Annotated in this window: 49 protein-coding genes and 3 pseudogenes (1 of these 52 cut by a window edge); 37 read left to right on the forward strand and 15 right to left on the reverse strand. The window is 62.1% G+C overall.

Annotation, left to right across the window (positions count from 1 at the left end):
- Positions 1-10: 10 nt before the first annotated feature.
- The 15 genes and pseudogenes from ACTNFK_RS10660 to ACTNFK_RS10730 all read left to right on the forward strand — a co-directional run.
- Positions 11-586 (forward strand): CPBP family glutamic-type intramembrane protease, encoded by a 576-nt coding sequence (locus ACTNFK_RS10660; RefSeq protein ID WP_435936804.1) that lies wholly within the window; start codon positions 11-13, stop codon positions 584-586.
- 28 nt (positions 587-614) lie between these two features.
- Positions 615-2,426: a DUF4012 domain-containing protein gene (locus ACTNFK_RS10665; protein ID WP_435936805.1), complete on the forward strand. Its 1,812-nt coding sequence runs from the start codon at positions 615-617 to the stop codon at positions 2,424-2,426.
- Between the two features lie 83 nt (positions 2,427-2,509).
- The gene (locus ACTNFK_RS10670) at positions 2,510-3,085 is read left to right on the forward strand and encodes a hypothetical protein (RefSeq protein WP_435936806.1); all 576 of its coding nucleotides are present in this window, start codon (positions 2,510-2,512) and stop codon (positions 3,083-3,085) included.
- 160 nt (positions 3,086-3,245) lie between these two features.
- A complete protein-coding gene (locus ACTNFK_RS10675; RefSeq protein WP_504925862.1) occupies positions 3,246-4,022 on the forward strand; it encodes a WecB/TagA/CpsF family glycosyltransferase in 777 nt (258 codons plus the stop codon).
- A gap of 1,121 nt (positions 4,023-5,143) precedes the next feature.
- The gene (locus ACTNFK_RS10680) at positions 5,144-5,788 is read left to right on the forward strand and encodes a glycosyltransferase (RefSeq protein WP_435936809.1); all 645 of its coding nucleotides are present in this window, start codon (positions 5,144-5,146) and stop codon (positions 5,786-5,788) included.
- 12 nt (positions 5,789-5,800) lie between these two features.
- Positions 5,801-7,204, forward strand: coding sequence for a hypothetical protein (locus ACTNFK_RS10685; protein WP_435936810.1), 1,404 nt, complete (start codon positions 5,801-5,803; stop codon positions 7,202-7,204).
- Positions 7,205-7,262: 58 nt separating this feature from the next.
- Complete coding sequence (locus ACTNFK_RS10690; protein ID WP_435936811.1) at positions 7,263-8,366, forward strand: polysaccharide pyruvyl transferase family protein; 1,104 nt, start codon at positions 7,263-7,265, stop codon at positions 8,364-8,366.
- 65 nt (positions 8,367-8,431) lie between these two features.
- On the forward strand, positions 8,432-9,889 hold the full coding sequence (locus ACTNFK_RS10695; protein WP_435936812.1) for a lipopolysaccharide biosynthesis protein: 1,458 nt from the start codon (positions 8,432-8,434) through the stop codon (positions 9,887-9,889).
- Between the two features lie 70 nt (positions 9,890-9,959).
- Complete coding sequence (gene menD, locus ACTNFK_RS10700; RefSeq protein ID WP_435936813.1) at positions 9,960-11,681, forward strand: 2-succinyl-5-enolpyruvyl-6-hydroxy-3-cyclohexene-1-carboxylate synthase; 1,722 nt, start codon at positions 9,960-9,962, stop codon at positions 11,679-11,681.
- Complete coding sequence (locus ACTNFK_RS10705) at positions 11,678-12,850, forward strand: NAD-dependent epimerase/dehydratase family protein (RefSeq protein WP_435936814.1); 1,173 nt, start codon at positions 11,678-11,680, stop codon at positions 12,848-12,850. The genes menD and ACTNFK_RS10705 overlap by 4 nt, the downstream gene beginning before the upstream one ends.
- Positions 12,851-13,182: 332 nt before the next feature.
- On the forward strand, positions 13,183-14,052 hold the full coding sequence (locus ACTNFK_RS10710; RefSeq protein WP_435936815.1) for a glycosyltransferase family 2 protein: 870 nt from the start codon (positions 13,183-13,185) through the stop codon (positions 14,050-14,052).
- A gap of 76 nt (positions 14,053-14,128) precedes the next feature.
- Complete coding sequence (gene gmd, locus ACTNFK_RS10715; protein WP_435936816.1) at positions 14,129-15,154, forward strand: GDP-mannose 4,6-dehydratase; 1,026 nt, start codon at positions 14,129-14,131, stop codon at positions 15,152-15,154.
- Entirely contained in the window at positions 15,151-16,173 is a 1,023-nt protein-coding gene (locus tag ACTNFK_RS10720; RefSeq protein WP_435936817.1) for a GDP-L-fucose synthase family protein, read from the forward strand. The genes gmd and ACTNFK_RS10720 overlap by 4 nt, the downstream gene beginning before the upstream one ends.
- Before the next feature lie 46 nt (positions 16,174-16,219).
- A complete protein-coding gene (locus ACTNFK_RS10725; protein WP_435936818.1) occupies positions 16,220-17,530 on the forward strand; it encodes a UDP-glucose dehydrogenase family protein in 1,311 nt (436 codons plus the stop codon).
- 119 nt (positions 17,531-17,649) lie between these two features.
- A pseudogene (locus ACTNFK_RS10730) lies at positions 17,650-18,159 on the forward strand (GDP-mannose 4,6-dehydratase); the annotation flags it as partial.
- A gap of 199 nt (positions 18,160-18,358) precedes the next feature.
- On the opposite strand, the gene ACTNFK_RS10735 reads toward ACTNFK_RS10730, so the two are convergent.
- Both ACTNFK_RS10735 and ACTNFK_RS10740 read right to left on the reverse strand, forming a co-directional pair.
- Entirely contained in the window at positions 18,359-18,841 is a 483-nt protein-coding gene (locus ACTNFK_RS10735) for a hypothetical protein (protein ID WP_445117163.1), read from the reverse strand.
- Positions 18,842-18,882: 41 nt separating this feature from the next.
- Complete coding sequence (locus tag ACTNFK_RS10740; protein ID WP_435936820.1) at positions 18,883-19,314, reverse strand: hypothetical protein; 432 nt, start codon at positions 19,312-19,314, stop codon at positions 18,883-18,885.
- Between the two features lie 428 nt (positions 19,315-19,742).
- Here ACTNFK_RS10740 and ACTNFK_RS10745 point away from each other — a divergent pair.
- From ACTNFK_RS10745 to ACTNFK_RS10765, 5 genes and pseudogenes are all read left to right on the forward strand, one after another.
- Positions 19,743-20,231: pseudogene (locus ACTNFK_RS10745) on the forward strand (GDP-mannose 4,6-dehydratase); the annotation flags it as partial.
- Positions 20,232-20,348: 117 nt separating this feature from the next.
- On the forward strand, positions 20,349-20,942 hold the full coding sequence (locus tag ACTNFK_RS10750) for a hypothetical protein (RefSeq protein ID WP_435936821.1): 594 nt from the start codon (positions 20,349-20,351) through the stop codon (positions 20,940-20,942).
- Positions 20,939-21,925 (forward strand): nucleotidyl transferase AbiEii/AbiGii toxin family protein, encoded by a 987-nt coding sequence (locus ACTNFK_RS10755; RefSeq protein WP_433646170.1) that lies wholly within the window; start codon positions 20,939-20,941, stop codon positions 21,923-21,925. The genes ACTNFK_RS10750 and ACTNFK_RS10755 overlap by 4 nt, the downstream gene beginning before the upstream one ends.
- A 266-nt stretch (positions 21,926-22,191) precedes the next feature.
- A pseudogene (locus ACTNFK_RS10760) lies at positions 22,192-22,527 on the forward strand (NAD-dependent epimerase/dehydratase family protein); the annotation flags it as partial.
- A 19-nt stretch (positions 22,528-22,546) separates the two neighbouring features.
- Complete coding sequence (locus tag ACTNFK_RS10765; RefSeq protein ID WP_435936822.1) at positions 22,547-22,756, forward strand: NINE protein; 210 nt, start codon at positions 22,547-22,549, stop codon at positions 22,754-22,756.
- A 406-nt stretch (positions 22,757-23,162) separates the two neighbouring features.
- Here ACTNFK_RS10765 and ACTNFK_RS10770 read toward each other — a convergent pair whose 3' ends face one another.
- Positions 23,163-23,561, reverse strand: coding sequence for a hypothetical protein (locus tag ACTNFK_RS10770; protein ID WP_435936823.1), 399 nt, complete (start codon positions 23,559-23,561; stop codon positions 23,163-23,165).
- 182 nt (positions 23,562-23,743) lie between these two features.
- Here ACTNFK_RS10770 and ACTNFK_RS10775 point away from each other — a divergent pair, with 182 nt between their 5' ends.
- The 4 genes from ACTNFK_RS10775 to ACTNFK_RS10790 all read left to right on the forward strand — a co-directional run bounded on the left by ACTNFK_RS10775 (position 23,744) and on the right by ACTNFK_RS10790 (position 26,486).
- The gene (locus ACTNFK_RS10775; RefSeq protein ID WP_435936824.1) at positions 23,744-23,908 is read left to right on the forward strand and encodes a hypothetical protein; all 165 of its coding nucleotides are present in this window, start codon (positions 23,744-23,746) and stop codon (positions 23,906-23,908) included.
- A gap of 143 nt (positions 23,909-24,051) precedes the next feature.
- Positions 24,052-24,321 (forward strand): type II toxin-antitoxin system Phd/YefM family antitoxin, encoded by a 270-nt coding sequence (locus tag ACTNFK_RS10780; protein WP_435936825.1) that lies wholly within the window; start codon positions 24,052-24,054, stop codon positions 24,319-24,321.
- Complete coding sequence (locus tag ACTNFK_RS10785; protein WP_435936826.1) at positions 24,318-24,743, forward strand: PIN domain-containing protein; 426 nt, start codon at positions 24,318-24,320, stop codon at positions 24,741-24,743. Before ACTNFK_RS10780 ends, ACTNFK_RS10785 begins: the two co-directional genes overlap by 4 nt.
- A gap of 900 nt (positions 24,744-25,643) precedes the next feature.
- Positions 25,644-26,486, forward strand: coding sequence for a DUF4190 domain-containing protein (locus tag ACTNFK_RS10790; RefSeq protein ID WP_435936827.1), 843 nt, complete (start codon positions 25,644-25,646; stop codon positions 26,484-26,486).
- Between the two features lie 519 nt (positions 26,487-27,005).
- Here the strand turns inward: ACTNFK_RS10790 and ACTNFK_RS10795 are convergent.
- Positions 27,006-28,220 carry a Fic family protein gene (locus tag ACTNFK_RS10795; protein ID WP_433646207.1) on the reverse strand — a complete coding sequence of 405 codons (1,215 nt, stop codon included), beginning with the start codon at positions 28,218-28,220 and terminating at the stop codon, positions 27,006-27,008.
- 320 nt (positions 28,221-28,540) lie between these two features.
- Here ACTNFK_RS10795 and ACTNFK_RS10800 point away from each other — a divergent pair, with 320 nt between their 5' ends.
- From ACTNFK_RS10800 to ACTNFK_RS10810, 3 genes are all read left to right on the forward strand, one after another.
- Complete coding sequence (locus tag ACTNFK_RS10800; protein ID WP_435936828.1) at positions 28,541-29,764, forward strand: DUF6880 family protein; 1,224 nt, start codon at positions 28,541-28,543, stop codon at positions 29,762-29,764.
- A 329-nt stretch (positions 29,765-30,093) separates the two neighbouring features.
- Positions 30,094-30,717, forward strand: a complete 624-nt coding sequence (locus ACTNFK_RS10805) for a hypothetical protein (RefSeq protein WP_435936829.1) — start codon at positions 30,094-30,096, stop codon at positions 30,715-30,717.
- Entirely contained in the window at positions 30,714-31,961 is a 1,248-nt protein-coding gene (locus ACTNFK_RS10810; RefSeq protein ID WP_435936830.1) for a HipA domain-containing protein, read from the forward strand. Before ACTNFK_RS10805 ends, ACTNFK_RS10810 begins: the two co-directional genes overlap by 4 nt.
- Before the next feature lie 256 nt (positions 31,962-32,217).
- On the opposite strand, the gene ACTNFK_RS10815 is transcribed toward ACTNFK_RS10810, so the two are convergent.
- Together ACTNFK_RS10815 and ACTNFK_RS10820 are read right to left on the reverse strand one after the other, a co-directional pair.
- Positions 32,218-32,514 (reverse strand): EthD family reductase, encoded by a 297-nt coding sequence (locus tag ACTNFK_RS10815; RefSeq protein ID WP_435936831.1) that lies wholly within the window; start codon positions 32,512-32,514, stop codon positions 32,218-32,220.
- Between the two features lie 91 nt (positions 32,515-32,605).
- A complete protein-coding gene (locus ACTNFK_RS10820) occupies positions 32,606-33,112 on the reverse strand; it encodes a DoxX family protein (protein ID WP_435936832.1) in 507 nt (168 codons plus the stop codon).
- Between the two features lie 46 nt (positions 33,113-33,158).
- On the opposite strand from ACTNFK_RS10820, the gene ACTNFK_RS10825 reads away from it, so the two are divergent.
- The 3 genes from ACTNFK_RS10825 to ACTNFK_RS10835 all read left to right on the forward strand — a co-directional run bounded on the left by ACTNFK_RS10825 (position 33,159) and on the right by ACTNFK_RS10835 (position 36,484).
- Complete coding sequence (locus tag ACTNFK_RS10825) at positions 33,159-33,602, forward strand: MarR family winged helix-turn-helix transcriptional regulator (protein ID WP_435936833.1); 444 nt, start codon at positions 33,159-33,161, stop codon at positions 33,600-33,602.
- Positions 33,603-33,818: 216 nt separating this feature from the next.
- Positions 33,819-35,054: a DUF6777 domain-containing protein gene (locus tag ACTNFK_RS10830; RefSeq protein WP_435936834.1), complete on the forward strand. Its 1,236-nt coding sequence runs from the start codon at positions 33,819-33,821 to the stop codon at positions 35,052-35,054.
- Complete coding sequence (locus ACTNFK_RS10835) at positions 35,051-36,484, forward strand: DUF6777 domain-containing protein (protein WP_435936835.1); 1,434 nt, start codon at positions 35,051-35,053, stop codon at positions 36,482-36,484. Before ACTNFK_RS10830 ends, ACTNFK_RS10835 begins: the two co-directional genes overlap by 4 nt.
- Positions 36,485-36,671: 187 nt before the next feature.
- Here ACTNFK_RS10835 and ACTNFK_RS10840 read toward each other — a convergent pair whose 3' ends face one another.
- Both ACTNFK_RS10840 and ACTNFK_RS10845 read right to left on the reverse strand, forming a co-directional pair.
- Positions 36,672-37,949 (reverse strand): M20 family metallo-hydrolase, encoded by a 1,278-nt coding sequence (locus tag ACTNFK_RS10840; RefSeq protein ID WP_435936836.1) that lies wholly within the window; start codon positions 37,947-37,949, stop codon positions 36,672-36,674.
- A 76-nt stretch (positions 37,950-38,025) separates the two neighbouring features.
- Positions 38,026-39,669, reverse strand: coding sequence for an amidohydrolase (locus ACTNFK_RS10845; protein WP_435936837.1), 1,644 nt, complete (start codon positions 39,667-39,669; stop codon positions 38,026-38,028).
- Between the two features lie 127 nt (positions 39,670-39,796).
- On the opposite strand from ACTNFK_RS10845, the gene ACTNFK_RS10850 reads away from it, so the two are divergent.
- Together ACTNFK_RS10850 and ACTNFK_RS10855 are read left to right on the forward strand one after the other, a co-directional pair.
- Positions 39,797-41,023 (forward strand): RsbRD N-terminal domain-containing protein, encoded by a 1,227-nt coding sequence (locus tag ACTNFK_RS10850; protein WP_435936838.1) that lies wholly within the window; start codon positions 39,797-39,799, stop codon positions 41,021-41,023.
- A gap of 279 nt (positions 41,024-41,302) precedes the next feature.
- The gene (locus tag ACTNFK_RS10855; RefSeq protein ID WP_435936839.1) at positions 41,303-42,631 is read left to right on the forward strand and encodes an MFS transporter; all 1,329 of its coding nucleotides are present in this window, start codon (positions 41,303-41,305) and stop codon (positions 42,629-42,631) included.
- A 180-nt stretch (positions 42,632-42,811) separates the two neighbouring features.
- Here ACTNFK_RS10855 and ACTNFK_RS10860 read toward each other — a convergent pair whose 3' ends face one another.
- On the reverse strand, positions 42,812-44,452 hold the full coding sequence (locus ACTNFK_RS10860) for a protein adenylyltransferase SelO (protein ID WP_435936840.1): 1,641 nt from the start codon (positions 44,450-44,452) through the stop codon (positions 42,812-42,814).
- Positions 44,453-44,650: 198 nt separating this feature from the next.
- On the opposite strand from ACTNFK_RS10860, the gene ACTNFK_RS10865 reads away from it, so the two are divergent.
- Positions 44,651-46,978 carry a putative bifunctional diguanylate cyclase/phosphodiesterase gene (locus ACTNFK_RS10865; protein WP_435936841.1) on the forward strand — a complete coding sequence of 776 codons (2,328 nt, stop codon included), beginning with the start codon at positions 44,651-44,653 and terminating at the stop codon, positions 46,976-46,978.
- Positions 46,979-47,041: 63 nt separating this feature from the next.
- Here ACTNFK_RS10865 and ACTNFK_RS10870 read toward each other — a convergent pair whose 3' ends face one another.
- The gene (locus ACTNFK_RS10870; protein WP_435936842.1) at positions 47,042-47,857 is read right to left on the reverse strand and encodes a hypothetical protein; all 816 of its coding nucleotides are present in this window, start codon (positions 47,855-47,857) and stop codon (positions 47,042-47,044) included.
- Positions 47,858-48,133: 276 nt separating this feature from the next.
- On the opposite strand from ACTNFK_RS10870, the gene ACTNFK_RS10875 reads away from it, so the two are divergent.
- Both ACTNFK_RS10875 and ACTNFK_RS10880 read left to right on the forward strand, forming a co-directional pair.
- Positions 48,134-48,868, forward strand: a complete 735-nt coding sequence (locus ACTNFK_RS10875; RefSeq protein WP_435936843.1) for a GNAT family N-acyltransferase — start codon at positions 48,134-48,136, stop codon at positions 48,866-48,868.
- Positions 48,868-49,821, forward strand: a complete 954-nt coding sequence (locus ACTNFK_RS10880) for a ThiF family adenylyltransferase (protein WP_435936844.1) — start codon at positions 48,868-48,870, stop codon at positions 49,819-49,821. Before ACTNFK_RS10875 ends, ACTNFK_RS10880 begins: the two co-directional genes overlap by 1 nt.
- A gap of 201 nt (positions 49,822-50,022) precedes the next feature.
- Here ACTNFK_RS10880 and ACTNFK_RS10885 read toward each other — a convergent pair whose 3' ends face one another.
- Positions 50,023-51,408 carry an FAD-binding oxidoreductase gene (locus ACTNFK_RS10885; protein ID WP_435936845.1) on the reverse strand — a complete coding sequence of 462 codons (1,386 nt, stop codon included), beginning with the start codon at positions 51,406-51,408 and terminating at the stop codon, positions 50,023-50,025.
- A 182-nt stretch (positions 51,409-51,590) separates the two neighbouring features.
- Between ACTNFK_RS10885 and hemQ the strand changes: the two genes are divergently transcribed.
- Positions 51,591-52,376 (forward strand): hydrogen peroxide-dependent heme synthase, encoded by a 786-nt coding sequence (gene hemQ / locus ACTNFK_RS10890; RefSeq protein WP_435936846.1) that lies wholly within the window; start codon positions 51,591-51,593, stop codon positions 52,374-52,376.
- Positions 52,377-52,540: 164 nt separating this feature from the next.
- Positions 52,541-52,900: a cupin domain-containing protein gene (locus tag ACTNFK_RS10895; protein ID WP_435909940.1), complete on the forward strand. Its 360-nt coding sequence runs from the start codon at positions 52,541-52,543 to the stop codon at positions 52,898-52,900.
- 227 nt (positions 52,901-53,127) lie between these two features.
- Here the strand turns inward: ACTNFK_RS10895 and ACTNFK_RS10900 are convergent, their stop codons facing one another.
- The 4 genes in view from ACTNFK_RS10900 to ACTNFK_RS10915 are tightly spaced (at most 8 nt apart) and all read right to left on the reverse strand, a layout consistent with a single transcriptional unit that may run on beyond the window.
- Positions 53,128-54,063: an ABC transporter permease gene (locus ACTNFK_RS10900; protein ID WP_435936847.1), complete on the reverse strand. Its 936-nt coding sequence runs from the start codon at positions 54,061-54,063 to the stop codon at positions 53,128-53,130.
- On the reverse strand, positions 54,060-55,220 hold the full coding sequence (locus tag ACTNFK_RS10905; RefSeq protein ID WP_435936848.1) for a putative B6 ABC transporter permease subunit 2: 1,161 nt from the start codon (positions 55,218-55,220) through the stop codon (positions 54,060-54,062). Before ACTNFK_RS10905 ends, ACTNFK_RS10900 begins: the two co-directional genes overlap by 4 nt.
- Positions 55,217-56,935, reverse strand: a complete 1,719-nt coding sequence (locus ACTNFK_RS10910; RefSeq protein WP_435936849.1) for an ABC transporter ATP-binding protein — start codon at positions 56,933-56,935, stop codon at positions 55,217-55,219. The genes ACTNFK_RS10905 and ACTNFK_RS10910 overlap by 4 nt, the downstream gene beginning before the upstream one ends.
- 8 nt (positions 56,936-56,943) lie before the next feature.
- On the reverse strand, positions 56,944-57,671 hold the 3' portion of the coding sequence (locus tag ACTNFK_RS10915; RefSeq protein WP_435936850.1) for a putative B6 ABC transporter substrate-binding protein. It continues 373 nt past the right edge of the window; only the last 728 of its 1,101 coding nucleotides appear in the window; its start codon lies beyond the right edge, outside the window; its stop codon occupies positions 56,944-56,946.

Below are 57,671 nucleotides of genomic sequence, written 5' to 3' on the forward strand. Positions count from 1 at the left end.
GCTGGGCACCGTGATCGATTCCTCCCCCGCCGCGCCCGCGCCGCGCGTCGCCCACAATCTGGGGGCGGATCCCACGAAGCTCATGCTGCTCCCCCGCTTCGCGGCGATCGACCTCGCCTACGCGTTGCTCTTCGGCATGGCCCTGCGCAGTGTCGCGGTGGGGCTCGAGGCCCTCGCGGCCGGCGGGTTCGCCATGCCGGGCCTGGTGCAGTTCGACGGGCAATTGGTGCCGGCGCAGTGGATCTGGATGATCTGGGTGCCGCTGCTGCTCTCGCCGGTGGTAGAGGAGTGGGTGTTTCGCGGCGTGCTGCAGCCGCTCGCGGCGCGCGGCTTCACCCGGGCGGGCGCGCACCGCGGCACGGCCACGGCGGTCGCGGTGGTGTTCGTCGCGGCGCTCTTCGCGGCCGGGCATGTGGCGCTAAACCCGGGCGGGTGGCCGCTGGTCACCGCATCCGTGACCTTCGCCGCGGGGCTCGCGTGCGGCGCACTGGCCGCCTTCACCGGCCGCCTGGGCACCGCGATCGGCGTGCACTTCGTGTTCAACGCCACCGGGGTGGGCATGCTGCTGCTCGGCACCTTCGGCTGAGCGCCTGCGAGTGAGTACCCTGGGAGTGATGACCGACACGACTGCCGCCCCAGCCGCCCAGCCCCTGCGCACGAGGCCGCGCCGCAGAGGCCGCCGCACGTGGGTGTGGATCATCGTCGGTCTGCTCGCGACCCTCGTCGCAATTGCGGCGTGGATCGGGATCCGCGGGTGGCTCGCCTACCAAGAGGTGCAGACGGCCCGCGCCGCGGTCACAAGCATCGGCGAACAGCTCACCGCAGACCCCGCTGCGGCTGCCGCATCGCTCGCAGAGACGGGCGCACACACCGAGCGGGCCGCTGGCCTCACCTCCGACCCGATCTGGCGCGCGGCCGAGATCGTGCCGGGCCTCGGGCCCAACCTCGCCGCGTTCCGCATCACCGCCGACTCGCTTGACGCGGTGGTGCGCGAGATCGGGGTGCCCCTGATCGAGCCGGCCTCGAAACTCGAGGCCGCGCTGAAGCCGGTCGATGGCCGACTCGACCCGGCCCCCCTGCTCGCGATGCAGCCCGTGGCCGCAGACGCCGCCGCGCGCATCACCGAGGTCGAGGCGGCGATGGCCGGCATCGACACCGATGCGCTGCTGCGACCGCTCGCCGAGGCAGTCGACGAGTTCGCCGCCCAGCTGGCTCCGGTCTCGAGTGGCGTGCACGCGGTGCACGGCGCCACACAGCTGGTGCCCGCGCTGCTCGGCGCCGACGGCCCGCGCGATACGCTGCTGCTCTTTCTGAACAACGCCGAGCTGCGCTCGACGGTCGGCATTCCCGGGGCGCTGGCGCTCGTGCACACCGACCAGGGCGCGATCTCGCTCACCCAGCAGGCCTCCACCCGCGACTTCCCAAGGTTCGACGAACCGGTCATGACGCTGCCTCCCGAAATCCGCGGCATTTATGGGGATCGGCCGGCACTATGGATACAGAACGTCACCTACGCACCCGAGTTTCCTCTCTCGGGCGAACTCGCGGTCACCATGTGGGAGAGGCAGTTCGGCACCCGGCCGCAGGCCGTGATCGCACTTGACCCGTTCACGCTCGCGGGCATCCTCGGGGCCACCGGCGCCATCACCCTGGCCAGCGGCGAGACCCTCTCGAGCGACAACGCGGTGCAGTTTCTCCTCCACGATGTCTACATCTCTTACCCCGATCCGGCCATGCAAGACCTAGTGTTTGCAGATGCGGCCGCCCAGGTGTTCGACGCGGTGGCCTCGGGCGGCTACGACCCGGTCGCGCTGATCAGCGCGCTGGCGACCGCCACCCAGGAGAACCGGGTGAAGGTGTGGAGCAGCATTAAGTCGGAACAGGCCATTATCGCGGGCAGCCAGATTGCCGGCACGCTGCCGCAGAGCACGCCAGGCGAGGCGCGGTTCGCGATGCTGCTCAACGACGGCACCGGCTCGAAGATGGACTACTACCTCGCAAGCAGTGTCGAGGTCGTCTCTGGCGGCTGCCCGGTAGACGCGGTGGATCCGCGCGTCACACTGCGCGTCACACTCACAAACACGGCTCCGGCCGATGCGGGGGCGACGCTGCCCGACTACATCACGGGCGGCGGCTGGTTCGTCGATATGCCCAAGGGAGACATCCTGACGATCGCGCAGGTGTACGCACCACCGGGCTTCGAACTGCAGCGAATGACGTTCGACGGGGCAACCGAGGGGCCGGGCTCGTCGGAGTTCGCCTTCGAACGCTCGCTTGCCACCTGGAATCCGCGGCTCGCGCCCGGGCAGAGCAGCGTGCTCGAGCTCGAGTATCTCGCATTCGACCACGCGGGGGCAGAGCTGGCCTGGCATCAGACCCCAACCTTCCAGCACACCGGTACCGACCCTGCCGGCCGCCTCTGTTAGGCCTCGTGTATCGTTAGGCGGAGTATGTGTAATGCCGACACGCGGTTTTGCTCGACATATGCACTCTTGCTGGGGGAACACACATGAATTCACGCTTTCTGAAGCGCGCACTCGCGACGCTGGCACTCGCGGCGGCGGCGCTCCTGACGGCTCCGGCGATGGCGCAGGCGGTTGGCGAGGGCTACCCCGCAGACGATTCCTACCAGGCACCCCCCGCGTCGATTGCTCCGGGCGGCACGGTGACGCTCGGGTTTCCCGACGGGTCTTTCGCTGGCAATCAACCGGTGAGCTTCACATTGAACGGCGAGAACGCGGAGTCGGGTGCCACAATCGCGTCGTTCCGCACCGCGATTGACACTCAGAGCAGGGTGCTCAACGCCACTCTTCAGGGTGCGCTCACCGCGAAGGTGACCCTGCCGACCAACGCGGTGGGCACCTACAACCTCACCGCCGCCGCTTTTGGCACTGGGTGGACGCGAACCTGGAAGATTACCGTGGCTACTCCTGGTGGTTCAGCGAGCGCCTCCGAGCTCGCTGTCGGCGGCTCAGACTCGAACCAGGCACTGTGGATCTGGGTCGGCGGCGGATCACTCGCCCTCGTCGGCGGCGGGCTCCTCGTCGCCAGTTCGATCCATAGGAAACGTAAGCAGGGTGAGTAGCATTTCAAGAGGGCTTGGGCGTGATACTAGCAACGACCAGAAGTAGCCTGAAAACATCTGGAGGCCACAATTGCAATTTGCTTTGCCGTCTTTTTCTTTGAGAAGGCTTAAGCCTGCCCCTTGAAAACACATTAGGCTTGCAGCGGAACGAAGGAGCAAATTGCAAGCATTAGGGCCAGGCGAAATTCGCTGGGTAGGTGACGTTCCGTTTCAGGTGACCAACATGCGCCACGCATTGAGATGGTTTTTTGACGAAGCGATCCACAACCGACTCGGAACAAGCATCAGATTCACCAATGCATATTGCGTGGCTCTGGCGGATACCAACCGTGAGTATGGACTGCTATTGCAGTCCAGCGGCGTGAACTTTCCCGATGGCACACCCGTTGTATGGTTCCTCAACTCAAGCCGGAAGATGAGTCTCAGTGCATCGCGTGTGCGAGGGCCGTCATTCTTCGCTGCAGCCCTAGATGAAGGACAGAAACATACCGAAGTGAGTCATTTTTTTCTTGGCGGCTCGCCTCAAGCCTTGGAACTCCTTATGCTGCGCATCAAGGAGAAGTATCCGTTGATTACAGTGGCAGGCTCCTATTCGCCGCCATTCGGTCCCGTGGACAGACAGTTTCTAGACTCTTGTGCTGAGGAAGTTCGTCTCGCGAATCCCTCCGTGATCTGGATAGGCTTAGGCACCCCCAAGCAAGACCACGTCGGTGCGGAACTCAGTTGTCGCCTAGGCATACCAAGCGCAGGTGTCGGGGCAGCATTCGATTTTATGGCCGGGACCGTCAGGGAGGCGCCAGCTTGGCTCCAGAACTCTGGTCTTGAGTGGCTATTTCGATGGGCTGTCGAGCCCCGGCGGCTCTGGCGCCGATATGTATTTGGTAACGCTAGGTTCCTAAAGGTTGCGTTGCGGCGAAAGCCCTACAATGAGCGGTGAAGATTCAAATCCCAACGAAGCCCCGAAGCACCATATTAGGCGCCATTACAACTTCGATGCGCACATAGTCGGGCTCATGCACCGCCAATGCCCCCCCCCACCACCACCGTGAATGAGTGAAGCTTCATGAGCACGGAAGAACTTAGACCGGAAGCCTTGGTGGCCCCTCCGTGCGCCTCAGAGAGAAATGGTGAACGAGGCGCAGGATGGCAAGTACTCAGAGTCGATCATCAAGATCAGCGAACTAAAGTCAGTGAGAAACTAAGCAGGGATGAACTGCTTGCACGGTTTCGTAATTCAAAGTTGCCTATGATTCCTAGTCTCCAGGACACTGCCTTTCGGATAGCAATTGAGGCCGTCATCTCAGGCTTTTGGATGGTTGCGCATAAGTTCGGCGGTCCGCACACACTGACTGGCGAAGCTGGGCTCATAGTGGAGGCCAATCCTCCTCAACGACACGCTGCAACGACGGATGAAACAATCCCGCTTTCCAGTCGCCCATCCGGCCAGGGAAGACCCAATTGGTCCAGCAAAAGACTTAAGCTGAGTATCGCTCACTGGTATGGGGAAAAACTATGAGAATTCTAATGATTCACAACGACTATATGTTGCGAGGGGGAGAGTTCTTCTCAGTAAGGAGCGATGCATCGTCTCTTCGGAACCTCGGGCACGAAGTCGAACTCATAACCATAAATAATGCTGACATACTTACAAGACTCGGTAAACACCGTTTTGCGCTCGAGATTCACTCCCCAAAAATCGGCCCCAGAATGGTCGCTGCTAAGTTACGGGAATTCAAACCAGATATCGTACATGCCCAGAATCTTTTTCCGCTATTCGGGGGGGAGACTATCAATATCCTTTCGCGCTCTCGCACGCCATGGGTGAGAACCCTGCGGAATCACCGACTGAGGTGCCTCGCGGGAACCTGTTTCCGTAATAGTTCAGTTTGCACGGATTGCGTAAGCGCACGATCGGGATGGTCAGGCGTAATTAACGCATGCTACAGAGACAGTCGTCTGGATTCGCTTGCAGCGCTGAGTTTCGCTCGACGAGAGCACCGGGCCAGCCAATACTTCCCTCCACGCACAACCATTTTGCTAAGCGATTCCATGCGTCCCATGCTGCCGCAAGATAGGGAGCATGGTCACCTCACTGTCAAAGCCAATCCCGTCCGAGGCCGCTCCGAGAAGCCTGTGTCCAGGGCAGATCGAAATGAAGTTTTTCTGTTTGTCGGTCGCCCGACTCCGGAAAAGGGCATCAGTAAATTGATTCGAGAATTTTCTCAGCACAAGGATCTGAAACTTGAAATAATTGGTACCGGCCCCCTTGAACCTGAAGATGCAAGACTGATTAACGCATCTGAGAACATCTCCTGCACTCCGGCCCTCACTCAAACCGCATTAGGGGAACGAATGGCAACTTCCTTGGCAGTATTGGTTCCTTCACTGTGGGTAGAGCCTTTTGGTCGAGTTGCAGCCGAGTCTTTAGGAGCCGGCACCCCGGCAATAGTTTCGAATTCTGGGGGGCTGACCGAGATAGTCTCCGGTATTTCGAATGACATATCCCTTGATGCGAAAGATATCGAAGATCTACCCCGCCTCGCCCGAAAACTGAGTCAACTTACTGCCGAAGAGTACGACAAGCTCGCGGTTCTGTGCCACAGGAAATGGGAAGAAAACTTCACCGCTGAGGCGCTTGCCCTGGAACTGGTCAGCATCTACAAAAGGGCAATGCGGTCCGATGCTGATTATTTAGAAAAGTAGATGAAGACCCGGATGTTTGAACACGAGAAGCATGCTATAGAAAGGACTCCAATCGGACCAGTCTTGGTTCTCATCGGGTTGCTAATCCCGATTGCTGCCGGACGCTGGGGAAGTTACATCGGCATCCATAGCCTGAACTTGTTTCTTCCTGACGCCCTAATTGCTCTTGGGTTAATGGGCATGCTACTCCATGGTAGGGGTTCAGTGGACGCGGGACGAAGATTGCCACCTTCAATAAAGTGGGTGTCTTCAGTACTGTTCTTCTTTGTAATTTTTCGACTTATTGCGACTGAATTCAGCGAAGTTTCGACGGCAGCCCGCGATCTCGCGCCGCTCGTCTATATTTCTCTAATTCCTTTGCTTTACTTCTCGTTAAGACAGGTGAAAAGACGAACCGTCCTTCAGCTTCTAACAGTTGCCTGTGTTCTCCATCTGGTTTGGTTCGCCCCATCTGTAATGGGCTTACTCCAGCCAATAGCTGTTAACGGACCTTTTGGACTTCCAATATTCACAAGAAGAAACGATTTTGATCTTGTCCTAGTCGGCGCATCTGTGGCGGTGTATTTGGCCAATAGGTCTCTTCCCGGTTTCCTCCGTAAAACACTAATCGCCGGATCAGTCATCGTGTTATTCGCAGGCAGCAGTAGAGCGGGACTATTTGCAGGTGCAACCGCTCTCTTCATTGCTCTCATCCTTCGTGAACGCCCAAAGTCAAAACAAAAACGTGTCGGCGGACTGGTCATCGCGCTGATCACATTAGCCGCAGCAGCTCCCGCCATAGCCTGGCTTCTCCAATCCCCGCCGTCATGGATGGTCGGGATCACAAGGCTTGTGAGTTCAGGCAGCGCAGAGCAGATCTCCGCCACAAACACGTGGAATGCACGCACAATGGCTTGGAGCAAGATGGCAGAGTATGTTTCATCTTCGGATCAGCTCTGGTGGTTTGGGACAGGACCAGGGGGAGAACCCGTCTGGAATAGCGGAGCAGTCGCCCACCTTTCCGGCGATGAATCAGTCCGTGCGGCTCATAGCTTCATTTTTACCTGGCTTGGTTTTTATGGGTATTTAGGGGTGGGAATTATCGTTATTGCCTTGATAATCTTGATAGCCCATGCCATCTGCCAATCAACGAGAATCCGAGGCCTAAACGCTGTCGGCTTAGCACTCACAATAGGGACAATTATCGCAGGTCTCGGCGGAGTCATAATGGAGTCACCCTTTGGATACATGTCGTTTGTACTTGGTGTGACTCTGTCATTGCTGCCGGCTGACTCGACGAGTTACAGGCCCAGCCCGTCTATAGCGTTCGAAACGAGAACCACATCAGCACCGCAGACCTCGCTGGAATCAGCTAAGCGCTCGCTGCTTATAGGCTCGCGCTCACCGAGTGCTTTGCACACCGATAGATCTGCATAGGTTCACCGTCATTCGCGGTGAGAGAATTTCAATTAATCAGGCAAAAGGACAGTTCAAGATGCCAAGAACAAGCCACCGCATCGCTGTGGTGACACCATATGGTCTTTTCAATTACGGCAACCGGCTTCAGAACTATGCAGTGCATACTAAGCTACTGGGACTTGGATACACGCCGGAAACTCTAATTCTTCGAAGGCGATACCCGAGGCAGGTGCTGAGAGACATCATTTTAGATCGCCTACACAGTTTGAGATTTCTCAATGCGGCTTCCCGAAAGTACCGTTCGTTCAAAGCATTCGACGCCGTGATCCGGAAGCAACGCATTTGGTCAAAGAGACACCTCAACCGGATTTCTGGAGACTACTCCCTGTACGTATTCGGAAGTGACCAAATTTGGAACCCCTATCACATCGATTTTGATGGCGCGGAGTATGGTAGCTTCTTGGACCAGAACATGCCCCGAGTCTCGCTTTCTGCGAGCTTTGGCGTTGAGGAGCTTCCATCCAATCGATTAACTACCGCGCAGACTGAACTGGCAAAGTTCAAATTTATCTCGGTCCGTGAGTTTTCCGGTTCACGCCTAGTCAATGATTTGATTGGCGTGGCACCTGATGTCCTAATTGACCCGACACTTAGCGTTCCAATCTCAACCTGGCGAGCGGTTTCCGATCACCGCCTGGTGCCTTCATCCCACTTCGTCCTTGTTTACCTCCTCGGAAAACACGAAGAAAGTGTGTTGAGCGAGATTAGGGAATATGCTAGCCGCAAAGGCTTTGTAATAGTTATTCTAATGGACGAGCGCTTTAAGAAGTGTTTTCATGCGGGACCACAGGACTTTCTCGCCCTCATCGACCGAGCGTCGGTAGTGATAACTGACTCGTTTCACGCAGCGACATTCTCCCTCCTATTTGACACCTCACTCATGGTCGTTCCCAGAAAAGACGAATTCTCCATGAACTCTAGGTTCGACACCTTATCTCGTCTCTTTGGGCTAGAGTTTGAAACTGTTTCCGACCTTCCTTCAGCAAGAAAGGTCGTTGTCCATCGTCAAGACTTCGAGAATGAGCTCGATAGACTCAGATCAAATTTTGATCGCTTCCTCAGTGAAGCTGTCGGTTATATCGGCAAAGAATTTCGGGCCGATAAAGAAACAGATTCCTGAGTTCTTGTTTTCGATACGCGAAGCACAGATGAATTCTGGGGAGACTGCTCACAAGGGAGAAGCAGGTGTCTGAGGCAAGGAGGACTGGGATTCATGGCGCGGCAATTACCCTCCTTGGGCAAACCTTAAAGATACTGGTTCAGTTCACGTCCTTAGTTATTCTATCCAGGCTACTTTCACCGACTGATTTCGGTCTGGTGGCAATGGTGACCGTCTTTCTTGCACTTGGAGATCTAATCCGAGACTTCGGGATGTCCACGATCGGTCTCCAACGCCCTTCCCTCACGCAGCAAGAGGCATCAAATCTCTTCTGGTTGAACGCGATTCTCGGGCTCTCTACAGCGTTACTTCTTCTGTGTTCGACGCCACTGATTGTTGCTCTATACCGTGATGAACGTCTTTGGTTAGTCGTGCCAGCCCTGTCCCCATTGCTGCTATTCGGAGGCCTGGCCACACAATTCAAGGTTCAGGTATCTCGATCCATGAAGTTTCTGCGGCTAAACGTTGCTGATGTTTCAGTGCAGGTAATTGTATTGTTCACAGCGATTCTTGCAGCAGTTTTCGGCCTTGAGTATTGGTCAATAGTTATATCTAACTTGGTCGGCTCGATACTTTTACTTCTCAGCTACAAGGCAATATCTGCTTGGCGTCCCAGCCCGCCGAAGCGAGAGATCACATCTTCCGGGGTGATGAAAGACGGAGCTGCGTTTGGCCTGGCACAATTCTTGACTTATTTGTCATCGAATGCAGACACCCTAGTTATCGGGGCACGTTGGCAAGCTTCTGCCGTGGGTTTCTACGATCGCGCTTTTCAGCTCTATTCGATCCCTGGCGCGAAGCTCATTTCTCCACTGACACAAGTCGTGCTTCCTGTGATTAACCGAGCATCTCGCGAGGGCCGCGACACCGATTCAGTAATGCTACGAATACAGTTTGGATTAGGTTTCTTCGCAATATTGGCATTTTCCGTCTCGGGATCAATCGCGAATTGGTTAATACCCACGATACTTGGCCCAGATTGGCAAATTAGCACGTCCTTTTTCCAGGTTCTTGCAGTGGGGGGCATGGCTGGCGTATTTTCGAATATCAATTACTGGAGAACAATTATCGGGAACCACGGCTGGCAACTAATTTTGCTCAATCTTGTCACTAAGCCAATCACGATCCTTCTCATTATACTCGCTTCGTTTATTAGCCTCGAAGCAGTTTCAGCAGCAGTATCCATAGGCTTGACAATAACCTGGCCTTTGGCGTTGTTATGGTTTCGAAAGGTCGCAGACTGGCCATCGATGACGTTCTTCAAAGAGGGTTTGCGTCTACTGATTCCAGGCTACTGCTCATATGCGGCGGGATTCCTTCTGGGACAGACCATTGAAGATCCTTCCTTTCTCTCCTCGCTGCTCATTGGACTCTCCGTCCTTACAATCTTCATTGGTGGGACCCTAGTCATTCCTGGGGGTATGACTCGTTTCCGTCAGCTTGGTCGAGACCTCTCGCTTCTTTTTCCGAGAAAAAAGAAATAGGCAACAAGTATACTCATTGCAATTGATTTGCCTCTTCGCACCGATAATTTGAATACATTGAGGAAATATAGTGTACGCCGCGCAAAAAAATGTTCAGTTGCTCGTTGCTCTGCTCAAGGCCCATGGAATTTCGCACGTTGTGATTTCTCCAGGTAGTAGAAACATGGCATTCGTTAGGAGCGTGGAGCTAGACCCTTTCTTCACTTGCTACTCCGTTGTGGACGAAAGAAGCGCTGCATACTTTGCGATCGGAATATCACTCGCGACCGGGCAGCCAGTTGCAATGAGTTCCACAAGCGCGCAAGCTACTCGAAACTACATCCCGGGCATGACCGAAGCCTTTTATCGCAAGGTTCCTCTTGTCGTTATAACTGCTGACTTTCACGAGAGCCTGATCGGTCAAGGTACGATGCAAGCCATCCGGCAGATGTCTATACCCTCCGACTCAGCGAAGGTCTCCGTTCAGCTCCCCGTAGTTGAGGAGCAACAAGACGCTTGGTATTGCGAACGGTTAATCAACGAGGCGCTTATTGGTCTCCATTTCAATGGTTCTGGACCGGTTCACATTAATGTTCCGATTGCTGAGCACTGGGAAGGTAGCGTTACACATCTGCCGCAAGTAAAGGAAATTCGCCATTACAATGCCCACAGCGAAGATATGCCTCAACTCAACAACGCAAAAATCCTGGTTCTCGTGGGCGCACACCATCCCTTTTCTCCGTTGGAACAATCTTCTCTGGAGAGATTTGTTGAGTCCTACGGCGCTGTCGTGTACACAAATCACCTATCTAACTATCATGGCGCAGGCGCGGCCAACGGAAGCCTAATTGTCCGAGGGATACCTTCCACAGACAGAAAATTTTATGAGCCGGATTTACTAATCACCATTGGCGAACAGATCGGCGAGTACGATATAGATGGTTTTTTGAAGAGAGCTAGACCTGTCCATTGGCGGGTTAACAGTGATGGCTCCGTTGTTGACACCTACCAATCCCTTTCTGCAGTATTTCAAATGCCAGAGTCCTACTTCTTCGACCACTATTCGTCGCTTACAGAAACGTCAGGCATTGATTCCTACCGGATGCTTTGGGAAAAAGCTAATGCTCGCCGAGTTGTCCCCACAGAGCTTCCACTTTCCCATGCGTATATAGCTGGAGTTCTCTCACCATTGATCCCATCTCACTCTGTCATGCATTTTGCGATTTTGAGTGCGCTGAGAAATTGGTCTTTCTTTCAACTTGATCGAACTATTTCTTGCTATTCAAACGTCGCGGCCTTTGGCATCGATGGTTGCCTTTCTACTTTCATTGGGCACAGTTCGGCTACTGATCAACTTTGCGTTTTGGTAATCGGTGACTTAGCCTTTTTCTACGACATGAACTCCATTGGTATAAGACACGTCAGGGGCAACGCGCGCATTGTTCTAGTAAATAACAGCGGTGGAGGAGAATTCAGAACATACAGTCATTCTGCAAACAGATACTTCGGCGACGCAGCAAACGAGCATATCGCTGCCGCTGGACATTGGGGTTCCGCACGCGGTTGGGCTGAAAGTTCAGGATGGAGCTATCTCTCTGCCCGAACAAAGGAGGAATTTCACGCCTCAATCTCTGATTTCCTGGGAGAGAGTGATGTCCCGGTTCTACTTGAGATATTTACTACTATGCAAGATGACTCAGACGGGGTTGAAATCGTTCATAGGGCAAACACGCATCGCTCGCTTGAACAGCGAATCGCACAATTCCTGCCCCCTGACGTCAAGAAAGCCGTGAAGAAAGCCCTCAGGAGATGAGTTTCTCCGCAGCGCCACGCAAGGAGTATTCACTACTTGTTCTTGGCGGGACGGGAATTATTGGGAGATCTCTTTGCGCTGAAGCCGCCACCATGGGACACAAGGTGACCACTATAAGTCGTAGAGTTCCTGTGCAAAGCGGGCTCCCAACTAATGTGGAACATATGGCTCTTGATTGGTCAAATTCTTTAGACTTTGAGCGATTTCTTTCTGACAGACATTTTGATTTCACTATCGACCTCCTGTCATTTGATGTTTCTCAAGTCGCGTCAACGCTGGAGAGAATCAAAGGTTCGAGCTCTCATTACGTATTTCTATCATCTGCTTCGGTATCTGACTCAGGGGAATTGGACAGCCCCATAACCGAGGATTCGCCCGTGATTGAAACAGGGTGGACCTACGCGATGAAAAAGATTCAGTGCGAGCTTGCATTGCCTGCTCTGGCTCAGAGTTACGATCAAAACTTCACGATCGTTCGCCCTTACATTACCTACTCAGAGAGCAGATTCCCGCTCGGCCAATACGAGAGTCATGAGATCCTCAATCGTCTGAAACTCGGGGCACCCGTTCCAATCTGTAATGAGATACTGGAGGCTAGTACCTCAATCACTGATTCTCGTGATCTAGGTCGCGCCATAATCAACTTGATAAGCAACCCACGATCGAGCGGACAAACAGTTCAAGTTGTCTCACCCGAAACTACAAGCTGGGCCGAGCTGTTCGACATGACCGTTGAAAGAATTGGTAGCAAATCAAACCTTATTCCAGTCAGCCCAGAAGCGTTTCTTTCAATTTTTCCTGAACTTTCAGGAAAGGTTACTGATCGCCTAAAGAATAGAATCTATTCATCAGATAAACTGTACTCTTTAGCCCCTGATTTCAGATTCACAAAGAACCAATCACTGGAGTACGACAAGATCTTGAATGGATTCATTTCCAGTTCAACACCTTCCTCCAGACGTTGGGAAGGGCGAATTGATCGGCTACTTTGGACGACCAGATCAGAAAAGCATATTCCGATTTTGTCGAGGTACCCGTTTCTACATACTGGCACGTCAAGCCCTGTTGATGTATCGAAATACCTGGTGGGCAGAAGCCGATATCTCAGTCAGGTGGCAACATTTCTGTCTGAAGGTATCACAAGGAAACCACCGGCCAGTTATTCCTGATTCTCTTTCCCAGTTCCCTAATCAGTTTCGATAGCACACGAATTCGAAGTCCATCAATTTTTCAACCGTTCAATTCTTCACACCTACCGAAGGCGAACCGCGAAGGTATCAGTTCCGTTGAACTTGTATCCAATGAACATATAAGAGGGTGCAACGATTCACCTGATTATTGCAGAACGAAATCAGAGGAGATTTATTCACCTTTCCTGGCGAATCAAAGTATACGGTTGGCACTATTTCTATCTCTACTTCTTAAGGCATAACCATTGAAGTCAATTCAATTTTCCCAGTGCGTAGACCGCCTGGACACCGACTCAATTTTAATCGGAATTGTGACCTACAAGAGACCACAAGCCCTGCTATCGTGCCTTCGATCTGTATCAGCGGCGTTGAAGGACACCAAGTGGGCCTTCAAGATAGTTGTGGCTAACAACGACACGCAACAACTCGACACAACGGACTTATCCTCCGCGGGAGAGGTGCATGTTATTGAATCCGGGGCAGGGAAAAACATAGCTAGGGCGCGTCAACTTATCCTCGATCAGGCAAGGGAGATAGGAACCAAGTATCTCGTTTTTATTGATGATGATGAGATCGTTACGAGCGGCTGGTTCTCTTCACTAATTACTCACGCAGATTCATCTGATTGCGCTGCAGTTGCTGGACCGGTACAGCCGTTGCTGCCAGTCCATTTTCGCCGTCTTGGTCCACTCTTCGAACGTCGAAGCCCACCTTCTGGCACAGCAGTTCCCGCCGCGGGCGGGGGGAATCTCTTGCTAAGATTAAGCGCCATTGAAGACCATAATTTCGACGTTGATTGGCCGCTGAGAGGGGGTGAAGACTCTGATTTCACCCTTGCCATTACCAGCGGAGGAAAGATCATTTCTTGGGAGCGTGATGCACTAGTTCTGGAGCCCGTTCCTAGGTCTAGAATCGCTCTGAAGTGGTTAATCTCTCGCTCATTCACAAATGGAAGAGTTCTCTGTTTCATTAATCGAAGATACGCTAAGATAACCCTAGGATCGTTGCTCATTCGTTGCGCCCTTGCAATTCTATGCTCATTAGTAGTTATTTTCTTCCGAGTCTCTCCGAGACTTGCAAGGAAAGGACTTGACCTAGGGATACGAAATCTGGGTTTTATTCACGAGTTTCTTTCTCCGACTCCTGATGCTCAGCATTCAGAATCTTGTTCAGGTGAATAGTTTCTCTTTTTGTAGTGTCGTGACGTTTGTCATTCTCCTTTAATTCTTATTTTTTCTCCAAAATGATCGGACTGGCTTGAAGAGCGCATTTGTTACCGGTATTACAGGACAGGACGGCTCGTACCTTGCAGAGCTGCTGCTTAGCAAAGGGTACGAGGTGCACGGCCTGATCCGGCGCGCGTCAACGTTCAACACCTCCCGCATCGACCACCTCTACGTCGACCCACACACCGAGGGTGCGAAGCTGTTCCTGCACTACGGAGACCTCTCCGACGGGTCGCGCCTGGTGACCTTGCTGCAGCAGATCAAGCCTGACGAGGTCTACAACCTCGCCGCTCAGTCTCACGTGCGCGTCTCGTTTGATGAGCCCGAGCACACTGCAGACACGACCGGTACCGGTACCGTGCGCCTGCTGGAAGCGGTACGCCTGTCAGGGATCGAGACCCGTTTCTACCAGGCCTCCTCTTCCGAACTGTACGGAGCGACGCCGCCGCCGCAGAGCGAAACGACACCGTTTTACCCGCGATCCCCGTATGCGGCAGCGAAGCTGTACTCGTACTGGATCACGAAGAACTATCGCGAAGCGTACGACATGTTTGCAGTGAACGGGATCCTCTTCAACCACGAGTCCCCGCGTCGCGGTGAGACCTTCGTGACCCGCAAGATCACTCGCGCGGTAGCGGCAATTAAGGCTGGCACGCAGGAGCACGTGTACATGGGGAACATCGATTCGATTCGTGACTGGGGGTACGCAGCCGAGTACGTCGAGGGCATGTGGCGGATGCTGCAGGTTGACGAGCCGGACGATTTCGTGCTCGCGACCGGCACCGGCATCACCGTTCGGGAGTTTCTTGATATCTCGTTCTCACACGTGGGGCTGAACTGGGAAGATCACGTGCGATTCGATGAACGCTACCTGCGCCCCACCGAGGTTGACGCGCTGATTGGGGACCCGACCAAGGCCAAGGAGAAGCTCGGGTGGACCCCCACCATTGATGGGCGAGAGCTTGCCAAGCTGATGGTTGATGCCGATATTGAAGCGCTCACACACGAAGGCAAGCCGTGGATCGACACGGTGAACCTGGAAAGCTGGGGCAAGTGACCGAGCGCCCCGGATCCGAATTTCGGATCGATCACACGGCGCGTGAAAACGTGCAGTTCGAGCCGGGTCCGCTTGACCGGGATGCCCCGTTCTATGTTGCTGGGCACCGTGGGCTCGCAGGGTCAGCGATGTGGCGCCGGCTCGAACGGGCCGGGTTCACGAACCTCATCGGGCGCAGCTCAAGAGAACTTGATCTGACAGACCGGGCTGCGGTGTTCGCGTTTTTTGCGGAGACACAACCGCGTTATGTGGTGTTGGCTGCGGCAAAGGTTGGCGGGATCCTCGCGAACGAAAGCTACCCGGTCGAGTTCCTCAGCGTGAACCTGCAGATCCAGACGAATGTGCTCGACGCAGCCCTGCAGCACCGAGTAGAGCGGGTGCTGTTCTTGGGTTCGAGCTGCATTTACCCCAAGTATGCAGCGCAGCCCATTCGTGAGGATTCGCTCATGACGGGGCATCTCGAGCCCACGAACGATGCCTACGCGATTGCAAAGATCGCGGGCATCATGCAGGTGCAGGCGGTTCGGCGTGAGTACGGGCTGCCGTGGATTTCGGCGATGCCCACAAACCTGTATGGGCCGAACGATAACTTCTCTCCGAAGGGGTCACATGTCTTGCCGGCGCTCATTCGCCGCTATGACGAGGCAGTGCAGACCGGGGCCGCCGAGGTCGTGAACTGGGGCACCGGAACACCCAGGCGAGAGTTCCTGCACGTTGACGAACTCGCCGACGCCTGCCTGTATTTGCTCGAGCACTACGACGGGCCGGAACAGGTCAACGTGGGCACCGGCACCGATGTCACCATTCGTGAGATTGCGGACACCATTGGCAAGGTCGTCGGCTTCGCGGGTAGTACCGTATGGGATTCCACGAAGCCAGACGGCACACCGCAGAAGCTTCTCGATGTGAGCAGACTGGCCGAGATCGGTTGGAAATCTGCGGTTGGACTCGAAGACGGCATCCGATCCACGGTGGAGTGGTTCCGTGCGCATCGAGACGAACTCACCGAACGCGGCTAAGCGCCTACCTTCACACGTACACGCACCAACGGGGGATCAGAAAAGCATGAAGCTATCGGTAATCGGTTGCGGCTATCTCGGTGCGGTGCACGCCGCGAGCATGGCAAAGCTCGGGCACGAAGTTGTTGGGATCGATGTCGACGCGCAGAAGGTCGCGCTGCTTTCGGCTGGCCAGGCCCCCTTCTTTGAGCCTGAGTTGCCGGAGATTCTCGCGGAAGCGGGACAGACCGGGCGACTCACGTTCACTACTGACATGAGTCGAGTCGCAGACGCGACCGTGCACTTCATCGCGGTGGGCACCCCACAGCGGCACGACGGCAACGCGGCCGACCTCACCTATGTCGAGGCCGCCGTTGATGGTCTTCTCCCCTACCTCAACGCAGATCACCTGGTGGTCGGCAAGTCGACCGTGCCGGTGGGCACCGCGGCCAGTCTCGCGGCTCGTGTCGCGGAGACCGGCGCGACACTGGTGTGGAACCCGGAGTTCTTGCGTGAAGGCTTCGCGGTGAAAGACACCATCACCCCTGACCGGCTGGTGTACGGGGTTCCTGCTGGTGATGCCGGCGCGCATGCAACCGAGATTCTTGACGAGGTGTATGCCGCAGCCATTGGTGCGGGGATACCTCGCATTGTGACCGACCTCTCGACGGCGGAACTCGTCAAGGTCGCTGCTAACGCGTTTCTCGCTACCAAGATTTCGTTCATCAACGCCATGGCCGAAATCGCGGAAGCCACCGGTGCCGACGTGACCCAACTGGCAGATGCCATTGGGCACGACGAACGCATCGGGCGTCGCTTTCTGGGCGCCGGTATTGGCTTCGGCGGCGGTTGCCTGCCGAAGGACATTCGCGCGTTCACTGCCCGGGCCGAGGAACTGGGTCGCGGATCCTCCGTCGCGTTCCTCAAAGAAGTTGACGCGATCAATCTGCGGCGCCGCGAGCACGCCGTGACGCTCGTGGTCGACGGGCTTGGCGGGTCGGTGGTCGGCAAACGCATCGCGGTGCTCGGTGCCTCGTTCAAGCCACACTCCGACGACATTCGCGACTCCCCCGCGCTCGACGTCGCTGTGCGATTGCATGGGCTGGGCGCAGATGTGGTGGTGACTGATCCACAGGCTCTTGAAAATGCGCGTCGCGTGCACCCGCACCTGCACTACGAACTCGACCGAGACACCGCTCTCGCCGGGGCCGATGCCGTGATCGTGGTCACCGAGTGGGACGAGTACCGTCGCGAACTTTCTCCCTCGCACGCAGCTTCGCTCGCCACTGGGCGGCTTATTGTCGACGGACGCAACTGCCTCGATCCTGCCGCGTGGCGAGCAGTCGGGTGGGAGTACCGCGGGATGGGGCGGCCGTAGGCGGGACCCGTCGGTTCAACCCATCGAGTTTGTGCATGCCGACCTCACCGACCCGCACGCCACCCGTGCCGGGCTCAACGGCATCGCGTTCGATGCCGTGATCCACTTCGCCAGCCTGGCCCGCGCTCGCCGCCGTGAATCTGCGCTACTTCAACCCGGTTGGCGCACACCCCTCGGGGCGTATCGGTGAAGACCCGAGCGGGATCCCGAATAACCTCATGCCGTTTGTCGCGCAGGTCGCGGTCGGCCGGCGCGAGCGCCTCGCGGTGTTTGGTGACGACTACCCGACCATCGACGGGACCGGGGTGCGCGACTACATACACGTGATGGATCTCGCCGAGGGGCACGTCGCCGCGCTCACCCACGCCGAGCCTGGTGTGCAGGCGTTCAACCTGGGGTCGGGGGTGGGCACGAGCGTGCTCGAAGCGGTGCGAGGCTTCGAGGCGGCCTCGGGGCGTGCGGTGCCGTACGCGATCCACCCGCGGCGAGCCGGTGATCTCGCGACGGTGGTGGCGGATCCGGCGCTCGCGCTTTCGCGGCTCGGTTGGCGCACGACGCGCTCGTTCGCCGAGGCGTGCCGCGATGCGTGGGCGTGGCAGTCAGCGAACCCGCAGGGGTACCGCGGCTGATCCACTAGCTTTTCGCGAGCAGATTCCAAATGAGGCTCGAACCCCATTACGCGAGCATATTAGGTGAGACACGTCGCGGAGCAAGCGAGCGAGTAGCAACTAACGATTTGCTGGGGTACAATGATTAAGCGTGCTGCAGTAGCGGCACGAAGTGAGCTCGGCAGCCTTCCGGACGGTCGGTGAGCCGAGCTTCGCGTATTTATTGGGACAGTTTGATAACCCCGGCGACCATGGGTTCGATGCGACGCTTCCAATCTCCACCCTTGGTGTAGCTCCAGGCGATCGCGTCGGCAACCCACAATAGGGGTTCGATATGCGGAGCTTCGAGCGAATAGGTCAGTGCACCGGTGAGCCCGTGATGCTTCACCTCCCGGAACAAGATTCTGCGGTCTGAATGCTCGATCGACTCATCTCGTTCGATCACTATCTTGGTATGCGATTGAGCAGCAGCGAAAGAGACGAGGCCAGCGAGACATCTCTCTCTGCCGAGAGCATCATTCTTTGTTGCACAGTGAAAAATCTGCGCTCGTGTCCCAAACTCGACAAACCGCGAGAGGATGAGGCGTTTTCGTTCATCCCGTTCTTTGGTGAAATGGATACTGCGCTGTCCAGGCAGCACGAGAGAACGTATGTCGCGTCGCAGCTTACCCACGTCCTTTTCGGCGGCAAGGGCAGCGACCATCGTGTATCCTCTGGCCTTTGACTCGTCTACGAACAAAGCGTTCACGCCTCACCTGCTTCAGAAAAACGCACCGCTCCCCGACTGGCATCCTGAGCAGCTGCTGCGGACTTCTTGGAGAAGGGGCCCTGGAGTGTGTACCGGAATTCCTCAGCCCAACCGGTAGGTGAGCGGGGTGAGACAACGAAAGAACTGGACTTCGTCAGAAGGCCGCGACCTTCCAAACCTCGCATCCCGCGACGGGCGGTCGTCTCCGAAATCCCATACCAATTCGCGGACTGGTTAAACGGCAATTTGAATCCATCTTGCTGATCGAGGGAAATCAGTAGCATCAGCTTCTCGGGGTGGGTGAGCGACGCATCAAAATCTTCAAGCCAGTAGGAGTAAGGGAGACGCAACCAATAACCGTCAGCGGCGCCCTTTGGTCTCGCATAGGGCGTTCCATCTCCCGCTTCGTTGAGCAGACGGTACTGCATTCGGTTGCCCTTGCGATCACGCTCGACGAGGTTAGCTGATCATGCTACAACCGTCAGAGTACCGTGAAAGTTCCTCTGCAATGCCCAAGCTGGCGGGTTTCCCGAGGCGGTACGGGCCCGTAATCACTTGCCGCTGAGGAAGTGTACGGCAATCACTGACTCGGATCGCCGAATTGCGCTCAGGCCCACGAGGAATGCAGAGAGGTCATATCAATTTCCCTGGCCTCAGATCGAACCGCCCCAAAATAGCCGCACCCCTCTCTGCAAGGCTGCATGGTGTGGCGTTTCGCAAGCGAATGTGTTCCACGTCGCTGTGCGATTGCAGGGGTTGTGTTTGGGTGTGGTGCTGATTGATCCACAAGCTCTTGAAAGTGCGTACCGCGCGCGCCCGCACGTGTACTAGGAACTTACGACGGCAGCGCGCCGGGCTGCGCTACTTCAACCCGGTCGGCGCGCACCCTTCGGGGCGTATTGGTGAGGACCCGAGTGGGATCCCGAATAACCTCATGCCGTACGTGGCGCAGGTTGCGGTGGGCCGGCGCGAGCGCCTCGCGGTGTTCGGTGACGATTACCCGACCATCGACGGGACCGGGGTGCGCGATTACATTCACGTGATGGATCTCGCCGAGGGGCACGTTGCCGCGCTCACGCACGCGGAGCCCGGGGTGCAGGCGTTCAACCTCGGGTCGGGGGTGGGCACGAGCGTGCTTGAGGCGGTGCGGGGCTTTGAGACGGCCTCGGGGCGTGCGGTGCCGTACGTGATCCACCCGCGACGGGCCGGTGATCTCGCGACGGTGGTGGCGGATCCCGCGCTCGCGTTTGAGCGACTCGGCTGGCGCACGACGCGGTCGTTCGCCGAGGCGTGCCGAGATGCGTGGGCGTGGCAGTCGGCGAACCCGCGGGGGTATCGCGGCTGATCCACTAGCTTTTCGCGGGCACTTTTCCGTGATGCACCGGAAGTGTTTCGCGGGCATAGTAGGTGAGGCACGTCGTTTCATTGCTCCAATGTCACGTTCACGGTAACCTTTCGTGACATGAGCATCATCTCTCCCGCCACTGCGATCCGGAACACCCCGGCGCGGTCGTTCGTGCACGTCAACCGGCTGCCCGGTACTGCGACCGCTGCACGTCAAGCAGCATCCAGAGCTGCACGGAGCGGAGAGCTCATGCCTGTTCGTCGTGGCCTCTACTACCGCGGCGCGAAGACCCGGTACGGGATGACGCGGCCCCGTATCGAAGAGATCGTACGAGAGATCCTCGGGGAAGCAGGCAACGGGCCGGCCGGGTACTCCGCTGCGCGCGAGTGGGGCGTGACCACCCAGGTTCCCTCTTCGTTCCACGTCGCGGCGCTGTGGACAGCCGGCCCGATCGAAGGCGTCACTCAGCACGCCCGCAGTAACCGGGAACGCGTGACCCTCAACCCGAAGGAGATCGCGCTCCTCGAGTTGATGCGCGCTCCCGAGGTATACATCGAAGCTGGCTGGAACACCTTGGCAAGCAAAGTCCGTGACGCACTTTCGGACGGCGTGGTCAACGAAGGCCGTCTGCGCGTTGCGGCAGCGGGGGAGCGGAAGGTCACTGCGCGTGAGAACTTCGACAGGCTACTCGCCGACCTGGCCGCCGTATGACCGAGCGTCTCCGGGACAACCCCGATGATCTCGAAGCACTCGTGGGCATAACCGCGGAAGCCCTTGGAATGCCTGCGGTCTACGTAGAGAAGGACTTCTGGGTAACCGAGGTGCTCCGGGCCGCCAGCATCGACCGGTCTGTGGAGTTGCCGGACGGCTCGACCGCGCCGGTGACCTTCACGTTCAAGGGCGGGACCAGCCTCAGTCGCGTCTTCGGGATCATCGAACGATTCTCGGAAGACGTTGACTTGCTCGCGGTGTTCCCGTCCGAGGCCGCCGCGGGCGCCCGCCACAAGGTACTGAAAGAAGTTGATCAGGCAGCGAGGAGCCACCTCGCGTTCGTGAACCCGCAGATCCTTGTGGGCTCATCGACGACCGGGATCAAGCGTTACACGACTTACCTCTACCCAACGGGAAACAGCGACCCTTCACTGAAGGAAGGCGTTCTGCTCGAGCTCGGGAGTCGAGGAGGTACGCAGCCGTCAGCAACGCACAGCTATCGGTCGCTTGTCGCCGAGCACGCGATCACCACACTTGGTGAGAGCGAGGCGACGTGGGAGGAGTTCGCTGAATTCAGCGTCAATGTCTTGGCCCCGGAGCGGACCCTGTTCGAGAAGCTTGCCGCGGTGCATGACGCGGCAAGCCGAGCCGACCGTGACGCACTCCTCAAGCACGGTCGTCACTTCTACGACATCCGCTGTCTCCTCCGGGACGAACAAGTAACAAACGCAATTGAGGCGCTTGGCAGCGAAGGGGTTAGAGCACTGGTCGACGATATTGATAGCCAAAGCGCTGCCGCCGGATTCTCGTCGACACCGCGGCCGATCGAAGGCTACGCGCACAGTCCTGCCTTTGATCGCGCACACCCCACGCGCGGCACGATCGAAGCGGGATATGAGGCAGCCCAAGCGCTTATCTATGGAGTTCTCGTCTCCTTGGACGAGGTCATTGACACTGTGCACCATCGGCGCGAGCTGCTCTAGTCCGCTCGGGCTTGGTCGACTCCGATCGGGCATTCGAGCCATAGGGGCCGCACTCACCGTTTACACCTCTCCGGCACCGCTTGTGCTGGAACGCTCTCCGACACGGCGCTGATGCTGCCGGTCATGTGCGATCGTCTCGGACGTGCGCGCCTGGGTGGCCGAGCAACGGGAGTGGGCGTAGCCGCCCGCTTCGCCCGAAAGGCGGTGGCCTGAATGTCGCGCCCCAGACTGACGATCGGCACCTTCGGCGACCTCACCGCGTGCACCTGCGCTACTTCAACCCGGTTGGCGCACACCCGTCGGGGCGCATGGGTGAAGATCCGAGCGGGATCCCGAACAACCTCATGCCCTATGTTGCGCAGGTCGCGGTGGGTCGGCGTGAGCGCCTCGCGGTGTTCAGTGACGATTACCCGACCATCGACGGTACCGGGGTGCGCGACTACATTCACGTGATGAATCTCGCCGAGGGACACGTCGCCGCGCTCACGCACGCCGTGCCTGGGGTGCAGGCGTTCAACCTGGTGTCGGGGGTGGGCACGAGCGTGCTCGAAGCGGTGCGGGGCTTTGAGGCGGCCTCGGGGCGTGCGGTGCCGTACGCGATCCACCGGTAGTCTGCGAGGCATGGCAGAGACATACGGCAAGAAGGAAGCTGGCATCGCGTACGCGCTGATGCTGTTCACCCTGATTGGCGTTGCCGGAGTGCAGCACTTCTACATGGGAAAGATCGCGCGCGGCATCATCTGGCTGCTCACCTTTGGGTTGCTCGGGATCGGCACCATCATCGATATCTTCACCCTTCCTGGCCAGATCAGGAAGGTCAACCAGCGCTGATGCGGCGGTGACTGATCGACCGGCGATCGAGAACGCTCGCCGCGTGACGTGCAGCCGGTGGGAGCACCGCGGGACGGGGCGGCCGTAGGAGGTCGATGAGGGACTCTAAGCCAGGCCTCAACCGTCGGTCGTTCGATCTTTCATTGTCGGACGTTGATCTTGCAGAGGCGGGTAGCGGCGATCAGGCTCTTGTCCGTCAGCTCAAGCTCCGTTGATGAGAGCACAGTGGGCTGCTGGAGGTTCGGTGACTCACTGCCACGCAGCCAGTGCGCCCGGTCTTCAGCGGGCGTTCGAAGCTTTGGCTTGAGCGGACCATGGACCTTCTTGGTGATTCGATGCACTACTTCCGGGCTCGAGACAAGCGCGAGTCCGGTAGCGGTGCAAATATGAGATTCCAAGCGTGTTACTACCCGCTGTAGCTGTCATCAAGGAGGGCGCTCACAGCGGCATCGACCTGCCGAAAGCGACCCTCACGAATGGCTTGAACAGGGGTGTCGTACTCAAGCCAGGGATTAGCTCCGATGAACCAAACTCGGGCCACATGAGCACCTTCGGAAGCCGCAAGGCGATTCCACTGCTCATGGGCGAACCTGAGCCTCTTTGCTGCTTCATCTCGCGGCGTCGTTCCATCAGGGCGAGCCCATTTGTGCGCAGCCTTGGTGTCTTTCGCACCTGCTAGCGCTGACACGAGCGTGCCGCCGAGCACCTCGATGAGATCTTGAGTGAGCTCGGGAGTGTCTAGCTTCAGCGCCTGCTTGTAGGCGGCCGATTTTGAGGTCTTCGGCTTGTTTATTACGGAAGACATAGTGGGCCTCGATCCTCTCATCTGTTCTTACAAGCATACGCTTTCGCCACCAAAAAGCCACACCATATCCTCCGCCCCGTTGGATCGATCCGTGGTTCGCTCTGAAAGCAAGAAGGCAGAGTAGCAGCAACGCGACGGTAGCTACCGCCGGTGATCTCGACCTACTGCGCAATCGGTGCCGCGTGGGCGACCTCGCGACCATCGTCGCCGACCCGGCGCGTGTCTCCAACGGAGCGGCGCGATTGCATGGGCTGAGCGCGGAGGTGGTGGTGACTGATCCACAATCGATCGACAACGCGCGATGCGTGGGCATGGCAGTCGGCGAACCCGCATTGTACCGCGGCTAATCGATTCGGGAGGAGTGCTCGCTTGGCGGGTTTGGAAGCAGGGTAGTGCCCGCCTCTGCACCATACCGGTTTCGACTTTGCAGAAGTGGCGGTCAGCTCATGTTATTGTGTACACAGCGTTACACAAACGTAAGGGGTTGGCGATGAGCATCACAGTGGGCGTCCGGGAGTTTCGACAAGGCCTCACCGAATACATCGACCAGACCGAGCCAGTGACCGTTACCCGACACGGGCAGACTGTCGGCCTTTTCATTCCGGTGCACCGAGACCGCAAGGCAGATATCGCGGCGTATACAGAGGCCGCGAAGAAAGCCAACGCTCTGATCACCGAGTGGGGCACGACCGAAGACGAAGTTGCGGTCGAGTTTGAGGAACTGCGGCGAGGCGAACACGAGACAAAGCGGCGCGCATGAGTTCACGGCGCATCGTTTTGGACGCGAACATTCTGATTCGCGCCGTACTCGGTCGGCGCGTGCCGGGGTTGATCGAGCAGTATGGCGCTGATTTCACGTTCTTCACGCCTGAACTCGCGTTCACAGAGGCTGAGCGCCACCTCCCAGCAATCGCTGAACGGCGAGGCCACGATGCCACCGCGCTACTTGAGTCACTCAGCCGACTGCGTGCGATCGTGGACACAGTCGCTGAGGATGCCACCTCCCCGCTCAAGCAGGCAGCGCTTGCGCGGATCTGTTCGCGCGACCCGATGGACTGGCCAGTCGTGGCTGCTGCTCTCGCGCTGGACTGCCCGATCTGGACCGAGGATCGCGATTTCTTCGGCGCGGGGGTGGCAACATGGACGACCGCTCACATCGAAATCTATCTGCGCGGTGACTGAATAGTGACGATGCAGTAGAACGACCACCGGGCGAACGGCGCCCCTCATGCCACCGTTTTCCTGCGGGTTCGTGGGGAACGACACGAAGCCGACAAAGTACTATCACCATCCAATCTTCAACTCGCCACCGGGCGACTCATCGTCGACGTGCGCAACTGCCTTAAGCCCGCCGCGTGGCGTGCGGATCCCTCTGGCTCTTGCCGATCCACTGCGCATAGCCGGCGAGCTTCAATGCGTTCTGAAGCTGCGCGTGCGCGACGAGTCGGTTGCCATTTCGTATCGTTGCGCGAACCAACTCGAGACGTTTTCGCGTGGCTACTCTCACAACTACTCGAGCACAAATGTGAGAGTACGTGAGAGTAGGCAAGAGTAAGAGCGAGTAGGCCCTCTCGGGGCACCCGCTGGGTGGGGGTATCGGGGCGTGCCATGAGCGACCGATGCCTCGGAGAATTGCACAATCCAGGAGAGAATGACCAGGTGGGAACCTGGATTCGGAGTTTCTCCGAGGCTAGGTTCTGGAGCACCTCGCTACTGCGCAATCGGTGCCGCGTGGTGGGCGAAGAGCCGCCACCCGGCAACTGAGGGTAAGCAAAATACTGGCTCGAATGGCGATCAAGGATCGCAGTCGCCTCAAGTATCGTGACCGGGCAGCGATTGCACGGGTTGGGTGCGGGGGCGGTGGTGACTGATCCACAAGCTCTCGAAAATGCGTGCCGCGATGCGTGGCCCTGGCAGTCAGCGAAGCCGCAGGGATACAGCAGCTAAGCGGCTCGGGAGCTACTGTCTTGGTGGAAGCCTGATTACAGAAAGCCTCTACTTTGTCATTTTGGTTTTTAGGATAAATCCGTGACCAGTCACGCCGTATGCAATGATTAGCCCATGACAGAGAATCAGCCTCCAATGCCTGAGCAAGCACCACAACAGCAGGCAAACTACGCACCACAAGGAGCGCCAGCAGCTCCGGGCCCTCCTGTTGCGCAGCCCGGTTACGTCACCGCGGCTCCGGCAGCGAAGGGGCTCGCAATCGCCGCACTCATCGTCGGTATCGTCGCGTTCCTCCTTGGGCTGGTGCCGGTTATCGGCCTCATCGTCGGCCTCATCGGCCTGCTACTGGGCATACTCGCTCTGGTGAAGCGCCAGCAGAAGGCGCTCGCCCTGACCGGAACCATCCTGTCGGGAATCGCGGTGATTGCTTCGATCATCGCGACGATTCTCGCCGGAGCGTTCACTGCCGCTGTGGTCGAGACCGTCGAGGAGGGAACCTCGGTCACCGCCGAGGCGCCTGCGGGTTCAGATCCCGCGACGGAGGAATCCGTGGCAGACGCTGGCACCCGCGAGAACCCGTTCCCAATCGGAACCGTGATTTCCTCCTCTGACTGGGACGCGGTGATCAACAGCGTGAACCTCTCGGCGAACGACGCAGTTGCCGCGGCAAACCAGTTCAACGACCCTGCACCTGAGGGGCAGCAGTATGCGGTCGTCAACGTGACCGTGAATTACAAGGGCGCCGATACCGGCATCCCCGCCTTCGTGCAGATCGACTACGTGACCGCGACCGGCGAGGTCATCAGTACCTGGGATTCGTTCGCCGTCGCGCCCGAGCCCTCGTTCGGCGGCGGAGAGCTGTACGCCGGCGGCACCGCCACCGGTAACCTCGCCTTCCTCATTCCATCCAGCGCCGACGGGATCTTGCGCGTGACGCCAGGCATGTTTGCCGACGACGTTTTCGTCGCAACGAAATAGCACTCGCTGATTGCACGGTGCCCTCGGCCTTCGGGTCGGGGGCATTCGTGTTGGTGCCGGGTGGGGGTACCGCTGGATGGGAGGCCGTAGGGTTTCGAGCATTTGGATTCGCTCTGACGCGAACCTCCTGGGCTTTCACTCATCGCAAAGGAATGCCAGTTTCCCTGCTGATGTGGCGGGCATTTGCTCTCAGAAACTGGCAGTCTTCCTTACGAAACCGCGAGCCGGGGTCAACTCTCGGACCGGGCAACAGGGGTCAGGGTGGTGGGCATGATCCGCAGCCGGGCGCCTTCACCCTGCAAAACATTCTCCAACCGGCCAAATCTCGCGCGGAAGGCATGATTTGCGTGAAACTGCCGGTTGAAGGCACGGCGTTGCGGAGAGGCTGGGGCTGTCTGGTCGATCCGCCCCTGCTCACCAGACCAGAGCCATACCCTCGACCAAGGCAAAAACTTGCTCCGCGGAAGCGGGTTGCGGGACCAGAGTGACACCCACGTTGCCGGTGGCGATAGTGCGCGCTTACTCTGCTGTGCGCATGGCCGCCTGGATGCGACGGTCGAGATCGTCGAGTTCAGCCATCACCTCGGAGGCAGCCCAGACGCGGTTCTTCTTACGGCCGGTGATCTCTTCGATGAGGCCGGCGTCGACGAGCCGGTCGATGGCCCGGTACGCCTGTGAGGTGGCCGAGCCGGAGTGAGCTTCGATTTCGTCGGCACCCATGACCGGGTGGTCGGTGAAGGCGCCGATGAGTGCGGCCGTTGCCGATCTGGCGCGCGGCCTCAGCTCTGCCGCCCACTGGTCGGGCATCGCCTGCAGCCGCCCGATGGTGTCGCGTGAGCATTCGGCCGCCACCCGCGCAGAGCGCGCGAAGAGATCGATAAGCGGGGCTGGATCGCCGAGCCGATACGAGCCAAGCGACGCGAAGTACTCGTCGCGGCACGCAAGGAGACCACTTGCGAGCGGAACGACAGCGTAGCGAGTCACGCCACGACGTCGCAGCACCGCAGAGACGAGGGCCCGACCAATGCGACCGTTGCCGTCGGTGAAGGCGTGGATCGACTCGAACTGGGCATGGCCGATCGCGGCCTGCACCATCACGGGCACGTCGTCGCGGTTGAGGTAGGCGATGAGGTCGGCCATCAACGAGTCGACGCGATCGGGTGCCGGGGGAATGTGAAGCGCGTCGCGGGGAGAGTGGTCGCTCCCGCCGATCCAATTCTGCATGTCGCGCAGCCGACCGGCGTAATCGGAATCCTCTGGGTCATCTGCCATCAGAGCGCGGTGAGCGCCGGTGAGGTACTCCAGCTCGAACCGCCCCTGCGCTCCGACTGTGGTGATGAGTTCGTGCAGCGCGACCGAGGCGGCAACCATGCTCGTCGCAGACGCGTTCCCTCTGTTGCCAGCAATCGCCCGTGCGTATTCTCTCTCGGATGCGGTGATGCGCTCGATTTTTGACGAAGCAGCCGACTCCGATCGCACCATAAATCGACTAAGCGCTGCGGAGTGCCCCTGAGCTGCGGTGTCCGCCTGAGCAACGGCGAGGAGCGCCTTCTCACTCGTGAGTATCACGGGAAGCGGCGGCATGTAGTCGAGCTTCTCGATTAACGGCGGGATCGTTGCGTGGACGGAACGGAGCATCCGATCCTCTCGCGTGCCACCGCGCACTTGCTGCTGCCACGGCAGTTTCTCGACACCGTGCGGTGGCCAGCCTAGCCCCGCGCTCTCGTCGCTCACAATCACGATTCTACAGCGCCTAATTGGTGATTAAGAAAATAAACACGAATTTAACCTGGAAATTTTGGTGGTTGTGCCCTCCCACACCCGAGATCAAGGCACGTTGGCCTCCTGGGCGGCGGGTTCTGGTGTGCTCAAGCCGCCCGCGCCGGTCGCGGGCCCGCGCCGCACGCGTGGGTCATACGCTGCCGTCGGGCATATGAGTGGGGTCGGATCGATCCACCCCATCTGATCCGACTGAACTCACATGTCCGACCGGGGTCACACACCCAACCAGGGCGAACGCACCCCACCGGGCAATGGCGAATAATGGGAGAGTGATGTCACTTGCCGAAGAGGTGCTGCCGCTGATCCGCACCCGCGCCGATCTGCACCGGTGGAGCGCGGCCAACGCTCACGGCTCGACCATGCACGACGCGATCGACCTGCTCGAAAGCGAACTCCACACCGTCGACCCGGCGGAGGCCTACACAGTCACCCATCAGGCTCTCGCCAGTGCCATCAAGGTGATCGCTCGGGCCGACGACTCGAGCGGTGTCATCGGCGATGCCTGCCGACGCCTGCTCGAGCTGCACCCATGGGTCGCCGCAGACGCGCACGTGCCGCCGGCGAAACTGGTGAAGTGGATGATGAAGTTTCAGTTCGACGGAGAAGTCGACTTCTTCGAGCTCGACCCCGTCGCCTACGCGCCGGCCCTCGGGGAACCCGGTTTACGCACCTACCGAGCGCGTCTCGACGAGATTCGTGCGGCGCTCCCCCCGAAGCCAGATGCAGACACCTGGCGAGATCCGTCGTCTCACGCGCGCTGGGTGCTCGACTGGAATGATCGGCGACTCGCCGTACTCGACCGCGACATCGAAGCAATCATTCGCACCCACGCGCGAGACCGTCGCGTCGCCGCCTGGCTGCAAGACACGGCAGAAGCATTCGCAGAGATCAACGAGTTCGACCTCGCCATCGACTGGGCGCAGCAGGCCACAGATTTCAGCCCCGGGCACCAATCGCAGCACGCCGCCGAGTACTGGTGCGAGCTTCTCGCGGAGCACCGCCCCGCCGAACTCCTGAACGCGCGACTCACGGTGTTTCGCAAGTGGCCGTCTTCTTCTACCGCGACCCGCCTCCACACCCTCGCAGCCGAAGCCTGGCCGTCGCTCGCAGCCGAAGTCACCGACACGCTCTCAGCGCACCCCGCCGAGGCAGTCACGTTCACCCTCGACACGCTGCGCGACCCAGGCCTCGCATGGCAGCTCGCACACGACCTGAATCTCACCAACGACGATGTGTGGCACAAACTCGCAAGCGCCTACGAAACGATCGACCCGGGTGCGGCCTTGGCGATCCACCAGCGATTAGTGGATCAGCTGCTCGTGGAAACGAACGTGCGCAATTACCGATACGCGGCGCGTAGCCTCGCGCACATGCGCACGCTCGCCGCCCGCAGTGGCAAAGCCGCAGAGATCGACGCGTTCATCGCGGGGCTGCGCGACACGTACCGGCGTCGACCCCGAATGCTGCAGGAGTTCGACCGGGCACTGTTGCCGTAAGCGGTGGCCGCATTGCTGGCGTCGGGGTCGGGGTCGAGCACAGGGCCGAGTGCAGGGGCGAGTGCAGGAGTAAGTGCAGGGTTAAGTGCGGTCACACCCGAGGTTCTGCATCCGCCGGCTCGGAGATATGCATAATTTTGGGCGGAATTTGCTATTTGGGTCCTGGATTGTGTGGATCTCCGAGGCTACGGCCGCGCGGGGGCGACGCTCCCCCGACGCACCATGGGGATGCCTCAGCCGGTTCTGAGGGGGGTACCCCAGCCGGTGCTGAGAGGCAAACCAAGCACATAACACTTGACTTTCGTGACGCGCTGCGAAAGCATTGTGTTATGACGTTGACGATTGCTGAGTACGCCGAGTCGGAGGGAATCTCCCAGCAACGTGCCCGCGAACTCGCTCGGGCAGGGAAGATTGCCGCTCGGCGAACCGGGCGAGCCTGGGAGATCGATACGGAGGCGTCGCCCCCTCGGTTCACGCACAGACCGTTGTCGGCACAGTCCCTCAACGATTTGCTCACCGTGATCGCAGATATGAATCTGGACTCCGTGACAGGGGTCCGAAAACAACGCGCTGCGGAACGTCTCCGCGGGCTCCGCGCTTCAGAACATCCGGCAGCGCTGCTTGCGCAGTGGGCCGGGCGCACCCCTGAGCGGGCTGACCGGGCCCATCAACGCGCAATTCTGCGGGCGGCACAACTTGGTCGAGACGACTACCTGAAGCTCGTGCTGGCCGAGGTTGACTCGGATGATCTTACGGATCCCAAGCTGTTGAAGAAACGTCTGCGTGATGCCATGCAAGTGAATCAACTCCGTGCAGATACGCTCGCTGAGCGTGCGGGTGCCACCACGGAAGACGTGAAGCAGTTGTTAAGCCGAGGTCGCCTGAAAAACTACGGCCGGACTGCGCGGATCCTTCGCGCTGCAGGGCTCCGGCCGGGGGCGGTGCCGCGGTGAGCACTGACGTAGCCACGGAAGTCTTGGAGTGCTTCCTGAACGGTCGGCACATCGGTCGATTTGAGCGCCGCTACCTCGCGACTGTCGAATTCGTCTATGGCAATTCCCCGCAATCTGGCGGCGACGAGCAGGTGGTGTCACTGAGCCTCCCCCGCGACAGGCCACATGAGAAGAGCGCTGCCAGGAACTTCTTGTCGAACCTGCTTCCCGAAACGGAGGCGGCGAAGGAACTGCTGCGCACCCAGACAGGTGCCCGATCCGCTGATGATTTCGAGCTTCTTCGGCACGTCGGCGGTGACGTCGCTGGTGCGATACAGCTCATGCCTGAGGGAGAGTCCCCCAGTGAATGGATTGATCCACCCCTCATCGCGAGGACCAACGCGATCTCGGGCCGCATTCAGACCATCAAGGCGACAGGGATCCCCACGGGGGGCCTCATCGCAGGCGACTGGCCGATCCGCTTCTCGCTCGCAGGTGTGCAAGCAAAGTTCGCTCTCGCGAATGTCGACGGTGAATGGTTCTGGCCTGATGCCGGCACACCCTCAACGCACATCCTGAAGCCCGAATCACCGGCACATCCAGGTCTCGAGCACCTTGAAACTGCCGCACTGCGCCTTGCGGGGCTCGCAGGAGTCACTGTCGCGGTCGCCGAGGTAGCCGAGTTCAACGGTCACACCTCTTTCATGACGCAGAGGTTCGACCGGGTGGTTGATGAATCCGGTCTTCCCGTGAGGCTCCACGCTGAAGATGCCGTGCAAGCTCACGGGAAGGAAGTCGGTTTCAAATACCACCTCGGTGCAGACGAAATCGTTGAACTCCTGCGTTCGCGCGGGGCTGGCGAAGTCGCGTATGACTTCGTGCAGCAACTCGCGTTCAACACCGGTGTGAAGAACGCAGATGCGCACGGGAAGAACTACTCGTTCTTGCACGCCCCCGACGGGTCAGTCGGGTTGTCACCGCTGTATGACGTGGTGCCCATGGGGTTTTACCCTCAGTATGCGCAGGCGCTCTCGATGTCTATCGGGGACGAGGAACAACTCGTGAGGCTTGACACCAGCCGCTGGAAGCAGTTCGCAGACGACACCGGCCTCGACACGGATCGCGTGCTTGCGATTGTCACCGAGACTTCTCGGGGAATTCTGGAACACGTGGATGAAGCGTTCGGTCACATCGGACTTTCCACGCGCGAGGCGGCAATCGCAGAAATCAAGCACTACAACGAGCGGATCGTCGCCCGGCGTTAGGCGTGTGCGGCGGGCTGTAGGCGGCCGGCGTTCTAACGCGTGTCGCCCCTCGCCCTGCGCCTTGCCCGCACCACTGGGGTCGGGGATATGAGTAGGGTCGGGTCGATCCACCACATCTGACCCGACCGCTAGAGTCAACTCTCCGACCGGGGTCAGCGTGCCAGCGGTGCTCACAAGCGCTGCGCACCAGCAGAGCCCGCGGGGCGCACCAGCAGAGTGGGCGCGGCGAGCAGACCCGCTCAGCCCGTGGGTGTCGTTACTGCTCCCGCGGCACGTGCACCACGGCGACGCCCTCGGTCGCGAAGTTCGCCACGTCATTGACCGTGGCAAGGCCCGCATCCGAGGCGAATGACCGATCCGCCGCGTCGCGCGAAGGGAAGGTCAATCGCGCGATGAGTTTCGGGTCGTCTTCGCCCGCATCGGAAACGAAGCCCCAGGCGAACTCCTCGAGCTCGGGCATGGCGCGCACCAAAGGCGCGTGCGTGCCGCGGTAATACGCGGAATATGCGGCGCGATCGGGAATGGAACTGTAGGTGACGATGACATCGTGCATGCGTGGCCTCCGAGGTTGTAGATGTCTGCGAGGTTCGGTGTTCGGGGTTCGGCGCGTGGTGTGCGGTGTGCGGTGTGCGGTGTGCGGCAGCCTACCGCGAGCGGGAGAATCTGCCCGATCGCAGCCAGCGCCACGCACCCGTCGACCACAGCGCCCAGACCACGAGCACCGGCTGGAAGAACAGGCGGCCGAGCCGGGCCGCATCTGTACTGAGACCAAACGCGTCGACTCCCTCGATGTACTGCGAGACGTTGCCGGGGAAAATTGCGACAAAGAACGCCGCGACGATCAGCCCGACGATGGGGCGGGCGACCCGCGGCGCGAAGAGCAGTGCGGCCCCGAGGAGAATCTCGACGACCCCCGATGCCACCACCACGAAGTCGGGATCGAGCGGCAACCAGGTCGGCACCTGCGCCTGAAACTCCGCGCGCAGAGCGGTGAGGTGACCGATTCCAGCGAACAGGAGCGAGACACCGAGCAGAGCTCGGGCGATGGTGCGGACTACGCCGCCTGATCCACCCCCGCGCGAAGCCTCGCGGGCACGGGCTTCTGGCTCGTCGAGTGGCGCGGGTTTGGGCGGGATCGGTTGCTCAAGCATGCCTCTAAGTATTGCGCGCAATTGAATTGTGCACAATACTAATTGAATGGAAACGGCTGACCTGCACCTGCGAAACCAACTGTGCTTCGCGCTCTACACGGCCGCTCGCGCCACCGCCACCGCCTACCGCGACGCACTCGCCGAGACGAAACTGACTTTTCCGCAGTACCTCGTGATGCTTGCGCTCTGGGAAAACGACGGGCTCACCGTGAGCGAACTCGGCACCGAACTACACCTCGATTCGGGCACGCTCTCCCCCCTCCTGACGCGCCTCGAAACCAACGGATACGTGACGCGATCTCGGCCCGAGCGCGATGGGCGCCGCGTGGTGGTACACCTCACCACTGCGGGCGAGAAACTGCGCGCAGCGGCGGAGCAGATCCACTGTGCAATTGTCGAGCACCTTGACATGCCCGAAGCCGATGTCATCGCGCTGCGCGATATGGCCTCGCGACTGACCGAACTAATTGAGGGGCGAATCTCGGGGTAGTGCGCTCGCACAACCGCCGTTCGCACTTGCCATACGCACGCCCTTTTTGCTAACTTTTCGAAAGTAGACTGAGTTTTACTTTGGTTTCCAAACAGAATCGTCGAGCAACCAAGTATTTTCGCGCAGGGGGCACGGCTCTACAGCTAGGTCGATTTCTTGCTGCGGGCCCCGCTTTTCTGACGTGCACCACTTTCCTGAGCGAACGGACCCTCATACGTGACTTTCACAGCCCCTGCGCCGGCGCAACCCCCTCGCGCGAAAAAACCCAAAGCGCTCATCATCAGCACCATCACCGTCGGTGCCGTGCTGCTCGCTTCGCTTGGCGGGCTGGGGTGGATCCTCCTCAAGCCGACCACAACTGAAGTCATGCTGCAGCCCGCCGGCTACATCACCAGCAGCCCCTTCGCCGAAGACCCTTTCGCTGGGGCTCCAGACCCTGCTCTGGCAACCCCCGTTGACGACACGGGCGTGGTGCCCACCGGCGCCCTCAACTCACAGACCACCAATGCCACTGACGTGGCAATCTACGGTGGATCAGGCGACCACCAGCTCTGCGACGCGCAGAAGTTCGTCGCCTTCATGAAGCAGAAGCCGGCTCAGGCACAGGCCTGGGTCGATGCGCTCAATGCCGACCCGAAGCTATCGTGGAAGAACGGCACGCTCACCGTCGCAGAGATTCCCGACTATGTGAACACTCTTGTGGCCGTGGTCTTGATGAGCGACACCCTCGTCACCAACCACGACTTCGTGAACCAGAAGCCCGTGCCCTACCAGTCGGTCTTGCAGGCCGGCACCGCGGTGCTCGTCGATATGTGGGGCGTGCCCCGCCTGCAGTGCTACTGCGGCAATCCGCTCACCCTGCCGCAGGGAACCGCCGCGTCGACCACCTTCGTCGGCACGCCGTGGGTGGGCTTTAGCCCCGGCAATGTGACGAACCTCACGCCGCCTGCGAAGCCGGTGACCGCGCTCACCGTCGCAAACCTTAATAACCCGGGCAGCACGCTGCAGCTCGCCCCTGCAAGCAACACATCGCCTGCGGCCACGCCCGCACCGACACCGAGCCCCGCCCCGACGCCGACCGGGGCGCTTCCTGACGGTTGGTTCGTGAAGCCGACGCCGCCCACCCCGAGCACGGACCTGTGTGCCGGAGTTGTCGGGAACGTGATCACGACCGTACCCGGCGACGTTAAGTTCCCAGCGAACAACACGAGCCCGGTCGAGGTCGACATCTGGAACACGGTACTCACGTGGCAGGCGCAGCCGGGCGACGACCCTGCCTACGGCGGCACCATCGACAGCTGCACCATGCAATACGTCGGGAGCATCAAGCAAGGCACGAGCGCTGAGCTGTTTGGTTTCCCGGGTGGGCAATGGGCCGCCTTCGAAGGGGTCAACGGAACCGGCCCAGTTGCCACCAAGGTCAACGGCGGCGACGCCTGGAGCATCCAGTGAGCGCGCAGGGCTGGTACGACCAGCAGGGCAACTTCCACGAGGGGCCGCCACCCACCCCGCAGGCCGCGCCTGCGCCCGCTCCGGCTCCGGCTCCGGCTCCGGCCGGATGGTACGACCAGCACGGCAACTTTCACGAGGGCACCCCGCCCGGGCTTCCGGCACCGGCTGCACCCGCGAGTGCCCCTGCCTATGCTCCGACACCAGTACCGGCATCGGCGCCTGCCCCTTCGGCCAGGAAGAACACCGGGCTGGTCGCACTGCTCATCACGCTGAGCGTGCTTCTGGTCGCCACCTGGGGGGCTATCGCGTGGGCGCTGCTCTCCGGCTTCTCGCTCGCAAGCATGAACACCGCCACGGTCGCAGATGAAGCGCCGGCTGCCTCGGCAACCCAGGTCATCGACGTCGCGCTGGCTCCCGCCGCAGCGATCGGGTCGAACGCATTTACCGCCACGCCGTGGGCCACGACGCCCGCATCGACACTCGCCCTCGACGCGAGCGGATCCGCCATCCCCGCTGCCGACCCGGTACCGGTCACCGAGATGCTCGGCGACACCGACAGCCTCTTCGCCCTGCCGCTCGGATCCACCTATGTAGCCGGAGATGCCCCATCACTGCTCGCCGGCCTGACCGCCGACCCGGCACGCGCCGAAGCGTTCGTCACCGCCCTGAACAGCGACCCGGAGCTGGGTTGGGGGCAGCCGCTCACGGTTGCCGATCTCGAGGGCTATCTCAGGCAACTCAGCTATGTCGCACTCTCGAACGACACCTGGGTCACGCACCACGCGTTCGTCGACGGGGCAGCGCAACCCACCCAGGCGGTGCTGCAGACGGGCTCGGGCGTGCTGGTCGACCGCTACGGGGTGCCGCGCGTGCGCACGATTTCGGGCGACCCACTGACGCAGGCGGATCACGCCGACGGCGCCGGTGTCAGCGCGGTCGCGGGCGAAAGCTGGCCCGACTTCGACCCGGCCGAAGTCCAGGTGATCCAGCCCGCCGGCACGGTGCTCGACGCATTCCAGATCGCCACCGATTCCGGGCCGGCCGACATGGCCGCGACCCCGTGCCGCCACGCAGGACTCGGTGCGGCGTGCGATCCACCCGGCCCTTCCGCGGTGATCGAGCCCGCACCAGCCGCCCCTGCGAACCTCGTGGTACCGACGGCGACGAACTGCACGCCAGCACAGGCTGCGGGGGCAGCGGTCGACTTCCGCTTCCTGAACAGCAGCGGCGACACCCTATACGACTACTACTACGACCCGGCCACCTGTGTGACGCTCGGGCCGACCACCGTCGGCCTGCCGAACGGCTTCGCCGGCGGCTGGACCCTCGCCAATGAGGGCGTAGACCCCCTCTATGTTGTGTACGCGAAGGCCGACGGAACAATCGTGTCCGAGTTCATGATGGAGAGCGGGGCCGTCGTCATACGGTAGCGCCGGTGGGCCCGCTCGCGCGGGGAGGAGCGTGGCGGGCACTGCTGCAGGCTCGGAGATCTGCACAATCTCGAACGGAAGTCGCGGTTTGGGTCCTGGATTGTGCGGATCTCCGAGGCACGGGGCGGCAGCAGCGGCGGCAGGCAGCAGGCAGTCAGGCAGGCGGCAGGCAGGTGCCTCTGCCGCCTCAACCCGCGAGGTCGCCGCGCACCAGGCGGGCCACCACCTCCGAGAGCATCACCACGCCCGCAACGCTGTCGGCGTCACTCGAGTTCTCGAGCTCGTTGTGCGAGATGCCCTCGATGCTCGGAATGAAGAGCATCACGGTCGGCACGATGTCTTTCATGTTCGTCGAGTCGTGCCCCGCGACTGTCATGATCTCGGTGTGTGACAGCCCCAGATCGATCGCCGACGCGCGCGCCAACTCCACTCCCGCCGACTGGTAGGGCGAGAGCCCCCACTGATGAGTGAGTTCGCGCTCGATGGTCACACGCGCCCGCGTCTCGATTTCGGTAATCTTCTCCACGAGGATCTCGTTTGCCCGCTGCAGCACACCTTCGTCAGGTGAGCGCAGATCCAGATTCATCACGACCTCGCGCGCGAGGGTCACCGGCGAATTCGGTTCGAGCGACAGCTCTGCCACCGAGGAATGCAGCAGCCCCTCGTCAAATGCCTCGGTGAGTTCGCGCGCGGCAACGATGAGCAGCGCAGCCCCGAACAGCGCATCTTTGCGGTCGGCCATGACCGTCGACCCCGTGTGTCCCTGTTCGCCGTGCACCACGATGCGGTACTTGCTCGCGGCCCAGGTGCGATCGACCAGGCCGATAGTGTGGCCACCGTTTTCGAGGCTTCGCCCCTGTTCGATGTGGATCTCGGCATACCGTGCTGCCGTGGGGGCCTCGGCCAGGCGCCCGACCTCGCCCTGCGCCAGGGCGTCGGAGACGGAGATGCCGGCGCGATCCACTGTGGAAAGTGCATCTGCAGCACGCATCTTGCCGGTGAACACCGACGAACCCATCATGCTGGGCGTGAAACGGCTGCCTTCTTCATTGAACCAATTCACCACCGCGAGGTTGAACGCCGGCGCGATCTCGCCTCGTTCGGTCCGGGCGCGGGCGTCGCGGGCGGCGTGCGCGGCAGCGAGCACGCCGTACGCCCCGTCGAAGCGCCCAGCCATCGGCTGCGAGTCGAGGTGCGAGCCGACAAGCACGTAGGGCGCCCCGGGCACGAATGTGAGGAGGCCGAACTGGTTGCCCACCTCGTCACGAGTGACCTCGAAACCGTTGCGTTCGAGCCACGCCGCGAACCAGGCGCGAGTCTGGTGGTCGGCTTCGGTTGCCGCCTCGCGGTGCACGCCGCCACGCTCGGTCGCGCCGAAACTCGACATCTCGGCGAAATCCCGCAGGAACTCTGTGCCGGTGGTGGCGTTCTGGTCTGCCGCGGGGGTGGTCATGTTCTCGGTCATCGTGACACCTCTGGTTCTTGCTCAGTGGATCGGGTTCGTGCGGATCGCGCTTGCGGCGCTTGATATGTGCGACTGCCTAGTGCGTAAGCGAATCCAGGCCGCCGTGGCGCAGCTGCCCGCCGACGAGGGTTGCGACGACCTCGATCTGCGCGATGCGGTCGCTCGGCACCTCGGTGAGGTCTTCGCCGAGCACCACGAGATCGGCGAGCATGCCCGGCGCGAGCACACCCTTACGGTGCGCCCACCCGGTGGCCTCGGCCGATCCGCGAGTGTAGGCGCGCAGCGCCTGCTCGGCGGTGATCCGCTCGCTCGGCCCGTAGGGCTTGCCGGTCTCAGTGAGGCGCTCGACGAACGCCTGCATGACCGCGAGCGGTGCGCCCGGGGCGACTGGCCGGTCGGAGCTGCCGGGCAGCACCGCCCCCGCGTTCAGCACTCGCGCCGCCGGATACGACAGGTGCGTGCGCTCAGGGCCGAGTTTCGCGGCCATGCCGTCGCCGAAGGTCGGAATAAAGAAGGGCTGCGGCACCAGCACGATGCCGTGCGCCGCAAGCTGCACGATCTGATCATCGCGCACCACTCCCCCGTGCTCGATTCGGTTCGGAATGCGGGGCCTGCCGAACCGGCTCTGCGCTTCGACGATGGTATCGATCGCGAAGTCGACGGCCCGGTCGCCGATCGCGTGCAGTGCGAGCGACCAGCCCGCGGCGGCCGCGTGCAGCACCTTCTCGCGCACCTCCCCCGGGTCGCCGAGCAGGTAGCCGTGATTGCCGGGGCACGCGGCATAGTCTTCGGTCATCGCCGCGGTGGATCCGAGCAGCGAGCCGTCGGTGAACACCTTCACGGGCCCCACCTGCAACCACTCATCACCCAGACCGGTGCGCATGCCCGCATCGAGCGTGGCCACGGTCGGATCGCTCGCGTGTCCAGCAACCGCGTGCAGGGCATCGATAGTGATCATGGGCTGCATTCGGGTGAAGATTTTTCCCTGCTCGCGCGCCTGCTGATAGGCGCCGAGCTCTTGGGGGCTATGCCCGATCCACCCGCCCGCGATGCCCGCGTCGGTGACCGAGGTCAGCCCCTCGCGCACGTACTGCTGCGTGGCGACGTGCAGCGCGTGCACGATGTCGGCGCGCGAGTCGGGCAGCAAGTGCCGCTGCACCAGCTGTTGGGCGTTCTCTTCGATCAGCCCGGTGGATCGGCCGTGCGCATCGGTCGCGATCCGCCCGCCCTCGACCTGCTCGGTCGGGTAGTCGGCGATGCCGACCTCTGCAAGACCTATGCCGTTGAGGGTATATGCGTGACCCGATGAGTGCTTGAGCCACAGGGGTCGACCGCCGGTCGCGGCGTCGAGCGCGTCGCGTGTGGGCAACGCGGTACCGATGCCGAGCGGGTTGAAGTTCGAGCCGATCACCCAGGCACCCGCCGGCACGTCGCGAGCGTAGTCGCCGATGCGGCGCAGCAGTTCCTCGCCCGTGTCGGTGCCCGACAGGTCGAGTTCGAGCAGCGTCTGCCCGAACCACACCGTGTGCGCGTGCACGTCGTTGAAGCCCGGAGCGATGAAGGCACCCTGCGCGTCGAGCGTCACCTCGGCGGTCACGCCATCGAGCTGTTCGTCGAGGCCGACGATGAGGCCGTTCCACACGCCGATCTTGCTCGCGCGCGGGCGCGCCGGGTCGCCCGTCCAGATGCGTCCCCGTTCGATGATGAGGTCGATACGCATGCGTGCTCCTTCGCTGCTGGGTCTGCCTTCCCATCAAACTCCGGCAACCACGACCGTGCAATCGCCAGATCGCCACTCGGCAAAGCACGGTGTTGTGCAGATGCCCATCTAGGAGCAGACTGGGGCCATGACCGACACCCCGGCGACCACTCCGATTGATGCCTCGACAGGTGCATCACCTGACGCGAAGACGGCTGGCTCGCCAGACACGGCATGGCTCACGCTGCTCGACGAGATGCAGCTTCGTGCGCCAGAATTCGTCGATCGCTTTCTCGCGGAGCTGCGGGAGCAGGCCCTCTACGACCCCGAGAGCGTTCCCCCCGGCGATCTCGAGCGCGCCGCCGAAGAAACGGTGCTCATGTTCATCGATCGTCTGCGCACCGGCCAGATCACTCGCGCAGATTCTGCCGAGCCGCTCGGGCGTCGCAGGGCCCGGCAAGGGGTGCCCCTCGAGCGGCTCATGCAGGCTATCCGGCTCGACCTGCGCATCATGTGGCAGATCCTGCTCGACATCGCGCATCCCGACCGCACCGATGTGCTCGTGCGCCACGTCGAACAGCTCATCGCGGTGGTCGACGCCTATGTGGCAGATGTGCAGCAGGCGTTTCTGCGCGAAGTCGCGATCCTGCAGCGCGACTCGCGGCTCGTGACCGAGCAGCACCTGTCGAAGCTCTTCAATGCGCAAAGCCTGACTCCCGCGCTGCTCGATGCCGTCGCCGCCGGCATCGGGGTCGGCCCCAAGGAGCGCTTCGAAATGTTGATGCTGCCCGGCGATTCCTCAGAGGTTCGCGGCAGCAAGGTCGACCCATGGCTCGCGAAGCCCAACGTCTTCGCCTACATGTACCGAGGCTGGCTGATGCTGTTTCGCCCGCACAATGCCCCTCTGTCGACCTGGCCCAAAGAATTCGCGCCCGTGCCATCCGTCTATGTCGACGCCGTCGACGGCCTGGACCGGGTGCCGGGGGCTGCCCGTGCGCTCATCGACCTGCACGCAAGCGCCCCGCCACTGCATGCGCTCACCTACGTCGAAGACCTCTGGGTGTTCGGCGCCGCAAACTACCTGGAAACACTGTTGCCTGGTCACTTCAGCTCGATCCTCGAGTCCCTCTCCCAGCTTGGCGAAGACGAGCAGGAACGCCTGCTGCGCACGGTGCGCGCCTACCTCGAATCCGGATCAGTAAAGGTCACCGCGCACGTGGTCGACTGCCACCGCAACACGGTGATCAACCGGTTCAGACTGTTTCAGACCCACACAGGGCTCGACATCACCGTGCCGTCGCAGGCCGCGCTCGCGCTCGTACTCTTGAGCGGTGCCGACACCGCGGAGGCTCGCAACGCCACAGCGACACTCTAGGCAGGCGCCGCGCAACGGCTGACGACTGCCGCCCCGCTGCGACGGGTTCGAGGCTCACCGGGGTCGCGGATCGGGCAGCTGCGCTGCGGGCGGTGACGCTCGCGCCGATCCACCATTGTGCATTTGTCGAAAAATAGCGGCCGCGCGAAGGTCACATTCCTATTGGCGATGGCGCATCTGAATGCAAATATTGCAGAAACCGCACGAATACGCAGCCACAGCCACCTGGCCACAGCAGCGGAATTGCAGCGCACACGTCCCAGATTCAAAGGAGAAACAGTGAGTAACGCCAACACCGAAGCATCCGCCGCGGTGCAAGTGAGCCCGAAGGATGTTGGGCGCATCGCTCGCGCAGCCTTCGTGGGCACAGCCCTGGAGTGGTACGACTACTTCCTGTTCGGCACCGCCGCCGCGCTCGTGTTCAACCGCCTCTTCTTCACCGATCTGAACCCGACCGCAGCGCTGCTCGCCTCGCTCGCGACCTTCGGCGTTGGGTTCGCTGCACGGCCCATCGGTGCGTTCTTCTTCGGAATCCTCGGCGACCGCATCGGCCGCCGCCCAACGCTCCTGATCACCATCGTGGCGATCGGTGTGGCGACCGGCCTCATCGGCCTGCTGCCGACATTCATGGACATCGGCCTCATGGCACCGATCTTCCTCGCTATTCTGCGCCTGCTGCAGGGGCTCGCCGTCGGTGGCGAATGGGGCGGCGCGACCACCATCGCGATCGAGCACGCCCCGGCCGAGAAGCGCGCCCGCTACGCGGCGCTCGTGCAGGTCGGCTCACCCGTCGGCACGCTGCTCTCGTCGGGTGCGTTCGCCCTTGTGATCATGCTGCCACCCGAGTCGTTCGACGCGTGGGGCTGGCGCCTGCCATTCCTCGCCGCGTTCCCGATGCTCGGTGTCGCGCTGTGGATCCGCCTGAAGGTCGAAGAATCCCCTGTCTTCCGCGAGTTGCTCGAATCCGGCGAAACCACGAAAGTCCCCGCGCTCCTCGTGTTCCGTAAGGCCTTCGGCCGTCTCGTCGTCGCCATCATGGCGGCACTGCTCGGTGTCGGTGGGTTCTACGTCATGAACACCTTCGTGGTGAGCTACACCACCAACACGCTCGGTGTCGACCGCCAGATCGCGGTGAACGCCACCCTCGTTGCTGCTGTGGTACAGATCGTCGTGATCCTCATCTTCGGCCGCGTGGCCGAGAAAATCGGCCCCGGCCGTGTCACCCTCGTCGGCGGGCTGCTCAGCGCCGCGGCAGCCTTCCCCCTGTTCTGGCTCATCGACATGGGCTCGGCATGGGCAATCACCCTCGCTGTCGCAAGCGGCATCGGTCTCCTCACGATCACCTACGCGGTGACCGGCGCGCTGCTCACCGAGTTGTTCCCCGCGAACATGCGCTACAGCGGCGTCTCGCTGGGCTACAACATTGCCGGTGCGCTCTCTGGCTTCTTGCCCTTCATCGGCACCTGGATGATCGCGCAGCAAGACGTGCCGAGCTCGCTGCCGGGCGTCATCATCTTCGCCGCGATCTCACTGCTGACCGCCCTCGGTGGGTTCCTGGGTGAGCGTCTGCGCATTAAGGATGACGTGGTGGTAAAGGAAGCGGTCTAGCGGCGCATGCGACGGTGCGGTGGGTCCTCTGGGGCCCACCGCATTTCTGTGTGCCCACCGCACTCCTCGGCGCCTGGGCAGACCTAACCCACCGCTAACTCGGAGATTCCCACAACTTCGGATGGAATTCGCGTTTTAGGTTCTGGATCGTGCGGATCTCCGGGGCAAGGGAAGCGGGGCCTACGTGCCGCAGTAGGTGACGAAGGGGCCGGCACCGGGCGGGGCGGGGCTCGCGTATTCGGCATCACCCGGTCGCTCGTCGTAGGGGTGCGTCACGTGCTCCAGCAGCGCGGTGAAGGGGGCGAGGTCGCCGTCGGTTGCCGCCTCAAGCGCCGCATCGAGCAGGTGGTTGCGCGGGATGTAGATGGGGTTCACCCGGTTCATCGCTGCCGCATCTGGTCCGAGCGCCAGCCAGCGCGCGATCCACTGCTCTGGGAATGCCGTTGACGCCCGCCCGCTTCCGGTATTCCCGCCAGCTGCAATCCTCGCGAGCGCGCGGAAGCTGCCCGTGTAGTCGGCGTCGGTGTCGCGCATATGCTTCAGCAGATCGCGCGCCAATTCGGCAACCACCAGACCACTCGCTGCGGCATCAACAAGCCCGAGCTTCGCGCGCATTCCCGCGACCCACGCCGCATCGAAGATGGCGTCGAACTCCTCGAGGGCCTCGGATGCCGCCGCGATCGCCGCGTCCTGAGCTTCGGCATCGGGGGCGGAGTCGGGCTCAGTACTGCCCGGGGCCGCCACCCCGCCAGCAGCCGCGGCCGATTCACACTCTGCAATCAGCAGCGGCAGCAGCGACTCGGCGAACCGCGCGAGGTTCCACTTCGCGACCGCCCGCTGGTTCGCGAAGGCGTACCGACCCTCGTGATCGATCGAGCTGAACACCGCTCCTGGGTCATAGGCGTCGATGAACGCGCACGGCCCGTAGTCGATGGTCTCGCCCGAAATCGTCATGTTGTCGGTGTTCATTACCCCGTGCACGAACCCGACGAGCGTCCACGACGCGACCAGCTCGGCCTGCCGCCGCACCACCTCGCGCAGCAGATCGAGGGCTGGCGTCTCGCTGAGTTCAAGGTGCGGTGCGTGGCGGTGGATCGCGAAGCGCACCAGGCGCCGCAGCAGATCCGCATTGCGCGTCGCCCGTGCGTACTGAAACGTGCCCACCCGAAGGTGGCTCGCGGCGACCCGCGTCAGCACGGCCCCCGGCAGCAGGTTGTCGTGGAGGAAGTCGTCGCGCAATACCCGACGGCCGGTGGCAGTCACGGCGAGCGCCCGCGTGGTCGGGATACCCAGCGCGTGCATCGCCTCACTCACCAGATACTCGCGCAGCATCGGGCCGACCGCGGCAAGCCCGTCGCCCCGCGCGGGCGGCGTGCGGCCAGATCCCTTCAGGTGCAGGTCGCGCAGGGTGCCGTCTAGATGGTGGATCTCGCCCAGCAGCAGGGCACGCCCGTCGCCGAGCAGCGGCGAGTAGCCGCCGAACTGGTGGCCCGCGTAGAGCTGCGCGGCGGGGCGACTGCCCGCGGCGAGCGCGCGGCCCACGAGAAACTGGGCACCGCTCTCGCTGCGGAGGTCGCCTGGGTCGAGCTGCAGTTCGCGCGCGAGGTCGTCGTTCAACACCAGCACATGTGGATCCGGCACCTCTGCCGCCCGCCACTCGAGAGCGAGCTCGGGCAGCGCCTCTACGAAGTCTGCGCTCAGCGTCGCTCCGCCGAACACAGGAAGTGGCTCAGGCTGCACCGCGTGGTCCGAGGCCGACTCAGCGCCGTTGCCCTGCCCGCCCTCGGGCTTGTGCTCGCGTTCGTGCTGGTTCGCCTCCATACCTCGATGCTACGCGGGTGTCGGGCGACCTGATCCACTGAATCTAACGAAGCAGCGCACGAGCCACGAGCCTTCCATAGCATTCTCATAATATCGACAGCGAGTGCACGCCCATGCCAAGATGAACACTGCGAAAACGCGAAAATCTGTCGCTGTTACGCAGACACGCAGAAGAGCGACAGAACCGGGAAAGGGCACGTGTTCACACGCATGGGGGCCACGCAGAGGGACAGTGCATTTGCTGCGCCCTTCGTCGCCTTTGCTCTTGCGACAATCGGGTACGGTATCTTCGGCCTGATCGCCTGGCCGCCGCATTCTTGGACTCTGGTGCTCACGCTGATCGCGGCCGTGAGCATCGCGGGATCCTTCCAGATGCACGTCGGCCGTACTCCCGGCTTCCCGCTCGTCGGGATGGCCATCACAATGCTCGCGATCCCCCCGACTGAGCACTCTCCGCTCTTTGGCGTGTGCATCTGGGCGATAGGCCTGTTGGTCTCGCAGCTGGTTCTGCGTCGCGACGTGCTGCAGGCGTTCTATGTGACCGGACTCAACTCACTCGCCGCGTTCGCCTTCGTCGCGATTGAGAGTAGCCTGAGCGTCCTCGGTGTGTGGCGACCGTTCAGCTTCGTTCTTGCTTCCATCGGCTTCTACGCCATTTTCTTGCTCGGCGAATTCGCCCGCCAGTGGGTGCGCAACCGGCCTGCCCGAGGCTTCGGTCTCGCAACGCTCAGCCTCCCACGCGCTGGCGTCGTCGTGCTCATAGTTTCGGCATCTTCCACACTCATTCATGCCTTCGATACCACCGTGATCCCCTGGCTCGAGCATGATGCCGGGGCGCGCCGCACTTCGTTTATCGTGTTGCTCGCCGCGCTAATTTTTTACGTCATCGGGCAGCGCATCCGCTATGCCGAAACCGAGCGCCGCCTGACGGGAATTCTCGACGCAGCGATCGAGCTCCCGCACGTAACCGGCGAAAGCCTCGCTGCCACGCTGCAGGATCGCGCACGGGCCATTGTGCAGACGAACCAGGTGACATTGCGCAGCACTGGCCCCGGTCCCGGCGAAATTGGCAGCGAGGTGAGCCTTGAACCCGGCACTACGCAGTATCTGGTCGTCGGGCGCAAAGTCGACGGCATGCCCTTCAGTCGTGACGACGCGCGCGCGATCAACACCCTCGCGAACATGGCAAGCGAGGCGGCGCGCGCGCAGAATGAGGTCATTTCGCTCGAGCGGCGCGCCAACACCGACACGCTGACCGGCCTCCCCAATTACGGCGCGTTCCAGCTCGCGCTTGACGACGCGAACGAGAATCGCCCGTATCACGACGGGGTAGGGCTGCTCTTCATCGACCTCGACAACTTCAAACATCTTAACGACACGTTCGGACACCCAGCCGGAGACGAACTCCTGCGCGTGGTTGCCGAACGGCTGCAGAGCGCGTCGGGCGGTGGCGATTTCGTCGCGCGGGTCGGTGGTGACGAGTTTGTGGTGATTCTCACCGGCAAGGTGTCTCTTGAGCAGGCAAAGGAAGATGCCGACCGCATCATCGAGGCCATCAGCCAGCCGCTGACGCTCGAGGGCAGCGACATGGTGCCGGTAGTCAGCGCCGGCCTTGCCTACTCCAGTCACCGCGAACTCTCCGCGCAGACCCTCGTCGAAGATGCCGACCGCACCATGCTGCAGGTCAAGCGCTCGCGCCGCAAGGGAGAAAAGGGAGACAGCAGCGTCGTCGGGATCTCCTCACACCGCTCCTCCCGCACCAACGACATCGTCGCACGCGCGATCCGCAGCAACCGGTTGTCGCTCGCATTCCAACCGATCGTCAGCATCGACGACGGCCAGATCTGGGCGTTCGAAGCACTCGTGCGCTACATCGACCCCGAGCTGGGCCCGATCTCCCCACCGTCGCTGGTCGCACGCGCGAAGAGCCTGGGTTTGCTGAATGAACTCACCATGCAGGTCGTCACCAAGGCACTCACCGCGGCTGACGAGTTCCAGAAGCTCGAGCCGAGCATCACGTGTATGACGGTCAACCTCGAACTGAACCAGATCAGCGACAACGAACTCGGGCCGTTCATCCGTGAGACCGCCAGCGCCCGACCCCACCTGTCGCTGTGTGTCGAACTGAACGAACGATCGATGCGCAGCCTCACGGACGGGCTCAGGCACGATGCCGAGAAGCTGCAGCAGGCTGGTGTGATCATCGCGCTCGACGACTATGGCTCGGATGATTCCTCAGTGGGGGCCCTGGTCCGCTCCCCCATGGACATCCTGAAGATTGACCGCAGCCTCATCGACGACCTCGGCGATCCGCGGCAGCGCGAGTTCATCAAGGCGCTTCAGGGCTTCGGCACCAACCTCAATCACCAGATGGTCGTCGAGGGGATCGAACACCCCGAAATGGTCGACATCATGACCGAGCTTGGAGTGCGCAACGCGCAAGGCTACTACTACGGTCGGCCACTCTCGTTTGCACTCACGATGGACCGCCTCAAGCGCCACGGCACACAGGCTGTCGTTACGTAAGGGGTGGATCGATCCACCGTTTGCGAACAGTGCGCAGGCGGCACGTCGGCCGCGACGCGCGGTTTAGGCCACGGTGTCGGCTTCAGACTGCGATTGCGGGGACACATCGATACCGGCACTCAGCCGCAAGATCGCGTCTTCCGGCTCAAAATCGGGATCTGGTTCAACGAAGGCGTCGACGACCCCGATGAAGGCGGTGGCCGCCACCGACCACACCTCGGTTCCGCTCGCGGTTGGTCGCTCGAAGTGCGCCTCGACCAGTGCGGGAACGGTCGATCGTACGATTCCCAGCCCCTCGATCACCGATGCGGCCGCGACCACCAGCGGGCCGTAGTCGCCGTTGTACTCCGCCTTCAGGCGGTACCCGATCGTGAGGAGAATATTGCGGTAGAAGCTCTCGATCGTCTCGACGAACGCCAACTCGCTCGCGCGCAGGGCATCGAGCACTCGAGCACGATTCGGGCCGTCGGGCCACGACATAATGGTGGTCGACAGCGCCGCGTAGGTGCGCCACTTGCTCGACGCGGTAACCACATCGAAGTTGTACTCGGCAACGGTGCGGATCACGTCGACCATCAAGTTGCGACGCCCTTCGAAGGAACGCAGGTCGTCGATCCGCATGCTCAGGTACTGCCAGGTGGTGACGAGCGACTCGGAGTCGGCACGATCGACGTGCGCTTGGTGCGCAAGCTCGCAGAACAGGTCGGTCAAAAACAGCTCCGGGGTAGGCCACACCTGAGTGAACTGCTTCAGCGAAACCCCTGAGTCACTCGCGAGCTGTTCGATTAGGTCGGAGCTGATGCCTAACGAAAGCCCGATCGTCTCCACATATTGAATGGCCCGATCGAGAACCCTGCCGCGCACTTCTTCAGGGTCCATTTGGATTCGCACCCGGCCACCTCGATTCCCTCTCGCAGCTGACGCGCGTCAGCCTCACAACGGTGTTAATCCCTAATCGTACCAACGGGGCACCAGCGCAGTGGCGAATTATCGAAGAAGCATCGCTTCATCGCGAGCGATCCCGATAGTGTTGAGCCGGAATAAGGCTTGCATGTCCTATCACCAAAACCTTCAGACGCTCTCTGTGAGATGCTTCGCAGACACCAGAAAGACCCTGGCGTGACACACATAAACAGATCGGTTTCGAATCACGAAGTGATTCCCGTCATTGAGTCCGCGGTCTTCTCGGAGCAACCCAACGCGCGTCTGGCCAGTGGCCTCATCGCTGTGAACGGCCTGGCGTTGCCTGGCCTCGAAGCCGAATACCGGGCGCACTTTGACTTGCGCCGCAGAGTCTACGTCGACCAGACCGGCCAACTTTCCGAGAGTGATCTGCAGGAAGACGGCACCGACCGCGATGATTACGATGCTCGCTCCGTCACCTTTGCCGTCTTCGAGAACCATCGCACCGGCGTCCGCGTCGTCGGTGTGGCACGACTCATTCGGAGGGACCCGGGAAGCCACCTCCCGATCGAAGAGTTCTGCCCGGATGCATTTACGCTGGAATCATTGAGCGTGGGCTGCGTGGAAATGTCGCGCGTGATCGCCCGCCACGAGAATGCCGCGCTGCAAGACCTCCTGCAGTGGCACCTGTTCGCGGCGATGCTCGCCTACATCACCCAACACAACGTCCAGCGCACGTTCGCGATTATCGAGCCCTGGCTCGAACGACACCTCAATGGCGCGGTGAAGATCTCCCGCATCGGAGAGGTTCGCTACGTCGAGCGCTACCTGGATTACAACGTCCCCGTCGAGGTCGACATCCCCACCTCAGCCAGGCTGATGAACGCCCGGAAGGATGGGTTCATTGACCAGTACCTCGCAGGAGGACCCGAGTTGTTGCTCTTCGATCGGGTGTCCACCGGTTCGCTGAGCGAGCGAATCGCCTGATGGCGCGCTCTATCTCCTCGCCCGAGTTCTCGCGCAACTACGGGTTCTGGAGCGAGGCCGAGCAGCAGGCGCTGCTCGACGCGCGAGTTGCGATCGCCGGCGTCGGCGGCGACGGGTTTCAGCTGGGCCTGAAGCTCGCTCGCATGGGGGTGCAGCGTTTCAGCATCGCCGACCCCGAGGTATTCGAGCCTGAGAACGTGAATCGCGTCGAAGGCGCTGCCAGCTCGACGTTCGGACGCAAGAAGGCGGAGGTCTTCGTCGACCGCGTACGCGACATCAATCCCGAGGTCAAGGTCGAGGTATTCCTCTCGGGGGTCACGCCCGACAACGTCGAGCCCTTCATGCACGGCGCATCGCTGGTGCTGGATGAGTCTGAGCTCACGAAGCCCGAGATCGGATCGCTGATCGCACGCCAGGCGCGGTTACAGGGTATTCCCGACCTGCTGGTGATGAACATCGGATTCGCGGCGCAGATCACCTCCTTCGCACCCAATTCCGCGTGGTCATTCGAACGCTTCATGGGGTTCCGCTCGGACACCCCACTCGATGAGATCGCAGAGGCCGGCGTCGATCTCTCTCGTTGCCTCCCGTACATTCCTCCGTACTCCGATCTTCGGTCGCTGCAGGCGGTGCAGGGTGAGGGCGGATCAGAGCCCGCGTCTCTGCCGTCGATCTCCAACGGGGTCGATATCGCCTCGGGGATCGGCAGCACGCAGGCCTTCCTGCACCTCACCGCGGGCGTCTCGAACCGGCGCCGCGCGCCAGTATGGGCGCCGCGCGTGGTGGTTGCAGATGCATACACGCTGCGCACCCATCGTCTCCGGGCTGGGAGAGCAAGCCACGTGCGCCACCTGCTGGTCGCCGCTGCCCGACAGAAGCTGGGCCTGAATCCGCTCGCCGGTTACACTCTGGCAGACATCGCCCGCCGCCGCTCGGTCGCCGAACGGGTCTGAATTCCGGCGGGGTCAGTCGCTGCAAGGGTGCGCTCGTCAGCATTCCTGACACCAGTGAGCTCACGACGACGTAACTCGCGTAGCTGGACCCGGGTCGCGGCAACTCACGTCGGGGATCTGACCCCGGGCGGATGGATCCACCCCCAACCACCCGACCAGAGCCACATGTCCGACCTGAGTGCTGACGCGACCGTGCGGCCGCTAGATCGCGCGCCCGGGGGTCAGAATGCCCCGCGGATCAAGCGCGAGCTTGATCGCGCGCTGGGCGGCGAGCGCGCCCGCGTCAAGTTGCCACGGCAACTCGTGCCGCTTCACCGCGCCGATACCGTGCTCGCCACTGATGGTGCCGTCGAGTGACAGCGCGAGCCGGGTGATGTCGTCGAGCACGATTACCGCCACCCGGTAGCCCTCGGGCGTATCCGCCGCCTCCACGGTGGGGTGCAGGTTGCCATCTCCCGCGTGCGCGACCACCGACACTCGCCGCCCGTGCTGCTCGGCCACGCGCTCGATTCCCGCAAACATCTCGGCGAGCCGGCTCACCGGCACCCCAACATCACACGAGACTCGCAACCCCGCCGCCCGCAACGCTGGATTCGCGATGCGTCTCGCCTCAAGTAGCGACTCGTCGGCGAGGTCGGTCGCCTCGGTGGCGCCGTGCCGCGCGCAGATCTCGACCACCCGTCGGGCCGCGTGATCCGCCGCCTCACCCACGCACTGCCCGATCAGCACCGCAGCGCCCGGCACCTGGAGCCCCGACGGCTGGTACTGCTCGATCAGCCGCACGCTCTCGGCATCGAGCAGCTCAAGTACTTCGACCGGCACTGCGCTGCCCACGATCTCGGTGACCGCAGCGCCGGCCGCCCCAATCGCGTCGAAGCTCGCGCGGAACGTGCGCACCGGCCCCTCGGGCACCGGCTTCAGTCGCACCGTCGCTCTCGTGATGACGCCGAGCGTGCCCTCAGACCCCACAAACAGGCTGGTCAGGTCGAGCCCGACCACATTTTTCCGCGTGCGCGCTCCCGTGTGGATCACGGTGCCATCCGCCAACACCACCTCGAGGGCCGCCACCGCGTCGCGCGTCACCCCGTGCGCGATGCAGCGGAGCCCGCCGGCGTTCGTCGCGATGTTGCCCCCGACCGTCGAAGTGCGGGCGCTCGCCGGGTCTGGCGGGAAGAAGAGCCCGTGCTGCCGAGCCGCGTCGTCGAGCACCGCCGTGATCACGCCGGGCTGCACGTCGGCGAGGCGATCCGCTGGGTCGATGCTGATGATCTGGTTCATTTCGGCGAGCGAGAGGATCAGCCCGCCGTCGTACCCCGCGGCGCCGCCCGCGAGGCCCGTGCCCGCGCCCCGCACCGACACCGGCACCCCGTGCTCGTTCGCCCAGGCGAGCGCAGCCTGCACGTCGGCGGTGCTGCGGGCGGTGACGAGCGCCGCCGGGCTCCCCTCGGGCTCGTAGCGGGAACTGTCGCGCGCCACGTTCGCGATCAGCGCGGGGTCGGTGGTGAGGCGTTCGCCGAGCGCCGCGCGCAGGGCGGCGAAGTCTGGGCCCGTTGTGGGGGTGCGGTGCTGCTGGTTGGCCTCGGTCATGCGCCCAGTTTATGGCGGGTCGCCCGCACCCGAATTTTCGGCTTCGGGCCGGGCGATGCCCAGGCGACGACGGCGGAATCGGTAACACGGCTGCGCCTCTGCGCCTCATTCGTGCAGTTGAGCCCAGACGAAAGTCCCGTGCCGAGTTGCGCTGATCCACCTCGACGCAAGACCATAGGGGTATGAGTCACACGGACACACCCTCAGCCCCCGCCAGCCCCACGACCGATGCCCCCGCGCACGCCGCACACGCGTCGGAGGTGACAGCGGCCGACAGCGTCGAACTACCCGGTGCAGGTCAGCCGTATACCCTGTTCGCCGTGTTCCGCGTGAGCTCGTCGCACCCCGAGGTCTTCGACGGGCGCGACGTCGAGGGTGCCGTGCGCGAGATAGAAGACGTGGTGCGCGAAATCGAGGGCGTGAACGTGACCCTGCGCGGGTGGTACGACGTGAGCGGCATGCGCGCCGACGCCGACCTGATGGTGTGGCTGCACGGCGGGGCCGCAGAAGATCTGCAGTGGGCGCTGCGTCAGCTACGGCGCACCGCGCTGCTCAAGCCGCTTGTTCGCGTGTGGGGCGCCGTCGGTGTGCATCGCGAGGCAGAGTTCAATCGGGCGCACGCCCCCGGCTACATGCGCGGCATTGACCCGAAGCAGTGGATGACCGTGTACCCCTTCGTGCGCTCACTCGAGTGGTACCTGCTTGACCCGGCCGAACGAGGTCGCATGCTCGCCGAGCACGGGCGCGCCGGTGCCGCCTTCACCGGCGTGGTGGCCAATACCGTCTCGGCGTTTGCGCTCGGCGACTACGAGTGGTTGCTGCCCATGGAGGCAGACGAGCTGACCGACCTCGTCGACATGATGCGTGCACTGCGTTCGGTCGACGCGCGCCGGCACGCCCGCGAGGAGGTCCCGTTTTATACGGGGCGGCGGATCGAGCCCGTCGAGATCGTCGAGGTGCTGCAGTAGGGGCTGCCCGCGCACTCACGCACTCGCGTACCTCGCACCAAGACCGCGAGTTGACGACGGCGCACGCTTCAGCGGGTATGAACCCTGCGCGCTCGTCCATCTCACTTCTGTATTCCCTAGCCGTTACATTCTCAGAAGAACACCAACATACGAAGGAGTAACACATGGCAATCATCAGCCACATTGCATCACTCGAAGACGCACAGAAGGCGATCGAGCCGCTGCAGCAGCCCATGGCGGATCCGCTCGGCGCAGTGATCGAGACGAAGACGTTCAACCTCTTCTCGACCGAGAACGGCAGCCTCCACACCGGCACGTGGGAGACCGCCACGGGGCTCTCGCGCTGGTCGTTCGACGAGGGCGGTGAGGTCATCTACGTGCTCGGTGGCAAGATGACCGTGACCCGCGATGGCGAAGAACCGCAGGAAATCGGTGCGGGCGACCTCGCGGTCTTCCCACAGGGGTGGACGGGCACCTGGAACGTTACCGAACCCCTGTCAAAGGTCTACGTCGTCTACAAGTAGGCTCCGCGGGCTCTCCACGACCGGTGACGGGTGGACGCTGGCGCAGAGTTCGGCAGCTTCGAACCATGCGCCACCGTCCACCCAGTACTCGATTGGGTCGGGTGCGACGACTCCACCAGTTCGGGTGGACGGGGGCGCAGGGTTCCGCGACGCCGAACCATGCGCGGCCGTCCACCCAGCGCACGACGGCAAGGGGCACGGTGACCGACCCGAGGCCCGGACAGCGCTCAGCGAGCCCCGCGCACGTAGGGGGTCGCGAGCGCAGGCGGCAGCGCCGACGACCGCGGGAACAGCGTCAGCACCACCATCACCACCACGAACGGCAGCATGGTGATCACGTCGTTCGGGAGACTGACCGTCGTCAGCTGCAGCACCGTGCCCAGCGCCACGAGCAGCCCGTACCCCAGCGAGATCAGCAGCACCCACGGCAGCCGCCCGCGGCCGAGCATCGCCACCACGATGGCAAGAAACCCGAGCCCGTGCGTCATGCCGGGGGTGAAGGTGCCCGCAGAAATCAGCGCGAGGTACGCCCCGCCGAGGCCCGCGAGAGCCCCGCCGCACAGCACCGCCAGCGCGCGCGTCCGCGTGACGTTTCCGCCCGCCGCGTCGAGCGCCGCCGGCATTTGGCCAGCCGCACGCAGTCGCAGCCCCCCGGTCGTGCGCGTGATCCACACCCAAATCAGCACGAAGAGCAGCAGCGAGATGGCGAAGATGCCGGGCTGCGAAAACAGGCTCTCCCCCAGCACAGGGAGATCACTGAGGAAGGGGATCCGCCATGGAGCTGCGAGCCCCAGCCGCGGCTTCGAATCGCCGTAGCTGAAGTCGTACAACACGCTGGTAAGCCCGGTGCCGGCGAGCGTGATGCCGAGACTCACGACGATCTGATTGAGCCCCAGCAGCACCGAGAGCACCAGCATGATCACCGAAAGCGCGGCACCCGCGAGCGCCCCGACGAGAAACCCGAGCCAGAAGCTGCCGGTCAGGAGCGTCGCGACGAAACCGAAGTACCCGCCGACCAGCAGCAGCCCCTCGACGCCGAGGTTCAGCACTCCCGACTGCTCGCCGACGGTCTCGCCGATCGCCGCGAGCAGCAGCGGCATCGCGCTGGCGAGCGCCGCAAGCACGAACGCTGTGAGCATGGCCTCAGAAAACAGGTGGATCACGATGCGCCGCCCACCCGCTTCGCCCCCGCGAAGAGACCGGCCGGGAGGTAGCTCTTGCCGAGGTCGCGCCGCGTGCCGATGAGTTCGATCAGCGTCATAAAGAAGAGGATCAGCGCCACGATGATGAGCAGGAAGTCGACCGACAGGCCCACCTGCTGGGCGGCGATCGTGCCGCCGGTGGCGAGCACCGCGTAGAAGGCGACGAGCGGGATCGAGCCGAGGGGGTTCAGCCGCGCGAGGAACACGAACGGCAGGATCTTGTCGCCGTAGGTGGGGTTGAAGCCCGTGCGCATGTAGCCCCAGAGGCCCAACATGTCGATCGCGCCCGCGAGCGCGATCATGCCCGAGGAGAGCAGGAACACGACGACGATCAGGCGCTTCACGTTGATGCCCGCGTGCGTCGCGGCCTTCGGGCTCGCGCCGAGCACGTCGATCTTCAGTCCGAACGCCGAGCGCGTCAGGATGACATGAAACACGAGCACGATGACGAGCGCGATGACGAAGCCGACGTGAATGCGGGTGCCCGGGATGAACGGCAGCATTAGCCCAAGGTCGAGCACCCGCGTCTGCGGCACGGTGACCCCGGGGTCTTGGAACGGACCCTTCACGAGCAGGTTCGCGGCCCCGATGGCGATGAACGACATCATGAGGCTCGTCACAATCTCGTTCGTGCCGACCTTCGCCTTCAGCCATGCGGGGAGGAAGCCGATGGCCGCACCGACGGCGATCGCCATCGCGAGCAGCAGCAGCACCCCGAGCAGAAACGGCATCGCCTGCATGATGGTCGGCGCTGTACCCGCCACCACCGCGGCCGCGAGCAGGTAGGTGCCGCCATAGCCCAGATTCCAGAGCTGAGCACGGAAGGCGATGATGAGGCCGAGCGCAATGAGCAGCAGCGGTGCCATCAGCGTGAGACTCTTCTGCCAGCCGGTGCCGCCGAGGCCGAGCTCGATGATGTCACCGTAGAACTGCAGGGGGTTGACACCCATCGCCCAGATGATGCCGCCCGCTGCGGCGAGCGCCAGCAGCACCGGCGCAATGGTGCGGATCAGCACCTGCAGGCCCGTGCTCAACTGACCGCTCAGGCGGTTGCGCGACTCGGCTGCCGGCTTGCCCGCGGGCTGCGGGAATGGCGGGTTCGCCGGTGAGTGGTTCACAGGTGACCCGCCCGATGCCCGACCATGAGCTCCCCCACGCGCTCGACCACGCGATCCCCGCCACACGGCACCTCGCCGACGAGCCGACCGCCAGACATCACCACGATGCGATCCGCGAGCGCGACCAGCTCGTCGAGGTCGGGGGAGATCACGAGGGCCGCCCCCCCGCCGCGGGCAAACTCCCGAATGGAGGCCCACACCTGCCGCACAGACTTCAGATCAAGCCCCGCGGTGGGCTTGTGAAAGACCACCGCGCGCGGGTCGTGGCTCAGCTCGCGCGCGAGCAGCAGCTTTTGAATATTGCCGCCCGAGAGCGTCCCCGCCCGAGTCTCTGCGGAGGGCGTGCGAATGTCAAACTCGGCGATCCGCGCGCGCGCCTCATCCCGCACCGCGGCCGCGTTCATCCGCCCCCACGTCCAGAACGGTCGCTCCCCGACCCGCTTCAGCACGAGATTCAACGCCACGCTCAGCGACCCGACGATGCCCTCGTGCAGCCGGTCGTCGGTCACATAGCGCACGCCGAGGCGCTGCCGCTGCTTCACCGTGAGGCGCGTAATGTCGCGCGAGTCGAGCACGATGCTACCGGCGGCGAGCGCGAGCTGGCCCGCGATCGCCTCCGCGAGGTGCGCCTGCCCGTGGCCGTCGATGCCGGCGACCCCCACGATTTCTCCCTGGTGGATCGCGAGACTCGCCTCGGTCACCGGTGTCTCGCCCGATCGCGCCCGGGTGGTGATGCCGCGCAGCTGCAGGGTGACCGGGGCTGGGCTGTACTCCGGCCGTCGCGCGATCCGCGGTGACTCGAGCGAATCCGCGCCGGCGAGATCCGCGCCGGGATCCGCGGGAGCCGCGGGATCCCTCTCGGAGTCCGCAGCACCCGCAGCACCCGGAGCACCCGCAGCACCCACTGCACCCGAGGGATCCGCCCCGAACATCGCTTCCAGGATGCGCGACTTCAGCTGCCCCGGGTCGAGCGATCGCATCTCGGCGGGCGCGATCCGCCCGAAAACTCTGCCCACGCGCAGCACCGTGACCGCGTCGCCCACCGCGAGCGCCTCGTGCAGCTTGTGGGTGACGAACACCACCGCCAGACCCTGCGCCTTCAGGCGATTCACGCTCGCGAACAGGTGCTCGACCGCCCGCGGAGTCAGCATGGAGGTTGGCTCATCAAGAATGAGCACCCGCGATCCGTGCCACATCGCCCGCGCGATCTCGACCTGCTGCTGCTGCCCGAGGCCCAGATCGCCCGCGGCCATGTCGGGGTCGATCTCGGCCCCCAGCAGGCCCGCGAGCTCGACGAGCCGGGCCCGCGCGCCGGAGCGGTCAAGCCAGAAGCCCCCGCCGCCACCGGCACCGCCACCACCGCCGCCACGAACACCACCGCCAGCGCCGCCACCGGCACCGCCACCACCGCCGCCGCTGAGCAACAGGTTTTCGAGCACGGTCATCGAGGGAATCAGCGCGGAGTGCTGATAGACCACGCCGATGCCGTGCGCCAACGAAACCGCGGGCGAGCTGAGCTGAACGGGGCACCCGTCAATCTCGATGGTGCCCGCGTCGGGCTGCTGCAGTCCGGCCAACATGCCAATCAGGGTCGACTTTCCCGCGCCGTTCTCACCGAGCAGGCAGTGCACCTGGCCGGGCGCGATGTCGAGCGAAATCGAGTCGCAGGCAACGATCCCGGGAAACGACTTCGTGATCGCGGTCAGCCGAATCATCGACCCGACTACTGCCCTCTGGCGTCGATGATCGCTTGCACGGCGGCCAGATCGGTGGTGCGCGTCACCTGCACGCTGCCGTCGATGATGCCCGCGGTCGCCGCGTCGACGGCGGCCGCCACGTCACCCGTCAGTGCCGGGCTGTCAAGCAGCGACAGTCCGCCGTTGGCAACGTTCAGCTCGTAGGTGCGCGTGCCGAATGTGCCGGCCTCGACATCCTTGATCGCCGCCACGTACGCGTCGGTGAAGTTCCAGATCACCGAGGTAAGCACCATCTCCGGGTCGTCCACGATCTCGGTGACATCACCGATGGTCGCGATATAGCGGATCGGGTAGGGGGTGCCGGCGGTCTCGATGGCCTGCAGGTACCCGATGGTCGCGCCGTCGCCCATGCCGAAGATCACGTCGGCACCCGCGGCGATCACCTGGGTGGTGACAACCCGGCCGCCGGCCGAGTCGCCGTAGGCCGCGGGCCCCACGTAGGCGATGACGATGTTGATTGTGGGATCCACACTGAAGACACCCTGGGCGAAGCCGCCGGCCATCAGAAACCAGTTCAGGTCTTCGGCCGAGGCGACGATGCCCACCGTCTTCGTCGTGGTCGACTTTGCCGCGGCCACCCCGGCGAGGTACGCGCCCTGCTGCCCCTGGGTGATCACCGTGGCGACCTTGCCGGGTTCGTTCTTCTCGAAGTCGACCACCAGGGTGGGCACCCCGGTCTGCAGGCCGACGCGGT

It is taken from the genome of Leucobacter fengyongliangi (assembly GCF_052386045.1).

Coding starts and splice junctions, on each gene's coding strand:
- ACTNFK_RS10665 (WP_435936805.1), top strand. CDS start 615: ATGACCGACACGACTGCCGCCCCAGCCGCCCAGCCCCTGCGCACGAGG.
- ACTNFK_RS10670 (WP_435936806.1), top strand. CDS start 2,510: ATGAATTCACGCTTTCTGAAGCGCGCACTCGCGACGCTGGCACTCGCG.
- ACTNFK_RS10680 (WP_435936809.1), top strand. CDS start 5,144: ATGCTGCCGCAAGATAGGGAGCATGGTCACCTCACTGTCAAAGCCAAT.
- ACTNFK_RS10685 (WP_435936810.1), top strand. CDS start 5,801: ATGTTTGAACACGAGAAGCATGCTATAGAAAGGACTCCAATCGGACCA.
- ACTNFK_RS10690 (WP_435936811.1), top strand. CDS start 7,263: ATGCCAAGAACAAGCCACCGCATCGCTGTGGTGACACCATATGGTCTT.
- ACTNFK_RS10705 (WP_435936814.1), top strand. CDS start 11,678: ATGAGTTTCTCCGCAGCGCCACGCAAGGAGTATTCACTACTTGTTCTT.
- ACTNFK_RS10725 (WP_435936818.1), top strand. CDS start 16,220: ATGAAGCTATCGGTAATCGGTTGCGGCTATCTCGGTGCGGTGCACGCC.
- ACTNFK_RS10735 (WP_445117163.1), bottom strand. CDS start 18,841: ATGGTCGCTGCCCTTGCCGCCGAAAAGGACGTGGGTAAGCTGCGACGC.
- ACTNFK_RS10740 (WP_435936820.1), bottom strand. CDS start 19,314: ATGCAGTACCGTCTGCTCAACGAAGCGGGAGATGGAACGCCCTATGCG.
- ACTNFK_RS10750 (WP_435936821.1), top strand. CDS start 20,349: ATGAGCATCATCTCTCCCGCCACTGCGATCCGGAACACCCCGGCGCGG.
- ACTNFK_RS10755 (WP_433646170.1), top strand. CDS start 20,939: ATGACCGAGCGTCTCCGGGACAACCCCGATGATCTCGAAGCACTCGTG.
- ACTNFK_RS10765 (WP_435936822.1), top strand. CDS start 22,547: ATGGCAGAGACATACGGCAAGAAGGAAGCTGGCATCGCGTACGCGCTG.
- ACTNFK_RS10770 (WP_435936823.1), bottom strand. CDS start 23,561: ATGTCTTCCGTAATAAACAAGCCGAAGACCTCAAAATCGGCCGCCTAC.
- ACTNFK_RS10780 (WP_435936825.1), top strand. CDS start 24,052: ATGAGCATCACAGTGGGCGTCCGGGAGTTTCGACAAGGCCTCACCGAA.
- ACTNFK_RS10785 (WP_435936826.1), top strand. CDS start 24,318: ATGAGTTCACGGCGCATCGTTTTGGACGCGAACATTCTGATTCGCGCC.
- ACTNFK_RS10790 (WP_435936827.1), top strand. CDS start 25,644: ATGCCTGAGCAAGCACCACAACAGCAGGCAAACTACGCACCACAAGGA.
- ACTNFK_RS10800 (WP_435936828.1), top strand. CDS start 28,541: ATGTCACTTGCCGAAGAGGTGCTGCCGCTGATCCGCACCCGCGCCGAT.
- ACTNFK_RS10805 (WP_435936829.1), top strand. CDS start 30,094: ATGACGTTGACGATTGCTGAGTACGCCGAGTCGGAGGGAATCTCCCAG.
- ACTNFK_RS10815 (WP_435936831.1), bottom strand. CDS start 32,514: ATGCACGATGTCATCGTCACCTACAGTTCCATTCCCGATCGCGCCGCA.
- ACTNFK_RS10820 (WP_435936832.1), bottom strand. CDS start 33,112: ATGCTTGAGCAACCGATCCCGCCCAAACCCGCGCCACTCGACGAGCCA.
- ACTNFK_RS10825 (WP_435936833.1), top strand. CDS start 33,159: ATGGAAACGGCTGACCTGCACCTGCGAAACCAACTGTGCTTCGCGCTC.
- ACTNFK_RS10840 (WP_435936836.1), bottom strand. CDS start 37,949: ATGACCGAGAACATGACCACCCCCGCGGCAGACCAGAACGCCACCACC.
- ACTNFK_RS10845 (WP_435936837.1), bottom strand. CDS start 39,669: ATGCGTATCGACCTCATCATCGAACGGGGACGCATCTGGACGGGCGAC.
- ACTNFK_RS10850 (WP_435936838.1), top strand. CDS start 39,797: ATGACCGACACCCCGGCGACCACTCCGATTGATGCCTCGACAGGTGCA.
- ACTNFK_RS10860 (WP_435936840.1), bottom strand. CDS start 44,452: ATGGAGGCGAACCAGCACGAACGCGAGCACAAGCCCGAGGGCGGGCAG.
- ACTNFK_RS10870 (WP_435936842.1), bottom strand. CDS start 47,857: ATGGACCCTGAAGAAGTGCGCGGCAGGGTTCTCGATCGGGCCATTCAA.
- ACTNFK_RS10880 (WP_435936844.1), top strand. CDS start 48,868: ATGGCGCGCTCTATCTCCTCGCCCGAGTTCTCGCGCAACTACGGGTTC.
- ACTNFK_RS10885 (WP_435936845.1), bottom strand. CDS start 51,408: ATGACCGAGGCCAACCAGCAGCACCGCACCCCCACAACGGGCCCAGAC.
- hemQ (WP_435936846.1), top strand. CDS start 51,591: ATGAGTCACACGGACACACCCTCAGCCCCCGCCAGCCCCACGACCGAT.
- ACTNFK_RS10895 (WP_435909940.1), top strand. CDS start 52,541: ATGGCAATCATCAGCCACATTGCATCACTCGAAGACGCACAGAAGGCG.
- ACTNFK_RS10910 (WP_435936849.1), bottom strand. CDS start 56,935: ATGATTCGGCTGACCGCGATCACGAAGTCGTTTCCCGGGATCGTTGCC.